Raw genomic sequence first — 56768 nt, forward strand, 5'->3', positions numbered from 1 at the left:
TAGTCCAACGGCTGCTCATACGCCTGAATTGCCCGCTGCAGTCGACTCTCCCGCGCCACCAGCGACACCAGCTCGATCTCCGCACCGGCGAGATCGATAGTGGCGGGGGCGCAGAAGAGACCTTCGACGTCCGGGACGGGCTGAACCACGTCGGAGAGCGGCCTGCTCTCGACCAGGACGTCATAGATCGAGGGAACTTCGGCATGGTGATCAATGCCCAGTGCCGTGGAGGCATTGCCCTGCGGGTCGAGGTCGACCACGAGAACGCGTGCGCCGTGAAGGGCCAGCGAGGCGGCAAGGTTGACCGTCGTAGTGGTCTTGCCCACCCCACCCTTCTGGTTGGCCACCACCATGACGCGCGTCTGGTCAGGGCGGGGCAGCCCCTCGCCGGCACGACCGAGGGCCTCGACGGCCAGCTGGGCCGCACGGCCGATGGGTGTGTCATCCATCGGCGGCGGTGTTTCACGTGAAACACCGTCCCCCGCCGATTCGGTTCGGGGACCGGGGACCGGATCGGTCATCGGTCCCGCGATGTTGGCGTCGGACCGCACGGATTCACTCTCCTCGACTTCAGGCTCGCAATGAGCAGAGCCTGCCATGCTTTCGGGGTCGCGAACCAGCGAGGCCCACTCTTCTGTGGATGAATCCACTTCTGTGGACAACGCCGTAGCCCTGACGGGCTTACGATGCCGCGGCGCGGCAGCCGCGCGACCGCGACTGATGATTCCATGCAGCAGAGAGCGACGTTTCACGTGAAACACGATGCCCCTGCAGCGTAGCTACAGGGGCACGACACTCCGCATGCGGTGCATATGGCCGCTTGCGCGGAGCATCACTGGTAAACGGCGCGAACCGTACGTAACAGGCTATGCCGCAGCGTTACGGCGCGACCTCAGCGACGCCGCCGCGTACGACTGACCCTGGCGGCCTTCGCCCTCTTTGCGGCGAACCTCACACCGCCCGGACTCTCACCGACCACCACTCGCACCACGGTGGACATCGGTTCGACCACACCCTCACCGACGTGCAACACCTCGGTGTCCACCACGCCGAGCTTACTCAAGGCCGCACGCGCGCCGCTGATCTCCTCCTCGGCGGTATCGCCCTTGAGCGCAAGCATCTCTCCGTAGGGGCGTAGCAGCGGCACACCCCAGCCCGCCAGCCGATCGAGCGGCGCCACGGCGCGAGCGGTCACGACATGAACCGGCTGCAGCGTCCCCAGGACCTCCTCGGCACGACCGCGGACGACCGTCACGTGGTCCAGCCCCAGCAGCTCGACAACTTCCTGAAGGAAATTCGTCCGCCGAAGCAGCGGCTCCAACAGGGTGATCTTCAGATCCGGACGCACCAGCGCCAGCGGAATACCCGGGAGACCGGCGCCGGAACCCACATCGCAGACCGTGACACCCTCGGGCACGACCTCGGAGAGCACCGCACAGTTCAGCAGATGCCGCTCCCACAGCCGCGGCACCTCACGAGGACCGATCAGCCCTCGCTTGACCCCGGCATCGGCAAGCAGTTCCGCGTACCGGACAGCCTCCGGGAAGAACTCACCGAAAACCGCTCGCGCCCCTTCGGGCGCCTGGGGAAGTTCTACCTCCGCCGTCACGGGAACCGTCCTTCCGTACCGCATTACCGCACTGTGGGTGGCTGACTATCAGGCTGACAAAGATCGGCCCCGCCTGCGAACAGACGGGGCCGACAGAACAGGGGTCCGGTCAGGCCGGGAGAACGACGACGAAGCGCTGCGGCTCCTCGCCCTCCGACTCACTGCGCAGACCTGCGGCCGCAACCGCATCATGCACAACCTTGCGCTCGAACGGCGTCATCGGGTCCAGCCTGACCGGCTCACCGGTCTTCTTGACCTCGTCCGCGGCCTTGGCACCCAGCTCCGCGAGGACAGCGCGCTTCTTGGCCCGGAAGCCCGCGATGTCCAGCATCAGCCGGCTGCGGTCACCGGTCTCCCGGTGCACGGCCAGTCGCGTCAGCTCCTGGAGCGCCTCCAGCACCTCACCGTCGCGGCCCACGAGCTTCTGCAGTTCACGTGCCGAGTCACTGATGATCGAGACCGCGGCCCGGTCCGCCTCGACATCCATGTCGATGTCACCGTCGAGGTCGGCGATGTCGAGCAGGCCCTCGAGGTAGTCGGCTGCGATCTCCCCTTCCTGCTCGAGGCGGGTCAAGGTGTCGCTGCCCTCAGCGGCCGTGGAGGTGGTGCCTTCCGTCACGGATGGACTCCTTCTTACTTCTTGGACGGGTGCTTGGGCCGCTGCGGACCCTTGCGCTGTCCGGACTTGGCTTGGCGTGAGGAGCCGGACGCGGGCTTGCCCGCCGGCTTGGGCTTGTCGTCCTGCGGTGCGTCCTGCTTCTCCAGCGAGGTCTTGGGCTCCGATTCGGTGGAATCGGCCTCCTTCGCCGCGCCCTGCTGGGCGGCACCGCTCTGACGCTTCGCCTTGGTCTGGCGCTTGGGCTGCTGGCGCTTCTGCGCAGCTCCGCCCTCGGCCTCGGCGAGAGCGGTATCGCCCTTGATCACCGTGCCGTCCTCCTGGGCGGCGAGGCCGAGCTTGGCCAGTCCGGCGATGAACTTCCGCTCGATGTCATTGCGGTCCGAGCCCTTGGACACGATCCGCTTGACGGTGTTGCGCTTGGTCCTGCCGCGCACCTCACCGTGAGCGGTGACGCTCTTCAGCAGACGTCCCAGGTACTGGTCCTGCGCCTTGCTGCCCGGGGTCGGGTTCTGGTTGATCACGTACATCTGCTGACCCATGGTCCAGACGTTGGTGGTCAGCCAGTAGACGAGGACACCGACGGGGAAGTTGATACCCATGACGGCGAAGATCAACGGGAAGACGTACATCAGCATCTTCTGCTGCTGCATGTACGGCGTCTTGACCGTCAGGTCGACGTTCTTCGTCATCAGCTGGCGCTGGGTGAAGAACTGCGACGCCGACATCATCACGATCATGACCGCGGTGACGACACGGACGTCGGCCAGCGAGGCACCGAGAGCGGCGACCTCCGACGCGCTGTCGGTGAACTTCGCAGCCAGCGGAGCGCCGAAGATGTGTGCCTGCCGGGCACTGTCCAGCAGCGGCTGGTTGATGACACCGATCGTCTTGCCCGAGGCGATCGCCGAGAGCACGTGATACAGGGCGAAGAAGAACGGCGACTGCGCCAGGATGGGAAGGCACGAGGAGAGCGGGTTGGTACCCGTCTCCTTGTACAGCTTCATCATCTCTTCGGACTGACGCTGCTTGTCGCTCTTGTAGCGCTCCTGGATCGCCTTCATCTTCGGCTGGAGCACCTGCATGTTCCGGGTCGACTTGATCTGCTTAACGAAAAGCGGGATCAGGCAGATCCGGATCAGCACCACCAGGGACACGATGGACAGGCCCCAGGCCCAACCCGTGTCATCGCCGAAGATCGCTCCGTACAGCTTGTGGAACTGGACGATGACCCACGAAACGGGGTAGGTGATAAAGCTGAACAGACTGGCAATCGTGTCCACTAATCAGGCTCCTTGAGCTTTGGGCGAGGTCTCTGAGGCCGGACTGGAGGGTTCGGAGACCGTCCCCCCAGGAGGCACATCAGCGGCGGAGTCCCCGCCCTTGTTGCCACGTATTGCATTACGCAGCAGTTCGTGCCAACGCGGGCGTTTGCGTGGCGGAACGTGATCCACGCCGCCGGGTGACCACGGATTGCATCGCAGGATGCGCCATGCGGTCAGCGCCGTTCCCTTGATCGCTCCGTGCCGGTCGATCGCCGTATATCCATAGTGGGAACACGACGGGTAGTAACGGCAGACGGGCCCGAGTAGTGGGCTGATCGTCCACTGATACAGCTTGATAAGAGCCAGCAGCGGGTACTTCATCGCACGCCCCCTCCCAGCAGCCGCTGAAGGGCGGCGTCCAGGTCTCGGGCCAGCTGTTCATGGTCGGCGTCGCCCGATCCGGGCAGCGCTCGTACGACAACCAGGCTACCGGGGGGCAGCAGGGCCAGTCGTTCGCGGACCAGATGGCGAAGCCTGCGCTTCACCGCTGTGCGTACGACCGCTCCACCCACGGCTTTGCTGACAACGAAACCCGCACGCGGCGGGGGAGCACTCTCCCCAGTCACGTGCGGGTCCGTTGCACCGCTGCGTAGATGAACGACGAGTAGCGGGCGGCCGGCCCGGCGTCCTCGACGTACTGCGGTCGCGAAGTCCTCGCGCCGCCTCAGCCGATTCTCGGTAGGCAGCACGTCATGACCTGTACGCGATCAGGCGGACAGGTTGGCGCGACCCTTGCCACGGCGGGACGCGAGAATCGCGCGGCCGGCACGGGTGCGCATACGCAGCCGGAAGCCGTGGGTCTTCGCGCGACGACGGTTGTTCGGCTGGAAGGTGCGCTTGCTCACTCGGGGGCTCCAGAAATGATCGTGTGTTGGCGGGACATCGCCTGGCTGTCACCGTGCGCCCACGAGAGACTCGCGTAAACGCCTTAGTGCACCGCTTCACAATCACTGATCGTGATCTTTGCCCATCGGAGGCAGGCGGCAGCAGCCATCGACAACTCGACCTGGTCACGGTACGCGCGGCTACGCCATCCGGTCAAACCGGCTCCGCGGTGGCCTTGCGACAGCCTTACCACAACCCGCGCTGTACACAGCCTGTGGACAACAACTTGAACGACGTGGGTCGGCCTGACTACCGTGGCTGAACTCCGGTTCTTTTTCTTCCCGCCTGCCGGGCCTTACCCATCCCGTCCCGAGAACCACACATTCGTGGGACCAGCGAGAGAGCGTGCCTTGTGGCTGACGTACCTGCCGATCTTGCCGCAGTGTGGCCACGAGTGCTGGAGCAGCTCCTCGGGGAGGGCCAACAGAGCATCGAGCCGAAGGACAAGCAGTGGATCGAGCGCTGCCAGCCGCTCGCACTCGTCGCCGACACTGCACTGCTCGCCGTCCCCAACGAATGGGGCAAGCGTGTCCTGGAGGGCCGGCTCGCGCCGCTCATCAGCGAAACGCTGAGCCGGGAGTGCGGCCGCCCGATCCGGATCGCGATCACCGTCGACGACTCCGCCGGCGAACCGCCGAACTCGCCGGCGCCCCCGATGCACCAGTCCCAGCAGCCGCAGCAGCACCGCTACCAGGGACCGCAGCACGACGAGCGGCAGCAAGACGACGGGTACGAGGGTTACGGCCACCGACCCACGGACGACGGCATGCCGACGGCCCGGCCGGCCTACCCCGACTACCAGCAGCAGCGCCCCGAGCCGGGCGCCTGGCCGCGCACTCCTGAGGATCTTTCCTGGCAGCAGCCCCGGCTCGGCGGTTTCCAGGAGCGCGACACGTCCGCGGAACAATGGCGTGAACAGCAGCACGACTACCGTCCGCAACAGCCGCAGCACGACTACCGGTCGCAGCCACCCGAGCGCCAGGGTTACGAGCAACAGCGCCCCGGGCGCCACGCCCTGCCCGAGCCCCAGCACCGGCAGGGCGGTCCCGGCACCGGACGGCCCGGCGGCGCCACCGGGCCGATGGGCGCACAGCCCTCACCCGCGCCCGGTCCCGGCGAGCCGCACGCCCGGCTGAACCCGAAGTACCTCTTCGACACCTTTGTCATCGGCGCGTCCAACCGGTTCGCGCACGCGGCTGCCGTCGCCGTCGCCGAGGCACCCGCGAAGGCGTACAACCCCCTCTTCATCTATGGGGAGTCGGGGCTCGGCAAGACCCACTTGCTGCATGCCATCGGGCACTACGCGCGCAGCCTTTACCCAGGCACCCGGGTGCGTTACGTGAGCTCCGAGGAGTTCACCAACGAGTTCATCAACTCGATCCGCGACGGCAAGGGCGACACCTTCCGGAAGCGGTACCGCGATGTGGACATCCTGCTGGTCGACGACATCCAGTTCCTGGCGAGCAAGGAGTCGACGCAGGAGGAGTTCTTCCACACCTTCAATACGCTCCACAACGCCAACAAGCAGATCGTGCTGTCCTCGGACCGGCCGCCCAAGCAGCTGGTCACCCTGGAGGACCGGCTGAGGAACCGCTTCGAGTGGGGGCTGACCACCGATGTGCAGCCGCCGGAGCTGGAGACGCGAATCGCGATCCTCCGCAAGAAGGCTGTGCAGGAGCAGCTCAACGCCCCGCCGGAGGTCCTGGAGTTCATCGCGTCCCGTATCTCGCGCAACATCCGCGAGCTGGAGGGCGCGCTGATCCGGGTGACGGCCTTCGCCAGCCTCAACCGTCAGCCGGTGGACCTCGGGCTGACCGAGATCGTGCTCAAGGACCTGATCCCGGGCGGCGAGGACTCGGCCCCGGAAATCACGGCGTCGGCCATCATGGCGGCGACCGCGGACTACTTCGGTCTGACGGTGGAGGATCTCTGCGGATCCTCGCGCAGCCGGGTGCTGGTGACAGCTCGCCAGATCGCGATGTACCTCTGCCGCGAGCTGACGGATCTCTCGCTGCCCAAGATCGGCGCGCAGTTCGGCGGTCGCGACCATACGACCGTGATGCACGCGGACCGCAAGATTCGTGCGCTGATGGCGGAGCGGCGCTCCATCTACAACCAGGTCACCGAACTCACCAACCGCATCAAGAACGGCTGACGGAGCGCCGGTACGGCATCTGCCACGTTCTCTGTACGGCGCCGGACGGGCGCCCCGGACGGACTCTCACCCAGTCCTCGGGGCGCCCTTCGTCGTTTCGGGACGCCCGCGAAGGTCTCCCGAGCTCCTCCGGGGGGCTTCCGAAACGTCTCCACGGACCTCCGCACCGTCCCGACGGGCCTCATGAGCGCTTCCGACGGGCGTCCGGAGCACGTCCGAGACCCCTTCGAACGGCTTCTGTGCGTCTCCGTCGCGACCCCGGTGTTCGAATACATGCCGCCGACCTGGGGTTCTCCACAGATCTGGGGAGAATTCACCCTCCACAGCCTGGGGACCACGAAGTTGTCCATACTGCTTCCACAGGGACGACGGCCGATACTTCATCAGGCCAGGTCAAGAGCCTGGGGATTTGTGGCCAACAGTGATCCACAGCCTGTGGACAGAATATTCGTCCACAAGGCGCATCCGATGTTGTCCACTGGCGGCCCACAGGCAGGGCCATGTTGTCCCCAGCTTCTCCACACCCCTGTCCACTGTTCGGCAACGCGACACCGCCTTTCACTGCGCAGAGTGAAAGGCGTCACACCAAGGAGGCTGGTTGGGCTGTGGGGAACCTGGGTAAAGCTGGGGACAGCCCTGGGGAGAAACACCCCCGCCCTGTGCATCGGGTGTGCAGAACTTTCGTGTGTCCACAGAAACGCCGGGTTGTCCACCGGTGCCACCCACAGGGTCGGTGGACAAAAAATGGGGTCTGACCTGCGGAAACGACGTTATCCACGGTTTCCACAGCCCCTACTACTACTACCACTTAGAGTTAGCTCGGAATCTGCTTCGAAGTGGGGCCTGTGCACAACTCGACGCCGGAGCTCCCCGAACCTCTTGTCGCGACTTGACCCCGAGCAGCACCGAGTGTCGGTGCCGTACGTCAGACTGGTCCCCGGCGTCCTCCTCCTGCCATCGGCGGAGTGACCCCGACCAGACAACGAAGGCCAGCAGAGCGAGCGAGCAACAGCAGGAGGCGGTTCCGGTGAAGATCCGGGTGGAGCGCGATGTACTCGCGGAGGCGGTGGCCTGGGTGGCTCGCAGCCTTCCGGCCCGTCCGCCGGCGCCCGTTCTTGCGGGCCTTCTGCTGAAGGCTGAGGACGGGGCCCTCAGCTTCTCGAGCTTCGACTACGAGGTCTCGGCCCGGGTCTCGGTGGATGCCGAGGTCGAGGAGGACGGCACGGTGCTGGTCTCCGGCCGACTGCTCGCCGACATCTGCCGCGCCCTTCCCAACCGCCCGGTGGAGATTTTCACCGACGGTGTACGCGCCACGGTGGTCTGCGGCTCCTCGCGATTCACACTCCACACCCTTCCTGTGGAGGAGTACCCGGCGCTGCCGCAGATGCCGACCGCGACGGGCACGGTCCCCGGCGAGGTCTTCGCCTCTGCTGCCGCCCAGGTCGCCATCGCGGCGGGCCGCGACGACACACTCCCCGTCCTGACCGGTGTGCGGATCGAGATCCAGGGCGACACGGTCACCCTGGCCTCCACCGACCGCTACCGCTTCGCGGTCCGCGAGTTCCTGTGGAAGCCGGAGAACCCGGACGCCTCGGCCGTCGCCCTGGTGCCCGCCAAGACGCTGCTGGACACCGCCAAGGCGCTGACCAGTGGTGACACGGTGACTCTGGCCCTGTCCGGCTCGGGTGCCGGTGAGGGCCTCATCGGCTTCGAGGGCGCGGGTCGGCGAACCACCACGCGACTGCTCGAAGGCGACCTGCCGAAGTACCGGACGCTGTTCCCCACCGAGTTCAACTCGGTCGCGGTCATCGAGACCGCCCCGTTCGTCGAGGCTGTCAAGCGTGTGGCCCTCGTTGCCGAGCGGAACACCCCGGTGCGGCTCAGCTTCGAGCAGGGTGTGCTGATCCTGGAAGCCGGTTCCAGCGACGATGCACAGGCTGTGGAGCGTGTCGACGCCGTGCTGGACGGCGACGACATCTCGATCGCCTTCAACCCGACGTTCCTGCTCGACGGGCTCAGCGCGATCGACTCCCCGGTCGCCCAGCTCTCCTTCACGACGTCCACGAAGCCTGCGCTGCTCAGCGGCCGGCCCGCGGTGGATGCCGAGGCGGATGACGCGTACAAGTACCTGATCATGCCGGTCCGTCTCTCCGGCTGACCGACCATCGGTCCGTCACGGCAGATCTCGACGGGCATGCTCAGCGCCGAGCATGCCCGTCGGCCTGTCCCCGGCCGGGCGTAGGCTCGGCTTTGGGTACGAATCGGCACAACGCTTAAGGAATCTCTGATGGAGCTCGGTCTCGTCGGCCTCGGCAAAATGGGCGGCAACATGCGCGAGCGCATCCGCCGCGCAGGCCACACCGTCCTCGGTTACGACCGCAATCCGGACGTCTCCGATGTCCACAGTCTCGAAGAGCTTGTGGGCAAGCTGAAGGGCCCGCGAGTCATCTGGGTGATGGTCCCGGCCGGTGCAGCGACACAGTCCACGATCGACGAGCTGGCCGCTCTGCTGTCGCCCGGCGACATCGTCGTGGACGGCGGGAACTCCCGCTGGACGGACGACGAGAAGCACGCGGTCGAGCTGGGCATCAAGGGCATCGGCTTCGTCGACTGCGGTGTCTCCGGTGGTGTCTGGGGCCTGGAGAACGGCTACGCGCTGATGTACGGCGGCGACGCCGACCACGTGGCGAAGGTCCAGCCGGTCTTCGACGCCCTGAAGCCGGAGGGCGACTTCGGTTCCGTCCACGCGGGCAAGGTCGGCGCCGGCCACTTCGCGAAGATGGTCCACAACGGCATCGAGTACGCCATGATGCAGGCCTACGCCGAGGGCTGGGAGCTGCTGGAGAAGGTCGACTCCGTCACCGATGTGCGCGAGGTCTTCCGCTCCTGGCAGGAGGGCACGGTCATCCGTTCCTGGCTGCTCGACCTGGCGGTCAACGCGCTGGACGACGACGAGCACCTCGACAAGCTGCGCGGCTTCGCCGCCGACTCGGGTGAGGGCCGATGGACGGTGGAGGCGGCGATCGACAACGCGGTGCCGCTGCCCGCGATCACCGCGTCGCTCTTCGCGCGTTTCGCCTCGCGTCAGGACGACTCCCCGCAGATGAAGATGATCGCCGCGCTGCGCAACCAGTTCGGCGGCCACGCGGTCGAGAACAAGAAGTAACCGCAACGCAAGGCGGACCGGACCAGCACCACCGGTCCGCGCTACGGAACACGGAGCAGGAAGCCGGGAAGGTCGGCGTACACCCATGCATGTCACGCATCTCTCGCTGGCCGACTTCCGCTCGTACGCCCGGGTCGAGGTACCTCTTGATCCGGGCGTCACCGCGTTCGTGGGTGCCAACGGCCAGGGCAAGACGAATCTCGTCGAGGCCGTCGGCTACCTCGCGACGCTCGGCAGCCACCGCGTCTCCTCCGACGCGCCGCTGGTACGGATGGGCGCGGACCGGGCCGTCATCCGGGCCGCCGTCGCACAGGGCGAGCGCTCCCAGCTGATCGAGCTCGAGCTCAACCCGGGCAAGGCCAATCGCGCCCGGATCAATAGATCGTCGCAGGTCAGGCCGCGTGATGTGCTGGGGATCGTACGGACGGTGCTGTTCGCGCCGGAGGATCTGGCGCTGGTCAAGGGCGATCCTGGGGAGCGTCGGCGCTTCCTCGACGAGCTGATCACGGCGCGTTCGCCGCGGATGGCGGGGGTCCGCTCGGACTACGAGCGGGTGCTGAAGCAGCGGAACACCCTGCTGAAGTCCGCGGCGATGGCGCGCAGGCACGGTGGCCGGTCGATGGATCTGTCCACCCTCGATGTGTGGGACCAGCATCTGGGCCGGGTGGGCGCGGAGTTGCTGGCGCAGCGGCTTGATCTGATCGCGACCTTGCAGCCGCTGGCCGACAAGGCGTATGCGGATGTCGCGCCCGGCGGTGGCCCCGTGACCTTGGAGTACCGCAGTTCGGTCGGCGCGGGCGTGGAGCCGGCCCGTACCCGGGACGAGCTGTACGAGCAGCTGATCGCTTCCCTCGCGGAGGTGCGTAAGCAGGAGATCGAGCGGGGTGTGACGCTGGTCGGCCCGCACCGCGATGATCTGCTGCTGGGGCTGCGCGGCATGCCCGCCAAGGGGTACGCGAGCCATGGCGAGTCCTGGTCGTACGCGTTGGCGCTGCGGTTGGCTTCGTACGATCTGCTGCGCAGCGAGGGCAATGAGCCGGTGCTCGTCCTGGACGATGTCTTCGCCGAGCTGGACGCGCGGCGCAGGGAGCGGTTGGCGGAGCTGGTGGCTCCGGGCGAGCAGGTGCTGGTGACGGCCGCGGTGGACGATGACGTTCCGGGCGTGCTGGCGGGTACGCGGTACACGGTGTCGGCGGGCGAGGTGGAGCGCGTATGAGTGGCTCCGGTGGTGCGGCGAAGGGCTTGGGCGGTGCCGGCGGCTCGGGCCCGCAGGAACCGGCGCGCGAGGCGAAGGAGCCGGAGGCGTCGGGGGTCGATCTGGCTCGGGTGGCGTTGCGTGCCGCGAAGGAGCAGGCCCGGGCGCGGGGCGCTGCGGCCCAGCAGAAGAAGCAGGCCAGACGGGGTGGCGGTCTGCGTTCCGGGGCGCGGGCGGACGGTCGTGATCCGTTGCCGCTGGGCGCTGCGATCAATCGTCTGATCACCGAGCGTGGCTGGGAGACGCCTGCTGCGGTGGGCGGGGTGATGGGCCGCTGGCCGCAGATCGTCGGTGAGGATCTGGCCAATCACTGTGTGCCGCTGCGCTATGACGAGGATCCCGAGGAGCGGGTGCTCACGGTGCAGTGCGACTCGACGGCGTGGGCGACGCAGCTGCGGCTGCTGGCGCCGCAGCTGGTGGCGCGGCTCAACGCGGATCTGGGGCACGGCACAGTGAAGTTGATCAAGGTGCTGGGGCCGGGCGGCCCGCAGCGCAGGTTCGGTCCGCTGCGCGCGCCGGGGAGCGTCGGCCCGGGCGACACGTACGGCTGACCTGCGCTTTCTCTCCATGTTCGGCCCTCTGCCGGGCTCCGGCGGCAAGCGTTCCCGGTTCCGCCGAGGCTCGGCTGTGGCGGTGTGCTGCCCGGCTCGCCGTGCTGCCCGCGGGTTCCGGGATATGTCGTTCTGTGGCGATTGAAACCGTACGGATGGGCTGATGCGTCCCTCACCGTAGCGGGAGGTTGACAGGCCGAAGCGCTCAATGCCCGCGTGAGCCTCTTAGAGCCCCATCCTGAATATGGGGAGTCGTCAGGCGCTCATCCAGGGCGGCACATGCGGACTCAGGTACCGGCAAACCCCCATTCATGTCGGCGCTACCGGTAGACTGGTGGACAATCCCGCATCTTCGCGGGAGTCGTCGATACAAGCCGAACGACGCAGCCGCTCCCGCCTGCCCGGAGAACGGCCTGTGCTGTGCCAGAAAGGGCGCTTCGTGGCCGATTCCGGCAACCCCAACGAGAACATTCCGTCCACACCCGGTGAGAGCGGCGGGGTAACTGCCTCGTACGACGCCAGCGCGATCACCGTCCTCGAGGGCTTGGACGCGGTCCGCAAGCGACCTGGTATGTACATCGGCTCGACCGGTGAGCGTGGCCTGCACCACTTGGTGCAGGAAGTGGTCGACAACTCGGTCGACGAGGCCCTGGCCGGGCACGCGGACACGATCGACGTCACGATCCTCCCCGATGGCGGGGTTCGTGTGATCGACAACGGCCGTGGTATCCCGGTCGACATCGTGCCGTCGGAGAAGAAGCCGGCCGTCGAGGTCGTGCTGACCGTGCTGCACGCCGGCGGTAAGTTCGGCGGCGGCGGTTATGCCGTCTCCGGCGGTCTCCACGGTGTAGGTGTCTCCGTGGTGAACGCGCTGTCGTCGCGCGTCTCCGTCGAGGTCAGGCGGGACGGCTACCGCTGGACCCAGGACTACAAGCTCGGTGTGCCGACGGCGCCGCTGGCCCGTAACGAGGCCACCGAGGAGTCGGGGACGACGGTCACCTTCTGGGCCGACGGGGACATCTTCGAGACCACCGAGTACTCCTTCGAGACTCTGGCACGCCGCTTCCAGGAGATGGCGTTCCTCAACAAGGGTCTGACGATCAATCTCACCGACGAGCGTGAGTCGGCGAAGGCGACGGCGGGTGCGGATGTCGCGGAGGCGGTCGAGATCGCCGAGGAGGAAGCGGCCCGCACGGTCACGTACCACTACGAGGGCGGCATCGTCGACTTCGTGAAGTACCTCAACTCCCGCAAGGGCGACGTCATTCACCAGTCGGTGATCGACATCGAGGCCGAGGACAAGGAGCGACTCCTCTCGGCCGAGATCGCGATGCAGTGGAACACGCAGTACAGCGAGGGTGTGTACTCCTTCGCGAACACGATCCACACGCATGAGGGCGGCACCCACGAGGAAGGCTTCCGTGCGGCGCTGACCACGCTGGTCAACAAGTACGCGCGGGACAAGAAGCTGCTGCGTGAGAAGGACGACAACCTCACCGGTGACGACATCCGTGAGGGTCTGACGGCGATCATCTCGGTGAAGCTGGGCGAGCCGCAGTTCGAGGGCCAGACGAAGACCAAACTGGGCAACACGGAGGCGAAGACCTTCGTCCAGAAGGTCGTCCACGAGCACCTCACGGACTGGTTCGACCGGAACCCGAACGAGGCTGCGGACATCGTCCGCAAGGGCATCGCGGCGGCCACGGCCCGCGTCGCGGCCCGCAAGGCGCGCGATCTGACGCGTCGCAAGGGTCTCCTGGAGAGCGCCTCGCTGCCGGGCAAGCTGAGCGACTGCCAGTCCAACGACCCGACGAAGTGCGAGATCTTCATCGTCGAGGGTGACTCCGCCGGTGGTTCGGCGAAGTCCGGCCGTAACCCGATGTACCAGGCCATCCTGCCGATCCGAGGCAAGATCCTGAACGTCGAGAAGGCCCGGGTCGACAAGATCCTGCAGAACACCGAGGTCCAGGCGCTGATCTCGGCCTTCGGTACCGGAGTCCACGAGGACTTCGACATCGAGAAGCTCCGCTATCACAAGATCATTCTGATGGCGGACGCCGACGTCGACGGTCAGCACATCAACACCCTGCTGCTGACGTTCCTCTTCCGCTTCCTGCGTCCGCTGGTCGAGGCCGGGCACGTCTACCTTTCCCGCCCGCCGCTCTACAAGATCAAGTGGGGTCGGGACGACTTCGAGTACGCGTACTCGGACCGTGAGCGCGACGCCCTTGTCGAGCTCGGCAAGCAGAACGGCAAGCGGATCAGGGAAGACTCGATCCAGCGCTTCAAGGGTCTCGGCGAGATGAACGCCGAGGAGCTGCGCATCACCACGATGGACGTCGACCACCGGGTGCTCGGCCAGGTCACGCTGGACGACGCGGCGCAGGCCGACGACCTCTTCTCGGTGCTGATGGGTGAGGACGTCGAGGCACGGCGCTCGTTCATCCAGCGCAACGCCAAGGACGTCCGCTTCCTCGACATCTGAGTCGGCCGTACCAGCAAGCCGCCGCTCGAAAGGACTTTGACCAGCAATGGCCGACGAGAACACCCCTGTGACGCCCGAAGAGGAACCCGCAACCGCGGGTGTGGGCATGCGTGTCGAGCCCGTCGGGCTCGAGACGGAGATGCAGCGCTCCTACCTCGACTACGCGATGTCCGTCATCGTGTCGCGTGCGCTGCCCGACGTACGGGACGGCCTCAAGCCCGTCCACCGACGTGTGCTGTACGCGATGTACGACGGCGGCTACCGGCCCGAGAAGGGCTTCTACAAGTGCGCCCGTGTCGTCGGTGACGTCATGGGTACGTACCACCCGCACGGTGACTCGTCGATCTACGACGCACTGGTGCGACTGGCGCAGCCGTGGTCGATGCGGATGCCGCTGGTGGACTCCAACGGCAACTTCGGTTCTCCGGGCAACGACCCGGCTGCCGCCATGCGGTACACCGAGTGCAAGATGATGCCGCAGTCCATGGAGATGGTCCGGGACATCGACGAGGAGACCGTCGACTTCCAGGACAACTACGACGGCCGTAATCAGGAGCCGACGGTCCTGCCGGCGCGCTTCCCGAACCTGCTGGTCAACGGTTCCGCGGGCATCGCGGTCGGCATGGCGACCAACATCCCGCCGCACAACCTGCGCGAGGTCGCGTCCGGTGCCCAGTGGTACCTGGAGCACCCGGAGGCCTCGCACGAGGAGCTGCTGGACGCCCTGATCGAGCGGATCAAGGGCCCGGACTTCCCGACCGGTGCGCTCGTCGTGGGCCGCAAGGGCATCGAGGAGGCGTACCGCACGGGCCGTGGGTCGATCACGATGCGCGCGGTCGTCGCGGTCGAGGAGATCCAGAACCGGCAGTGCCTGGTCGTCACGGAGCTTCCGTACCAGACCAACCCCGACAACCTCGCGCAGAAGATCGCCGACCTGGTCAAGGACGGCAAGGTCGGCGGGATCGCGGACGTCCGTGACGAGACGTCCTCGCGCACCGGCCAGCGCCTCGTGGTCGTGCTGAAGAGGGACGCGGTCGCCAAGGTCGTACTGAACAACCTGTACAAGCACACCGACCTGCAGACGAACTTCGGCGCGAACATGCTGGCCCTGGTCGACGGGGTGCCGCGCACGCTGTCGATCGACGCGTTCATCCGCCACTGGGTGACGCACCAGATCGAGGTCATCGTCCGACGTACGAGGTTCCGCCTGCGCAAGGCGGAGGAGCGCGCGCACATCCTGCGCGGTCTGCTCAAGGCGCTCGACGCGATCGACGAGGTCATTGCCCTCATCCGGCGCAGCCAGACGGTCGAGATCGCCCGTGAGGGCCTGATGGGCCTCCTGGAGATCGACGAGATCCAGGCGAACGCGATCCTGGAGATGCAGCTGCGCCGACTGGCCGCGCTGGAGCACCAGAAGATCACGGCCGAGCACGACGAGCTCCAGGCGAAGATCAACGAGTACAACCAGATCCTGGCGTCGCCCGAGCGGCAGCGGCAGATCGTCAGCGAAGAGCTGGGGGCGATCGTCGACAAGTTCGGCGACGACCGACGCTCCAAGCTGGTGCCCTTCGACGGTGACATGTCCATCGAGGACCTGATCGCCGAGGAGGACATCGTCGTCACGATCTCGCGCGGCGGCTATGTGAAGCGTACGAAGACGGACGATTACCGCTCGCAGAAGCGTGGCGGCAAGGGCGTACGCGGCACGAAGCTCAAGGAAGACGACATCGTCGACCACTTCTTCGTGTCGACGACCCACCATTGGCTGCTGTTCTTCACCAACAAGGGCCGGGTCTACCGGGCCAAGGCGTACGAGCTTCCGGACGCCGGCCGTGATGCGCGCGGGCAGCATGTCGCCAACCTGCTGGCCTTCCAGCCGGACGAGCAGATCGCCGAGATCCTGGCGATCCGCGACTACGAGGCCGCGCCGTATCTGATCCTGGCCACCAAGGGCGGTCTGGTGAAGAAGACCGCGCTGAAGGACTACGACTCGCCGCGCTCGGGCGGTGTCATCGCGATCAACCTCCGTGAGACGGAGGACGGCAGCGACGACGAGCTGATCGGTGCGGAGCTGGTTTCGGCCGAGGACGATCTGCTGCTCATCAGCAAGAAGGCCCAGTCGATCAGGTTCACTGCGACGGACGAAGCGCTGCGCCCGATGGGCCGTGCCACCTCGGGTGTCAAGGGGATGAGTTTCCGCGAGGGCGACGAACTGCTCTCGATGAATGTCGTCCGGCCAGGTACGTTCGTCTTCACTGCCACCGATGGTGGGTACGCGAAGCGGACCGCCGTCGACGAGTACCGCGTTCAGGGTCGCGGCGGCCTCGGTATCAAGGCCGCCAAGATCGTGGAGGACAGGGGCTCGCTGGTCGGCGCGCTGGTGGTCGAGGAGACGGATGAGATCCTTGCCATCACGCTCGGCGGTGGTGTGATTCGTACGCGAGTCAATGAAGTCAGGGAGACGGGCCGTGACACCATGGGCGTCCAACTGATCAATCTGGGCAAGCGCGATGCCGTCGTCGGTATCGCTCGTAACGCCGAGGCCGGCCGCGAGGCCGAAGAGGTCGACGGGGCCGATGACGCCGAGGGCGAGACGGCTGAGACGACTGCCGAGGTGACGACAGCCGAGTCGACTGTCGAGGGCACTGTCGAAGGCATGTCGCCTTCGGCCGGGGAGCACGAGGAGTAGAGCGTGAGTGGAGCCACGGGCGCCGGTTCGGCCGCTTCCGGAGCTGGAGCGAACGGTGCCCGTGGCCCTGCCACGGACTCCCAAGGGGGCACTGTGACAGACACCCGGGGGCCTCAGCCCCAGTACGAGGGATACGCGACCGGGCCGCTGCCCGGTGAGCGCGAGCCCGCACCGGGGCAGGCAGGCGGGCCTTACCACCCGCCACAGGCGTACCCCTCGCCCGCGGGCGGGACGCAGGGCGGCCGGCCCCAAGGAGCGCAGCAGCACGGCACACAGGGCGGTACACAGGGCGTCGGTGGTACGCAGGCGACCCGTCTGCCCCGCACGGGGGCGCGGACAACTCCGCGTATCCGTAAGGCGCGACTGCGGGTGGCGAAGGCCGACCCGTGGTCGGTGATGAAGGTCAGCTTCCTGCTCTCCATCGCGCTCGGCATCTGCACGGTCGTGGCGGCCGCGGTCCTGTGGATGGTGATGGACGCCATGGGCGTCTTCTCCACCGTGGGCGGCACGATCAGCGAGGCGACCGGTTCCAACGAGAGCAACGGCTTCGATCTGCAGTCGTTCCTGTCGCTTCCGCGCGTTCTCATCTTCACGTCGGTCATCGCGGTGATCGACGTGGTGCTGGCCACCGCGCTGGCGACGCTGGGCGCCTTCATCTACAACTTGTCGGCGGGCTTCGTGGGCGGCGTGGAGCTCACGCTGGCCGAGGACGAGTAGGGCTTCGGGTATCGATTTTGGGACTGGCCCCGACGTGCGCTAATCTTCAGAAGTCAGCGCGCAGCGCGGCGGGGCTATAGCTCAGTTGGTTAGAGCGCATCCCTGATAAGGATGAGGCCACAGGTTCAAATCCTGTTAGCCCCACCAGTACAAAGACCCCCAACCGATCATGGTTGGGGGTCTTTGACATCTCCGGCGGACATCAGCCCATGAGTAGATCTGCCAGCAGCCCCGAGTGCAGTGGCTTCGACCGCTGTGCCGAGGCTCACACCATAGGGCCAGCGGGGGCGCCATGACTGATCACGGTTGGTCCGACAGCAGCGATGACGAAGACCCCTTCGAACGCGGGAAGCTGGATTGGGCCTTTGTGCGGTGGATCCTTCTCGCGGGGTTCGTGATCTGCGTGATCGGCGTGGCGTGGTTCAGCTGGGCCTTCGCTCAGCGGAACCCCTAGCCCTCTCGCCGATCATGGTTGGGCGCTTGTGATTGTCGGCGGACATCAGCCGATGAGCGGATCTTCCAGAAGGTCGGCGAGCATGGCCGCTGCTTCCCGCCGGTCGTTATCCACAACGTGTGTGTAGACGTCCATGGTCATGCTGATCTGGCTGTGCCGCAGGATCGCCCGAGCCACCTTGGGGTGCACCTTCAGGAAGGCGAGCAGCGTCCCGCAGGTGTGCCGGGCAAGCCGGACCGTGATCCGACGAAGACCGGCACGCTTGATCAGCGCGTCGAAGGTACGGGAGAAGCCGCGCGGCTCGATCATCCCGCCGTGGCGCTCCGAGAAGATCAGATCCTCACCAGGAGCTTGCTGCCAGGCATCCTGGGCGATCCACCGTTCCAGGACTTGCAGGTGCCTCCGTTCCTCCAGCGCGTCGGCACAGAACTTCGGCAACGGCAGCACGGCCTGCGACGACTCGGTCTTGAGGTCTTTGAGCCCTCGGGACTGGGCAGGCGTCGCCGAGTTGATCGCGGAAGATGTCGTAGTCGAGTGGCCGATCAGCCTCGAACGCATCATCGGCCGGGCAAACTTCGTCGCGGTGAACCGTGAATATTCGGAGGGCTGGTCGATTCGGGTGCTCAAAGTGGTGGCCGAGGGCGACGAAGCCGTCTCCGAGGTCGAAGTGCCACACGACAGTCTTGGCGTCTTCCGCGCAGCATCGTTCTGGACCGTCCGTGACGGGCAGATCGTCCGTGGGACGGAGTACTGGACGAGCCTGGGAGCGGACCCGCAGCCTGAATGGCGGGCCGCCCTCGTCGAACCGATGTAGTGCGGCGGGCCCCTGTGAGCCCCGGTTTCTATTGCTCCCAGGGTCGTAGTGCCTAGCCGCTGGGGCGGCTGAGTGAGGAGTCCTCGCCGGAAGTGGGGTTCGTTGATGCAGCGGGCGGCTCTATCAAGAGGGCATCCAGCGCCTGACACCAACGGCTGGGCGTACGGGCGGCTGGGTGCGGTGGTCGTGCGTGGGGCGGTGCAATGCCGCGAGGGTGCGCACGGCGTTCTGGGTGGCGCTGTGCGCGCGGGTGTGCGCGCGGCGGTTGTACGTGGCGATGTGCGCGCGGGGTGGCTCGTGCGTACGGGCCCAGGGTGCGCAGGAGTGTGTGCCTCGCCCTTCCCGGCAGGGCGCGGGCGCACGAGAAGGCCCCGTCCGGTGTGAACCGGACCAGGGGCCCTGTGCGTCGGGTGCGCCGCTCTCACGGTGGAAGGAGTGATGCCTTCCCCGCCGGGGCGCCGTGAGCGATGCGGGCGGCACCTGTGGTGCCTGTGGCGCCCAGGGTGTTCCTTGTGTCCACGGTCAGGTTCCTGGTGGCCGGTGACGAGCCGTGCGCCTCGGCGCGGATGCGCTGGTTCATCGTGGGTGGCAGCGCCCTGTCACGCGGAAGGGTCCATCGCACCGACGGGGTGGTCGCGGTTGCGGTGGCAGCACCCGTGTGCTCCTGGTTCGTGGCCGTCGGCTGCTGCGCGGTCGCGGCGGGGGCGCTGATGAGCCCCATCGACGCGAGAAGCGCGAAGAAGGCGGTGATGAAGGCGGTCCAGATGCTCTTGACCTTGAAGGCGCTCACGGCCCCTCGCTTTCGGGTGGTCCGGTTTGCTTACCTTTCTGATGATGTGGATGTGGCTCGCGATTTCAGGGACCGACGCCGTGGATGCGCCGATCTTCAGATGAACACCACTCGTATGGTTCAACCGGGCTGGACGAGTCGGCGCGGGCTGGTCGGGATGGTCGGGTTTGCCCGGGCGCCGGCTGGGTCGCGGGGAGGTAACCGATCGATATCGGCCGGTGTGTATAGTCGGGCGGCAGAAGTCTCCTACGTCAAGGAAAGACGAGGTCGCGCGGTGAAGAAGCTTCTCCTGGTCGCACTGGCCGCCATCGGCGGGCTCCTCGTGTACCGCCAGATCCAGGCGGATCGCGCCGAGCAGGATCTGTGGACGGAGGCGACTGACTCCGTGCCCGCAGGTTCGGGTGTGTGAGACAGAACAGCCTTTTGCGGGCCCCGGTCGCTGAGCGGCCGGGGCTTCGTGCTGTTGCGGGACCGTGACACCTGTGCTCTTGAGTTCACCTACGCAAATCAATAAGTTGCGTGAGCAAAGAAGCTGGTATTCCGGTCGAGGGGGCACGGGTGAGGGGACTCAATCACCGCTGGACTGCAACAGCAGTGGGGGCATGGGCCGGCGGGGCGCTGCTCGCCCTGATGGCAGGAGCGCTGCCGGCCGCGGCGGCAGGATCCGGAGCCAACGGCGCCCATGGGGCAGCTGCCGCGCCGGGCACGGCCGCCCCGGACAACAGCAGCCTTGTCATGGTGCTCGACTCCTCCGGATCCATGGCGAACGACGACGGCACCGGCCGGACCCGGATGGAGACCGCACGTAATGCCGTGGGCACGGTCGTGGACGGTCTTCCCGACCGCCATCCGACCGGGCTGCGGGTGTACGGCGCCGATCGCCCCCAGGGATGCACGGACACCCGGCTCTTACGGCCGGTGCAACCGCTCGACCGCATCGCAGTGAAGCAGGCCGTGGCGGGCGTGCGGCCCAAGGGCGACACGCCCATCGGTCTGTCCCTGCAGAAGGCCGCGGAGGATCTTCCCGGGCCCGTCGACGGCGCCATGGGGACGCGCACGATCCTGCTGATCTCCGACGGTGAGGACAACTGCGGCACGCCGCAGCCCTGCGAGGTGGCCGAGCAGCTCGGCAAAGGCGGCGCCGGGCTGCGGATCGACACCGTCGGCTTCCAGGTGAAGGGCAAGGCTCGCGAGCAGCTCGAATGCATCGCGGAGGCGGGCAACGGCCGCTACTACGACGCGCCGGACGCCAAGTCGCTGGCCAGGCAGTTGCAGCGGGCATCGCAACTCTCCGCGGACGGCTACCGGTTCCGCGGCAAGCGGGTCGAGGGTGCCGCGACCGGCGACCGGGCACCTTTGCTCGTACCCGGGCAGTATCTGGACGCCATCGGCCCGGGCGAGAAGCGGTACTACGCGGTCGATCTGGACGCGGTGTCCACGGCGGACTTCTCGGCGACGGCTGTGCCGCAGCCCGGGGCGGCTGTCGACACCTTCGACGCACTGCGCACCAGCATTGCGTCCGGCACCGACAGTTCCTGTGTGACGAACACCGAGCGCTTCCATCAGAAGGAGGGTGCGGCCCCGCTGACCTCGGCGGTAGCCCGCATCCCCGCCCCGGAGGGAAGCCGCGTCTGCGACAGGGCGGGCCGCTACTGGCTGGTGGTGGAGCGGGAGAGCAAGAAGGGCTCCGATGCCGCGCGTTGGCCGCTGGAGCTCGTCCACGGGGCGGAGGCGCCGCTGAAGAAGGGGGTCGTGCCCGCCGCCTCGGAGCCGGAGTACGGCGTGGGCGGCAAGAGCGCCGCGCTGCCTTCCGGCGACCCCCGTGATGTGCGGGGAGGCACCGGATTCAACGATGCCAAGGAGCTCGGCCGGGGCGTGTGGCGCGACCGGATCCTGCCGTCGCAGACGCTCTGGTACAAGGTGCCGGCCGGCTGGGGCCAGCAGGTGCACTACGACGTCGAGTTCGCCAACGAGCCGACCGTGGAGCAGGCCCCCTCGTACTCGTACGGGGCGACGCAGCTGTTCACACCAGCCCGCTTCCCGGTCGGCGGTGGCGGCGAGTTCACCTCGACGACCATGTACAACGGCCGTCCGGCCGCAATCAGGATGGGGTCGGTTCCGGTCGCCTGGACCAACCGTTACGAGTACCGCTCCACGGTCCAGCCGGTGCACACCAGGGGCGAGTTCTACATTTCCGTGACGCTGGGTGCGCGGGCCGCTGAGATCGCCGAGAACCCGCAGATCGGCGTGGTGCTTCGGGTATCGGTGCTCGGCGACGAGCGGGCCGGACCGGAGCACGGTGCGGCCGTCCTCGGGAAGAAGACGGACAACGGGGCGGACAAGAGGGGCAATTCGACTGCGACCGCAGACAGCGATGGTACGGGCGGGGCAGGATGGACCGGCATCGCGGCCGCTGCCGGGGCGGGCGCCGTGGTGGTTGTGATCGCGGGGCTCGTGTTCGTGCGCAGCCGCCGCAGGGTGGCTACCCAGACGACGAGGGGAAGCGCGTGATGAGGCAGCGCAACAGGGGCCGGGCGACGCTGGCCGCGGTCGCGGCGATGTGCGCGGTGGCGGCGCTGCCGGGGCAGGCGTACGCGGCCGGGGAGCCTGCTCCGTACACCTTCGACCCCGAGGCCAGGACGGTCCGGGGCGCGGAGGTCAGCACCGACGCGTCGGCACTGACCCCCGGATCCGTGTACAAGAGTTCGATCAAGCCGGGCGAGAAGCTCTACTACCGCCTTGACCTCGATGCCGACACCAATGCGTATGTCTCGGCGGTGGCGGTGCCCAAGCTCGGCGGCCAGGTCGCGTACGGGGACGGCATCACGGTCAGCATCAGGGACAGCACGGACCTGCAGTGCAGCTCGGAGGATGCCAGGTTCGAGTCGGCGGAGTTCCCCCGCCCGATCGCCGCGTACGCCTACCGGGTCCCGGAGAAGGACCACACCACCTGCAATGAGGCCGGTACGTACAACGTGCTGGTCGAGCGGAAGGACAAGGAGACCTCGACTCCGGAGGAGTGGGACCTGGAGCTCCGCTACGAGTCGGAGCCGAAGCTGAAGAAGAGCGGGTCGGTACCCACCGAGGCGCCGGCGAACTGGCCGTCGGCGTCGCCGTCACCGCCCACCCAGGCCGCGCAGGAGCGGCCGGGCGGCACCAGTTATTACGACGCCACCAGCCTGGAGACCGGCGAGTGGGACGACAGCATCGAGCCGGGGCAGACCCGCTTCTACCAGGTGCCGGTGGACTGGGGACAGCAGATCTTCGCCACCGTCGATCTCGGCAACAGCGTCGACGGCTCGGACGAATACGTCGGCAGCGCGCTCGCGCTGTCGCTGGACAATCCGGCGCACGGCCATGTCGACGAGGCCTCGCCGCTGTCGTACTCCGGCAGGCCGGCCTCCGTGTCACTGGCTCCGCTGCCCCCGGTGGCGTACGAGAACCGGTTCGCCTCCAGCGCCGATGCCAGCGCCATGCGGTTCGCGGGCTGGTACTACCTTTCGGTGACGCTGAGCCCGGAGGTCGAGAAGGCTTACGGCAAGAAGGCGATCCCGATGACCCTCAAGGTGAAGGTCGAGAACTCCGCGGGTCCGTCGCCGTACGAGGGTTCCGCCGGGGTCTTCGGTGTCACACAGGACGACAAGGACATGGCCAGGAGCGGGCAGAGCGCCCCGGAGGCCGCCAAGAGCGACACGATGAAGGTGGTTGCCGGCGCCGGGATCGGCGCGGGCGCCGTGCTCGTGCTCGTGCTCGGGGCGTGGACGCTGCTCGCGCGGCGACGCGCGGCGACCGTCACGGGCGGGCCGGCGGCCGTGGGGACGGCCGAGCAGCCGCCGTACGGAGGACCGCCGCAGGCCTGGTGATTCCGGGCGCGGGCCCGGCAGTCCGGAGCCGTCAGCGGCTGAGGCCGGCGAACTCAGGTCTGAGTCAGCGCCCAGATGCCCACGGCGAAACAGATCAGCGCCACCAGCAGGACCGGGACTGCCACCTTCGGGGGCGGCCCCGGACGCTTCTGAGGAACATGCGCGGGAACTCCCACTGTGGGATGGGGAACCTGCGGCTGCTGAGCGGTGTAAGCACGAGTGAGCGCTTGTTCGTGCTGCACCGCGGCTGTCGGGGCCTGGGAGGGATCCGGTGCGGCGGCAGGGAAGGGGGAACCTGCATGTGCCGGGAGCGGATGGGGGAAAGGGGCCGGCTGCACCGGCTGGGCCTGTGGCTGGGGGGTGGGTGGCTGCTGCGGAGGCGGGGCGAGGTGGAAGCTGCCCGTCTCCGACATCGGGGAGGGCGACGGGGTGTGCGGCTGCTGCACGGACGGCTGTCCGGGCTGCTGTCCGGACAGGTGGGCGTCCTGCTGGAGTTCCTGGTCCGTGGGTGTGATCTGCGCGGCATGCGCGGGTTGGGCGGGAGTCCGGGGGGCCGCGAGGGGGCCTGCGGGACCGAATCCGGCGGGCAGCGGGCCGATCTGGTCGAAGACCTCCACCGGTTCGTCGTCGACGCCGGGCTCCGGCAGCATCTCGACGGCGGCGGTCAGGGCCTTCCGCGCGCCCGTGGCTGTCCGGAACCGGGCCTGGGGATCCGGCTGGAGCAGGCCTGCGAGGACCTGCCACAGCGGTTCCGGGATGCCTTGCGGGGCGCTGGGCGTGCCGTGCGACGCGAAATGCTCGACGAGAGCCCTGGAGTCGGGCTTCTGACCCTGCAACAGATACAGCGCGACGAGGCCGACGGCGAAGAGGTCCGCGGGGAAGTCGGGCTCCGCACCCATCATCTGCTCGGGCGCGAAGTAACCCGGGGTTCCCACCACATAGTTGGTCTCGGTGAGGCGCGGCTCGCCCTTGCGCATGGAGATACCGAAGTCGGAGAGCCGCAGATGCGGCCGGCCGGTGCCGGTAGCCTCCATCAGGATGTTGGCGGGCTTGATGTCGCGGTGCACGACCCCCTCCGCGTGCACCGTCGACAGCCCGGACAACAGCTGGTCCAGCAGCGTGCAGACGAAGCGCGGGGGCAGTGGGCCGTAGTCGCCGATGACATGTGCCAGCGAGCCGCCGCTGACCAGATCCATGGTGAACAGGACCTTGTCGTCGTCCGCGGCCCAACTGGCCGGGGCGAGTACATGCGGATGCTCGATCCGCAGTGCCTGCTCGCGGACGAAGCGCAGCAGCGTGTGCGCGTCGCTCTGCTGGAGCACCTTGGCCGCCACGTACCGGCGGCGCCGGTGGTCCCAGGCACGCCAGACGGCGCCGACGCCACCACGTCCGATCGGATCGATCAGCTCGTACCGACCCGCGAAGACCTCACCCATTGCGCTGCGCCCGCTCCCAGTTCCTGTTTCGGCTCGTGCCCGGCTCTCGGGGGTAGTGCCCTAGGACTTGTCGGACAGGCCCTAGCCCTGGTGTCCCTCGTAGTGCGCGACAGCGTCCGCGGTGCGCCCGGCCCCGTACACCTTGAGGAACTCTGCCAGCTCCGGGTGGGTCGGGGCGAGGGAGTCGGCGGCATCGATGATGTCCCCGGCGGCCGCGACCGACCGCAGCAGCGACTGGATCTCGCGGACCACGCGCCGGACGGTGGGCGCCCCGCCGGTGGTCGAGGTCTGACCGGTGCCGGTGAGGACGGAGCCGCCCTGGGACTTCTTGATCTCTTCCATGCGGTCGGTGGCCTCCCCAGCGCTGACGCTGCCGTCGGCGACATGGCCGGCCAGTTCCTGCAGGGCCTGGACACGCTGGACGACCGCCGGGTTGCCGATCTTCGCCCGCTGGCCGCTCATCAGCTGGGAGAGCATGGGGGCGGACAGCCCGAGTACGGCGGCGAGCCGGGCCTGATTCAGGCCGAGATCATCGATCAGCCGACGGAAGAGCGCCCCCAGTGGCTCTCCGTACCAACTGCGCTGAAGCTCCCTGGCTCTTGCCGTTGCCTCTTGCTGAGCTGCGTCCATTGCGTCTCCCCTTCGCTGCGGCTTCGCTGCTGCGAACCTCGACGAGCATCTTACGGAGAGGGGTTGCCGACCGGGAGCCCCAATCTTTTTGGAAGATTCAGGGGGTCACCCGGTACTCTGGTCTGCGGCGGTGACCGAGACGCTGATGCGTCCGGTGCTGTCCACTTTTCGGGGCCTTAGCTCAGTTGGTAGAGCGCTGCCTTTGCAAGGCAGATGTCAGGAGTTCGAATCTCCTAGGCTCCACATCTGTAGAGACCCCCCTGGCCTGTGGAAACGCAGGTCAGGGGAGTCTCTGTGTTTATGGCGTCAGCACCGTGTCAGTGTGCGGGTCCGCTGTACCGCCGCCGTTTGGCATCCATCGGGAAGCCGGATGAAAGTGAGTCCGCGGCAGCGGCTGACGAGGACCGCACGAGGCCGGCTACGGGAGTCCGGCGTCGGCCTCCACATCGCTCCTTCCGGCGCTCGCCTGCAGCCAGACCGCGGCGAGATGGCCGCCGGTGGCGTACGGCGTGTGGACGCGGGCTTCGAGGGTGCCATGGGTGTAGTCGAATTTGCCCTGGCTGTCGACACGGCCGCCCGCGTACTGCTTGTCCGCGAGCTTGGTGAGGTCGATCGCCAGGTTTCCGCCGTTGTCGGTGATGACGCGGACACTGCCGGGTTTGTACCACCAGCGGTTCCCGTCGGTACGGGACGACTCGGTGCGCTCCTGGTCCCGGGCGGTCCACTTCGAGGTGTCCAGGGCGGTTCCGGTGAATTCGTCGCTGAACACCAGGGCCTGGGCCGCCCGGGGCCCGACGCCGAGCGGCTGGACTCCGGCGGGGGTGGCGGGGTCGACGAGGGGTGGTGATTCCTCGGCACCGGCCGGGGCGGTGGCGAGGACCGCGCACGCAGCCGGTGCCGCGCACGTTACGGCGAGGCGGCGGAGTGCGGTGCGCGGCTGGACCACGGGCTTCTCCTGACACAGACGCCATGCATGGATTGCGATGCACGCGACAAGATCTGCCAGGACGCGCCGGTCCGGAAGGCATGCAGGCGGAACTCGGCACAGAAGTCCAACAGCGGAAGCGGAAAGTCCACTCTTCTCTTCTGTCGGTGGCTCTCCATGGAAAACGCAACGGACGCCGGGAAAACCTCAGGGTTTTCCCGGCGCCCGTTCTGTTGGGCCGGTTGGCTCAGCGGCCGTCGTCGAGGTCGGTTCCGTCCACCTCGTCCGTCCCGTCGGGGCCGGTGTCGTCCTGCTTGGCACGGACCTCGGGGTCGAGGACCGTCGGGCCGCTGCCGTCGACCGAGGTCAGCGGCGCGCGGTCGGAGACCTCCGTGGGGGCGGGGGGTTCGACCAGCCAGTCCGGGTTGGCCTGCTTGTCCCACCACCGCCATGCGGCATAGGCGCCTGCCGCCACCAGGGAGACCACGGCGAAGCCCTTCAGCGCGCGGCCCGCCTTGGCCCGCCTTCTGTTCCTTCTGGCCAGTTGCTGGATCTCCTTCGGAGTGACCTGCCCGCGCAGGGCGGCCAGGGCCGCGATGCTGCGGGACGTGGCCTCCTCGGCGACGGGCTGGGCGGCGGCCACCGCGGACCCGACGCGGGGCACGGTGTACTCCGCGGCGTACCTGGTGGCCTGGCGGGTGCGGAGCGCGGCGCGCTGCGCGGCCTCGTCGACCTTGGGCGGCACATGAGAGCGGGCCAGTTCGATATGTGGTGCGAGATATGCGTCGTACTGGACGCGGGCCTGTTGGGCTGCTTTCGACGCCTTCGGCGCGAGCCGCGTACGGGCCTCGTGCGCATAGCGTGCGGCCTGGTCCTTGGCCGTTTCGGCGTAGGGCGCCACCACTTCCGCGGCGTGCTGCACGCTCTCCTTCGCCGAGTCGGTTGCGGCGCGCACGCTGTCGATGCGGGTCACGGGATCCTCCTCCTTGGTGGCGGGTAGGTACTCCGCCTTTCCACCCATTTCGAGATCATGCCTGCCGGTGGCCCAAGTGGCATGTGGGGCGGGCATCCGGGTCATGAGTGACGGTTGTGAGGGACGGTCGTGAGAGACGTCCTCGGACAATGCGGTGCAAGGGGAGCTTGCCGACGACAATGCCACGGTTCAGCTCAGTACGCGCCGGTTCGTCACGCGCTTGGCCTCATTTGTTCCTGCGGGAAGCGGCAGGCGAGCGGCGTGAAATCAGGCAAGAAGGTGAGGGATGTCCGTTCGCGGGTGGCGGTCGGGCGCCGTGAGGGATGGTCCGTGCGAGGATCGGTGGACGTCAGCGAAGACTTACGGAAGGCAGATCGTGGCCGAGCAGCTTTACGCCACCTTGAAGACCAACCAAGGCGACATCGAGATCCGGCTTCTGCCGAACCACGCGCCCAAGACGGTCAAGAACTTCGTCGAGCTCGCCACGGGCGAGCGCGAGTGGACCCACCCCGCGACCGGCAAGAAGTCCAAGGACCGGCTGTACGACGGCACCGTCTTCCACCGTGTCATCAGCGGCTTCATGATCCAGGGCGGCGACCCGCTGGGCAACGGCACCGGTGGCCCGGGGTACGAGTTCGGTGACGAGTTCCACCCGGACCTCAGCTTCAACAAGCCGTACCTGCTGGCCATGGCCAACGCCGGCCCGGGCACCAACGGCTCGCAGTTCTTCGTCACCGTCTCGCCCACCGCGTGGCTGACCGGCAAGCACACCATCTTCGGTGAGGTGACGGACGAGGCCAGCAAGAAGGTCGTGGACGCCATCGCCGGCACCCAGACCAACGCCCGCACCGACCGTCCGGTGCAGGACGTGGTGATCGAGTCGGTCGTCGTCGAGACCCGATGATCTCCGGTGGTCACCGGATGATCACTCTCTGATTCCTCTGACGGGAACCAACCGCCCTGCTTGTCCGTACTGCTTACATAGCGGATGAGCAGGGCGGCTTTGTGCGCGCTGCCGCTCACGAGATACCGAGGGGACCAGGAAGTGATGGGACCGATGGACGAGCAGCCGCCCGGGACCCGGGACCAGTCCGCCGCCGACGGCCCGCTCGGCTGCTACCGCCATCCGGGCCGTGAGACAGGGATCCGCTGCACCCGCTGCGACCGCCCGATCTGCACCGAGTGCATGGTCAGCGCCTCGGTCGGCTTCCAGTGTCCCGACTGCGTCCGCCAGGGATCCGGCACAGGGCACGGACCGGCGGCCAATCAGCCGCGCACCCTCGCCGGCGGCACTGTCGCGGCCGACCCCCGGCTGGTCACCAAGATCCTGCTCGCTCTCAATGTCGCCCTGTTCATCGTGGTGCACGTGAAGGGGTCGCTGCTCCAGGACCTGACGCTCTTCGGCCGGGCCAACCTCTACTACGGCGGCCCGCCGGAGGGTGTTGCGGAGGGCCAGTGGTACCGGCTGGTGACGTCGATGTTCCTGCACCAGGAGGTGTGGCACATCGCGTTCAACATGCTGGGACTGTGGTGGCTCGGCGGCCCCCTGGAGGCAGCGCTCGGGCGCGCCCGCTACCTCGCGCTCTATCTGCTCTCCGGCCTGGCGGGCAGCGCCCTCACCTACTGGCTCGCCGCACCGAATCAGCCCTCGCTCGGTGCCTCCGGCGCCATCTTCGGTCTGCTGGGCGCCACCGCCGTGCTCATGCGCCGCCTGAACTACGACATGCGGCCGGTCCTCGTGCTCCTCGCGCTGAACCTGCTCTTCACCTTCACCTGGGGTGGGATCGCCTGGCAGGCGCATGTCGGCGGTCTGGTCGCGGGCACGGTGATCGCCATCGCCATGGTGCATGCACCGCGCGGGCGGCGTGCGCTGGTGCAGTACGGCACCTGTGCGCTGGTCCTGGCGGCGGTGATCCTCATCGTGGTCGCCAGAACGGCCGCACTGACCTGATCACAGGGGTGATCGCAGACCGGCCGAGGTCGCCCTTCGTGCAGTTGTCCACAGGTGGTGGGCGATCTTGTGCATTCTGTGGGTACAACTGTGCCCCTTGTCCCTGAGCTGGACTTTTCCAGCCCGGACAAGGGGCGTGCCACCCCTCGATGAGGGAGGCGGCAGTCACACCGGCGTCAACATCCAAGGAGTTATCCACAGATCGTCCGACCTTTTCCCCCACCTGTGGATAACGCTGTGGGTAACTCAGGGCAAGGGTTGCAATACCGGGGTCAGCTGTGGTTCCAGGTACGAGGTGGAGCTACTTCCACTGTGTGGAGACGCCGAAGCCGCCGGCGATGAAGCCGAAGCCGACGACGATGTTCCAGTTCCCGAGCGCATTGATCGGCAGATCGCCGTCGGTCACATAGAAAACGACGATCCAGGCCAGACCGATCAGGAAGAACGCCAGCATCACCGGCGCCACCCAACTGCGGTTGGTCAGCTTTATGTTGGTTGCCTGCTTCGCCGGAGGCGGCGTGAAGTCGGCCTTCTTGCGGATACGTGACTTCGGCACGAGGAACTCTCCTGTCGATGCGCTGCGTGACCGCGCAGGGAACTATGGCTGGCGCCGGGGCGCGAGGGGGAATGCTGCCTCCCCCGGGCGTCCGTTAGCGTAGTGCTTCCGTGGCGCCGAAGGAGATAAGGGTACGTTGAGTAATTCTGCCGACTCTCCCCAAGGGCCGGTCCGGCGCCCCTTCAGGCACCCGGTCCGGGTGCTCACCGCTGCCGTCTTCGCCCTCGCCGGACTGATCTTCGTCACCAGCGCCAACACGGCCAAGGGCACCAACATCCGCACCGACTCCTCGCTGCTGAAGCTCTCCGACCTGATCCAGCAGCGCAACGGGAAGAACGCGGCGCTCAACGACTCCAACGCATCCCTGCGCGACGACATCGACTCCCTCGCGCAGCGCGACGACGGCCGCACGAAGGCGGAAGACGCCAGACTCAAGGCGCTGGAGCGGGAGGCAGGCACCACGAAGCTCTCCGGCCGAGCCGTCGCCGTCACCCTCGACGACGCCCCGCCGGACGCCACCGCGAAGCCCGGCTACCCCGATCCACAACCCAATGACCTGGTCATTCACCAGCAGGATCTGCAGGCGGTCGTCAATGCTCTCTGGCAGGGCGGCGCCCGCGGTATCCGGGTCATGGACCAGCGACTGATCTCCACCAGTGCCGTGCGCTGCGTCGGCAACACCCTGATCCTGCAGGGCCGGGTCTACTCACCCCCGTACAAGATCACCGCAGTCGGCAACCCGGACAGCCTCAAGAAGGCCCTCGACAACTCCCCGGCGATCCAGAACTACCTGCTGTACGTGAAGGCGTACGGGCTGGGCTGGAAAGTCGACGAGCGTGAGGCGGTGACTCTTCCCGGCTACTCGGGCACAGTGGATCTCCACTATGCGAAGCCGGTGAAGTAGCGAGCGGTTCCGGGGGAGGCCGACCGGTGTCGGTGCGACTGATCGTCAGGACGTTCAGCGAACTGTGCATCACCGTTGGCGCCCTGATCATCCTCTTTGTGGTGTACGTGCTGTTCTGGACCGGAGTGAAGGCCGCCGGCGCGACCGAGGGGCAGATCGACGGCCTTCAGGACCGGTGGGCTCGCGGGGCCGTGTCCGCGCCCGCGCCGACCGTGCCGCCCTCGTCCTCGCCCACCGCCAATGCGCCCACTTCCACCGCGCCCGCGCCGCCCGCACCCGCCGCATACCCGGACGGGAGGGCGTTCGCGATGCTGTACATCCCCCGCCTCGGCAAGGGCTGGGAGTGGCCCATCCTGGAGAACACCAAGGTCAGAACGTTGCAGAAGGGCCTCGGTCACTACCGGGGAACCGCCTCCCTCGGCGCGACAGGCAACTTTGCCGTGGCCGGACACCGACGCACGTACGGGGATCCCTTCAAAGATTTCCCGAAACTGCGCCCCGGCGACGCGGTGATCGTGACGGACGGCACCACATGGTTCACGTACCGGATCGACAAGGAGCCCTACCGGACCGTGCCGAGCGACACCGGTGTGATCGACCCCGTCCCCCACAAGTCCGGCTTCGACGGCCCCGGACGCTATCTGACGCTGACCACCTGCGATCCCGAATGGGGCAGCAGCCACCGGCTGATCGCCTGGGCGCATCTCGACGCGACCCAGCCTGTGACCGACGGCAGACCCGCAGCTTTCCACAGCTGACCCGCGCCCAAGCCCCGGCCCTTTAGTCTGGTCCCGTACCGAATGGAGGGGACAGCATGTACGGCTGGATCTGGAAGCATCTGCCGGGCAATGTGTGGGTGCGTGGGCTCATCTCGCTCGTCCTGGCGCTCGCCGTCGTCTATGTGCTTTTCCAGTACGTCTTCCCGTGGGCCGAGCCGCTGCTCCCGTTCGGCGACGTGACGGTCGACGGCACGAGCGGAACGGGGGCCGGCCAGTGAGCGCCCGCATCCTTGTCGTCGACAACTACGACAGTTTTGTCTTCAACCTCGTTCAGTACCTCTACCAACTCGGCGCCCAGTGCGAAGTGCTGCGCAACGACGAGGTGACCACGGCCCATGCCCAGGACGGCTTCGACGGCGTCCTGCTCTCGCCCGGCCCCGGCACCCCCGAGCACGCCGGCGTCTGTGTCGACATGGTGCGCCACTGTGCTGCGACCGGCGTTCCGGTCTTCGGTGTCTGCCTCGGCATGCAGTCGATGGCCGTGGCGTACGGCGGTGTGGTGGACCGCGCCCCGGAGCTGCTGCACGGCAAGACGTCGCCGGTGACCCACGAGGGCAAGGGAGTCTTCGCCGGACTGCCGTCCCCGTTCACCGCGACCCGCTACCACTCGCTCGCCGCCGAACCGGACACGATCCCGCAGGAGCTGGAGGTCACTGCGCGCACGGCCGACGGCATCATCATGGGCCTGCGCCACCGGGACCTGGCGGTGGAGGGCGTGCAGTTCCATCCGGAGTCGGTGCTGACGGAGTACGGCCATCTGATGCTGGCCAACTGGCTGACGCAGTGCGGTGATGCGGGCGCTGTCGCGAGGTCGGTGGGGCTCGCGCCGGTGGTGGGCAAGGCCGTCGCGTGACCGCACTCCGTCCCGAACACGACCCCGGACAGGACGGTCCGTACGAGCAACATGCGTACGAGGCCACGGGCGCGTTCGAGGCGGCAGTCGACCAGTTGGCGGATCCCCTGAACGATCCGCTGCCGGGGCAGCACGCCTCACCGTGGCTCCAGGCGGAGAACCCTCCGGCGAAGAGGGCCGACACCGGGGCGGCGCACGGCGGACAGCCACAGGCGTCACAAGGGGCTCAAGAGCCCCAGGGGCCGCCGCGCGAGTGGTACGACCCCGAGGGCTACGAACGGGACTGGTACGGGCAGCAGGAGCCCGTCACGGCGTCTTTGCCTCAGCCGCTCCCCCTCAACGACGAGACGGTCGGTCTGCGGACGGCCGACCCCCGGCGCACGGCCGATCGTGCGATGACTCCACCCACACCTCCACCGCGACCGGAGGCGGAGCCGCAATACGTGTCCGAGTACGCACCCGAGCCCGACGCGGACAGCACGGCGGCTGCCGACCCCCGCCCGGAGCCGGCCGAACCCGGACCGCGGACGGACCCACCCGCCGGCGGCCGCGCCGAGCGCCGGCGCGCCGTCAAGGGGCGCGGCCGTCGACGCGCCGACCCGCGGCCGGGAGCCCGGTCGGAAACGGTGCCGGACGGGAGACCGCTGACGCGCGTCGAGGCGAGGCGCGCCGCCCGCGCAGCCAAGGACAGCCCCGCCATTGTCGCCAGCCGGGTCGTCGGCGAGCTGTTCATCTCGCTCGGTGTGCTGATGCTGCTGTTCGTCACGTACCAGCTGTGGTGGACGAATGTGCGCGCGGACCAGATCGCCGGCAACGAGACGCACAAGATCCAGGACGACTGGGCGAAGGGCGACCGCAAGCCCGGAGCGTTCGAGCCGGGGCAGGGCTTCGCCATCATCCACATCCCGAAACTCGATGTGGTCGCGCCGATCGCCGAGGGCACCAGCAAGGAGAAGGTCCTCGACCGCGGCATGGTCGGTCACTACGGCGACGGCGCGCTCCGTACGGCGATGCCGTCGGCCGCGAAGGGCAACTTCGCGCTGGCCGGTCACCGCAACACGCACGGCGAACCGTTCCGCTACATCAACAAGCTGCACAAGGGTGACCCGATCGTGGTCGAGACGCAGGACGCGTACTACACGTACGTGATGACCAGCGTCCTTCCGCAGACGTCGCCGTCCAACGTCTCGGTGATCGGACCGGTGCCACCCGGATCGGGTTTCACAAAGCCCGGCCGCTACATCACTCTGACGACCTGTACGCCCGAATTCACAAGTACATACCGGTTGATCGTCTGGGGCAAGATGGTCGACGAACGGCCGCGCAGCAAGGGGAAGCCCGACGCGCTCGTCGGCTGAACATCATCACAACAGGGACGGGTGCGGTGGCAGCGAGGACCCAGCAGCAGGAAGAACAGACCGACGAGTCCGCGCCCCCGGTGCGGAGCAGGGACCGTCACGCCGTGGCGACCGCGGTCAGTCTCTTCGGTGAGCTGCTGATCACTGCGGGCCTGGTACTGGGCCTGTTCGTCGTCTACTCCCTGTGGTGGACCAATGTGCTCGCCGACCGCGAGGCCGAGAAGCAGGGCCACACCGTCCGCGACCGCTGGGCCGACGGACCCGGCGCCCTCGACACCAAGGACGGCATCGGCTTCCTGCACGTACCCGCGATGAAGAACGGCGAGGTGCTGGTCAAGAAGGGCACCAACACCAAGAACCTCAACGACGGCATCGCCGGCTATTACACGGACCCGGTGAAGTCGGCTCTCCCCTGGGACAAGCAGGGCAACTTCACAGTGGCGGCGCACCGCGACGGGCACGGGGCGAAGTTCCACAACATCGACAAGGTGAAGACGGGCGACGCGGTCGTCTTCGAGACCAAGGACACCTGGTACGTCTACAAGGTCTTCAAGGAGCTTCCCCAGACCTCGAAGTACAACGTCAAGGTGCTCCAGCCGGTCCCGAAGGAAGCGGGCGTGAAGAAGCCCGGCCGCTACATCACGCTGACGACGTGCACGCCGGTCTACACGTCGAGGTACCGGTACATCGTGTGGGGCGAGCTGGTGCGTACGGAGAAGGTCGACAAGGACCGTACGAAACCGGTGGAGCTGCGTTAGCCGTTACGATGAGGCAGGCCCGAAGTCGCAACTATCCTTTGCGACTTCGGGCCTTCTGCGGTGTGGCTACTACATGAGCACCTGAAGTTTCGCGCCCGCGCTCCAGGCCTCCAGCAGGCCGCGGTGCACGGCGGTGACGCCGACCTGTAGCGCGATGTCGAGCGCCTCGCGAGAGAACGGGCAGGTCGCCACGTACACGGCCACGTCTGCCTGGTGCAGCGTCTTGGTACCGACGAACTTCTGCATCTCGCCGCTCCACACCGAGCGGTACGGAGCGAAGTTCTTGCACTGGACGACGAGACGGCGCCCGTCGAGGGTGTACGCCGTGATGTCGGCCCCGCGGTCGCCGCTGCCACCGTGGATCTCGACGCCGGTGCAGCCGTCCCGACGCAGCAGGCTCGCGATGTGCTGCTCGAACTCCCGCCAGTTCATGGCGTCGATGGAGGCCATGACTCCGGCGAGAGGGCGCTGCTCCCGGGTGCGCTCCAGTCGGTGCAGCCGCTGCTCGTGCTGGGCCAGCTTGCGCTGTACGCGGTGGATGTCCGCGCGCGCCGAGATGAGATCCCGGCGCTGCTCGCCGGACGTCTCGATGAGGGCGTTGAGCATGGGGACGACGGTTTTGCCGAGGATGTGGGTGATACGGCCGTCGATGCGGTCGTCGAGGTCCGCGGAGGGACTGTGGACAAAGTTATCCATAGGTTGAGTCCGTGCGGCGTACTCCGTGTCGAGGAGGTACGTACGCACCTGACGTGCGACTTCGCTGTCGCGGAGCAGCATGGCTACGTTGAGGATTGAGCGCCGACTGAAGATGGCGAGGGTGGGCGTGCGTGACTTGATCCCACTGAGTTCCTTGAAGGAGCTCAGTTCTGTACCTGTCAAAACGCGATAGCCGTTGGCTGTCAGCTCCTCTCGGTGATCGAAGATCAGGGACCGGATGGCCTTGATCCCCACCCCGAAATACGTGGCGACCATTGCGGTTGTCACATGCATGCCGTCGGGCAGCAGCGACAGAGTTTTGACTCGGTCGAGTACCTCTGTGCGTTCGGCCAGGCCTTGCCGAAGCGCCTGTGATTCCAGAAGCGCAGCCTCATTGATCACGTTCATGTCCTTTCGCGAATTCCGCGGTGGGTGGAACTCGATGTCCCGCCCCAACGGATCAACGAATCAGCACATATGAAGACACGATCGGTTTACGGCTGTATGTGCGGCATGCCGGGCAGGAGGCATCGCGGCGGGCACAGCAAAGGGCCCCGGTCACCGTTGAGGTGCCGGGGCCCGATGAGTGATGCGGTTCGGGGTCAGTCCTGTGAGCCGGACGGGCCGCCGAAGATATTGCCGTCCCCGCCGCCTCCGACGGTAATGAGGGTGACCGTGCTGCCCTTGGCCGCCGTGCTGGTGGGGGGCGGGTTGCTGTTCACCACTGTGGCGCCCGGCTTGTCGACCGAGTTGGGGGCGAGCGCGACCACCAGACCCATGCCTTCGAGCTGGGCCTTCACATCTTGGTACCGCTTGCCGTAGATGTCGCCGGGGATCGTGACCTGCTCCGGCTGCGCCGGTCCCTTGGAGACCGTCAGGACGATCTGGGTGTTCAGCGGCTTCTTGCCGTCCGTCGGCGACGGGGTCTGTTCGATGACCTCACCGGCCGGCTTTTCCGAGTCCGTGGGGGTTTGCGAGACGTTCTGGAAGCCGACTTGGTTGAGCTGGGCCACCGCGACGTCGTACTGCTTGGTCCTGACATCGGGGACGTACTGGGTCTTCTCCCTGGCAACCGTGATCTCGACCTCGGACTCCGGCTTGGCCTTCGCGCCGCCCTTGGGGTTCTGGTCGACCACGGTGTCGGGGTCCGCGTCGGCGGACTCGGACGCGACGACCGTCACTTTGAAGCCCTTCTCCTCCAGTGTCTTGCGGGCGTCGCTCTCGGACTGCTTTGTGACGTCCGGGACCTCGACCTTCGGCGCACCGGTGGAGACGACGACCGTGACGGTCTCGTTCTCCTGCATCTGGCCGTCCTTGGGGGTCTGGCTGCAGATCTTCCCCTTGGGCTGGTCCTCGCAGGGTTCCTTCGAGCCGACCTTGAGAAGGACGCCGGCGTTCTTCGCGAGGTCCTGCGCCTCGGCCACGTTCGACCCGATCATGTTCGGCACATCGACCTTGCCGTTGTTGCTGTTGTCGCCACCGAAGACGGATCTGCCGATCAGGATCGCGCCGATCAGCACCAGAATGCCCGCGGCGATCAGCAGGATCGTCGAGGTGTTGCTCTTCTTCTGGCGTCGGCGGTCCGGGCGGTCGTCGTATCCGTAGCCTCCGTCGTCCGGGTTGACCGGGGGCAGCATGGAGGTCTGGGCGCCGTGTTGGTCGGCAGCGCGCAGTGCCGTGGTCGGCTGGTCCTGCCCGTACCCGTCGTACCCGCCATAGCCGGCCGCGCCCATCGCCGCAGTGGCGGCAACCGGCCGACCGTCGAGGCAGGCCTCGATGTCGGCGCGCATCTCATCGGCCGACTGATAGCGGTAGTCCGGGTCCTTGACCAGGGCCTTCAACACGATCGCGTCCATTTCGGGCGTGATCTCGGGGTCGAAGTTGCTGGGGGCCTGCGGCTCTTCCCGTACGTGCTGGTAGGCGACCGCGACGGGAGAGTCACCGATGAACGGCGGCCGGACCGTCAGCAGCTCGTAGAGCAGGCAGCCGGTCGAGTACAGGTCGGAACGCGCGTCGACCTGCTCGCCCTTGGCCTGCTCCGGGGAGAGGTACTGGGCGGTGCCGATGACGGCCGACGTCTGGGTCATCGTCATGCCGGAGTCACCCATGGCGCGGGCGATGCCGAAGTCCATGACCTTGACCTGGCCGGTGCGCGTCAGCATGACGTTCGCCGGTTTGATGTCGCGGTGGACGATGCCTGCCCGGTGCGAGTACTCCAGTGCCTGGAGGATCCCGACCGTCATTTCGAGGGTGCGCTCGGGCAGCAGTTTGCGGCCGGAGTGCAGAAGTTCTCTGAGCGTCGACCCGTCGACGTACTCCATCACGATGTACGGGATGGAGACCCCGTCGACGTAGTCCTCGCCGGTGTCGTAGACGGCAACGATCGCCGGGTGGTTGAGCGAGGCGGCGGACTGGGCCTCACGGCGGAACCGGGCCTGGAAGGACGGGTCGCGGGCGAGATCGGTCCGCAGCGTCTTCACAGCGACGGTGCGGCCGAGCCGGGTGTCGTGAGCGAGGTAGACCTCGGCCATGCCACCACGGCCGAGCACCGAGCCCAGCTCGTACCGGCCGCCGAGGCGACGCGGCTCTTCCATAACTGTTCCAGCCCTCTCCGTCAGTCCCGACCACACCGGTGTGTGGTCCGGCGGTGTGCTGCTCGCGCATACGCTACCGGCCACGCACTACCTGATCGGCCCAGAGCCGTCACCTGATATCTGACCGGTATCCCAATGTGCAGATATGGCGCCCCATGTGATGGGCATCACTACCTGTTGTCGATGACCGCCTTCATCACATCCCGGGCGATGGGAGCGGCGAGGCCGCCACCGGAGACGTCGTCCCTGTTGGCCTGGCTGTCCTCGACCACTACGGCCACTGCGACCGGGGAGCCACTGTCGGTCTTCGCGTACGAGATGAACCAGGCGTACGGCTTCTCGCTGTTGTTCAGACCGTGCTGGGCGGTACCGGTCTTGCCACCGACAGTGACGCCGTCGATGAGGGCGTTGGTTCCCGTGCCGCTCTTGACGACGGTCTCCATCATCTGCTGGAGCTTCTGTGCGTTCTCACCCGAGAGGGGCTGGCTGAGCTGCTCCTTCTCGTGGGTGTAGATGACGTCGAGGTTGGGAGCCTGGCGCTCGGCGACCATGTACGGCTGCATGAGCTTGCCGTCGTTGGCGACCGCGGCAGCGACCATGGCCATCTGCAGCGGAGTGGCGCGGTTGGACGCCTGGCCGATACCCGCCATGGCGTTCTGCGGCCGGTTGTCCTTCGGGTAGATGCTCGCGTCGGCGCGGACCGGGGTGAAGATTTCCTTGTTGAAGCCGAACTTGTTGGCTTCGTCGATCATCTTCTGGTTGCCGAGGTCGTCGCTGATCTTGCCGAAGACAGTGTTGCAGGACATCCGCAGCGCTTCCTTGAGCGAGGCATTCTCGCACGGGATGTTGCCCTCGTTTGCGAGGTTGTCGCTGGATTGCGGCAGTTGCCAGGGCAACGGGGAGTGCGTCTTGCCGTCGATGTCGGTGTAGAGGCCGTTTTCCAGGGCCGCGGCGGCGGTGACGACCTTGAAGGTCGAGCCGGGCGGGTAGGTCTCGCGCAATGCCCGGTTGAGCATCGGCTTGTCCTTGTCCTTCAGGAGCTTCTGCCAGGCCTTCGTGTCCGAGTTGGAGTTGCCCGCGAAAGTCGAGGGGTCGTACGAGGGGGTGCTGGCGAGGGCCAGGATGGCGCCGGTCTGCGGGTCGAGCGCGGCGACGGCACCCTTCTTGTCGCCCAGCCCCTGGAAGGCGGCCTTCTGGGCGGCTGCGTTGAGGGTGGTGACGACGTTGCCGCCCTGCTTCTTCTCGCCCGTGAACATCGACAGGGTGCGGTCGAAGAAGAGCTGGTCGTCGTTGCCGGTGAGGATGCCGTCCTCAAGGCTTTCGAGCTGCGAGGCGTCGAAGGCCTGCGAGGAGTACCCCGTCACGGGCGCCCACATGGGGCCGTTCTTCCAGGCCCGCTTGTACTTGAAGTCGCTGCCCTTGGTCTCGACCGAGCTGGTCACAGGGTTGCCGTCGACGATGATGTTGCCGCGCTCATGGGCGTACCGCTCGATGCGGACGCGGCGGTTCTCGTCGCGGGTGTTCAGCTCGTCGGCGCGGACGTACTGGAGGTAGTTGGTCCGTACGAGCAGGGCGAGGATGAGGACGCCGCAGAAGATCGCGATCCGGCGCAGGGGCTTGTTCACGGTCGGACCACCTGGGTCATCTCGGCGTCGGAGGAAGGAGCGGGGGCCGGTGCGGGGCGGCGTGCGGTGTCGCTGATCCGGATCAGGATGCCGATCAGAGCCCAGTTGGCGATCACGGACGAACCACCGGCGGCGAGGAACGGCATCGTCATACCGGTCAGCGGGATGAGTCCCATGACACCGCCGGCGACGACGAAGACCTGGATCGCGAAGGCGCCGGAGAGGCCGATCGCGAGGAGCTTGCCGAACGGGTCGCGGGCGGCGAGAGCGGTGCGCACACCGCGCTCGACGATCAGACCGTAGATCAGCAGGACAGCCATCATTCCGGCGAGACCGAGCTCTTCGCCGACGGTGGAGAGGATGAAGTCGGCGTTGGCGGCGAAACCGATCAGGTCGGAGTTTCCCTGACCCCAGCCGGTGCCGAGCGTGCCGCCCGACCCGAAGGACATGATGGCGTCACCGATCTGCTGGCAGGCGCCGTCGGTCGTGTAGCAGGCGAACGGGTCCATCCAGGCGTCGACGCGCTGCTGGACGTGCGGCTCGAACGTGGCCACACCGACCGCCCCCGCCGCGGACATCAGGAGACCGAAGACGATCCAGCTGGTCCGTTCCGTGGCGACGTACAGCATGATCACGAACAGGCCGAAGAAAAGCAGAGACGTACCGAGGTCCGTCTCGAAGACCAGGATCAGAATCGACAGGCCCCAGATCACGAGGATCGGTCCGAGGTCGCGGCCGCGGGGCAGGTACATGCCCATGAAGCGGCGGCTGGCCAGGGCCAGCGCATCTCGTTTCACCATGAGATAGCCGGAGAAAAAGACCGCGATGATGATCTTCGCGAATTCGCCGGGCTGGATGGAGAACGGGCCGAGGCTGATCCAGATCTTGGCGCCGTTCACCGCAGGGAAGAACATCGGAAGTATCAGCAGGACCAGCGCCACCGCCATGGAGATGTACGTGTAGCGCTGCAGGATCCGGTGGTCCTTGAGCGCCAGCAGGACGGCGACGAACAGGGCGACGCCGATCGCGGAGTACATCAGCTGCTTGGGCGCGTCGGGGCTGAAGGCGCCGAATTGTGACTCGGCCCGCTGGATCAGCCGGGGCGACTGGTCCAGTCGCCAGATCAGCACCAGCCCCAGCCCGTTGAGCAGGGTCGCCAGTGGCAGCAGCAGCGGATCCGCGTACGGAGCGAACTTGCGCACTACGAGGTGGGCGACGCCGCCGAGCAGGATCAGGCCGAGCCCGTATCCGAGCATGCCCGAGGGCAGCTCGCCGTCGATGGCAAGGCCCACATTGGCGTACGCGAACACCGAGATGCCGATGGCGAAAGCCATCAGGCCCAGCTCGGTGTTGCGACGGCTCGGCGCGTCGATCGCGCCGATCGTGGTCGTATTGGTGACAACGCTCATGGTGCTGAAGGCTCCCCTACGGCTTACTGCTTACCGCACTGCGGGACCAGCTTCTGCTCTTCCTCCGAGAGGCTGGGGCCGGGAGTGGGAGTCGCTGTGGTCGGCTTGGTCTTGGTGGCGTCGGACCGGGCGGACGTCTTGGTGACCTCCGAGCCCGTGCCGCCGGCTTCGCCCTCGCCGGTGCGGGCGTTGCTCTCCGCCTCGGCCGCGCGGCGCTGCGCGTTCTTCTTGCAGGCGGATGCCTGCGTCGAGAGCTCGCTGATCTTCTCGCGGGCGTCCGCCAGGTTGCCCTCGGCGATGGTCGCCTCGACCTGCTTGCGCTGGTAGGGCGGGAGGTACTTGAGTTCGATCTCGGGGTGGTCCTTCTCGACCTTCGAGAGCGAGACCCACGCGAGGTCCTGGCTGATGCCGCGGAACAGCGCGACGTGTTCGTTCTTGGCGCCCACGTAGAACTGGTTCTGGGTCCAGCGGTATCCGCCGTACACACCGCCGCCGATGACGGCCAGTGCGAGCACGATGTACAGGGACCTCTTCAGCCACCTGCGGCCGCCGCCGGGCTTGATGTAGTCGTCGTCGGTGTACGCGTCGAAGGAGCCGTTCGGCATTTCGCCGTAGCCGAGACCGTCACCGCTTCCGGGTGGGCCGAAGCCGCCCGCGGGCGGTGGGACGGGACGGCCGAGGCCGGCCGCGCGTCCGGCGGGGGTCTCCATCGCGCCGCCGTCGTTGAGCTGGGCGGCCTGGTTCTCGGCGACCGCGCCGACGATGACCGGGGTGTCGTTGAGCTGCCCGGCCAGGGTGTCGTTGCTGTCGACGTCGAGGACGTCGGCGACGATGCAGGTGATGTTGTCCGGGCCACCGCCGCGCAGGGCGAGCTGGATGAGCTCCTGGATCGTCTCCTGCGGGCCCTGGTAGCTGGCGAGGGTCTCTTCCATCGTCTGGTGCGAGACGACGCCGGAGAGTCCGTCGGAGCAGATCAAATAGCGGTCGCCGGCACGGACTTCACGGATGGAGAGGTCGGGTTCGACGTGGTCGCCGCTGCCCAGCGCGCGCATCAGCAGGGAGCGCTGCGGGTGGGTGGTGGCCTCTTCCTCGGTGATCCGGCCCTCGTCGACCAGCCGCTGCACCCAGGTGTGGTCCTGGGTGATCTGGGTGAGTACGCCGTCGCGCAGCAGGTACGCGCGGGAGTCGCCGACGTGGACGAGGCCCAGGCGCTGACCGGTCCAGAGCAGGGCGGTGAGCGTGGTGCCCATGCCCTCCAGCTGGGGGTCCTCCTCGACCATCATGCGCAGTTGGTCGTTGGCCCGCTGGACCGCCGTGCCGAGCGAGGTGAGGATGTCCGACCCAGGCACGTCGTCGTCGAGCTGGACGAGCGTGGAGATCACCTCGGAGCTGGCGACCTCACCGGCCGCCTGACCGCCCATGCCGTCGGCGATGGCGAGAAGGCGCGGACCGGCATAGCCGGAGTCCTCGTTGCCCTCCCGGATCATGCCCTTGTGCGATCCGGCGGCGAAGCGCAGGGACAGACTCATGCGCACCTCGCCCGTCGGCTCGGGGTACAGCCGGTCTCGAGCCACACTGCCCACCCTCCGGTCGGGAGCCGGGCCGGGTCCGTTGCCCGGACGGCCGCGGCTCGCTCGCTCCGCTCGCTCATTGTCGTACTACTTCCGCAGCTCGATGACGGTCTTGCCGATCCGGATCGGCGCGCCCAGCGGAACAGGCGTCGGGGTGGTGAGACGGGTCCGGTCGAGATACGTGCCGTTGGTGGACCCGAGATCCTCGACGATCCACTGGCCGTCACGGTCGGGGTAGATCCTGGCATGCCTGCTGGACGCGTAGTCGTCGTCCAGCACGATCGTTGAATCGTGGGCCCGTCCCAGGGTGATGGTCTGCCCCTGGAGCGCCACCGTGGTGCCGGTGAGGGTGCCCTCGGAGACGACCAGCTTTGTCGGTGCCCCCCGGCGCTGACGGCCGGGCTGCTGGCGTTGCTGCGGCGGTGCCGCGGCAGATTGACGTGCCTGTTGCGGACGTGCGTCGCTCGCACCGCGGCGTGAGCCGCGTTGCGTGACGCGCGTTCCGAACAGGTCGCTGCGGATGACCTGGACGGCCACGATCACGAACAGCCACAGAACAGCCAGGAAACCTAGCCGCATGACCGTCAGGGTCAGCTCTGACATTGCCCCCGCTTCACCCTTCGGCTTGCCGGTAAACGATTGTGGTGCTGCCCACGACGATCCGCGAGCCGTCGCGGAGCGTAGCGCGGGTTGTGTGCTGCCCGTCTACCACGATGCCGTTGGTAGACCCGAGATCCTGGATCGTCGAGGGCGTTCCGGTCCGGATCTCACAGTGCCGGCGGGATACGCCGGGGTCGTCGATCCGCACGTCGGCTTCGGTGCTGCGTCCCAGCACCAGCGTCGGGCGGGAGATCTGATGGCGGGTGCCGTTGATCTCGATCCAGCGTCGCACCTGCGCGCTCGGCATGGGGCCGGGCGCGGCCGGCGGGCGCCGGTCGGCGGTGGGTGCTCCGTGACGGCCGCCGCCCGGCGGCGGGGCCGCGGGCATGGGCGGGACGGAGCTGGGCGGGTAGCCGTAGCCGCCGGTGGGCTGGGGGGCGGCGGGCCGCCCCTGGCCCGGGTGGCCGGACTGACCCAGGTGGCCTTGAGGGGCCTGCTGGCCCTGCTGTGACGAACTCGACGCGAGAGTGCGGCTCCGTACGCGGTAGAGCCCGGTGTCGAGGTCGTCGGCCTTCTCCAGGTGGACCTTGATGGATCCCATGAAGGTGTAGCGCTGCTGCTTGGCGTAGTCCCGGACCAGACCGGAGAGCTCGTCGCCGAGTTGGCCGGAGTACGGGCTGAGGCGCTCGTAGTCCGGGGCGCTGAGCTCGACGATGAAGTCATTGGGGACGACGGTTCGCTCGCGGTTCCAGATTGTTGCGTTGTTGTCGCACTCGCGCTGGAGGGCACCCGCGATCTCGACCGGCTGGACCTCGGACTTGAACACCTTGGCGAAGGTGCCGTTGACCAGACCCTCGAGACGCTGCTCGAAACGCTTCATGACTCCCATGGGGCACCTCCTCCGGTGTTCTCGTCCCTGTACTGCTCACTGATCGTATCCACGCGTCGGGAAATCGGCTGGTTCCCCTTGTCTGCCCTGTGGATGAGTGTCACCTCTCACACGGATCGTAGAGGTGGTGTCCTGACAGTGTCCCGCACCTGGGGTGCACTGAGGAGGAGTGGGGGGCGGTCGTCGCGCGTTCCCGCTGTCCATCATTCGTTCTGTATCCGTCTGCGAAACAACGGATGTGAATCCACCCTTTCCAGCGTGCTAATCTTCCGGATGTCGCCAGGCGCTCGCACCAACAGGTGAGAGAGTCTGAAAACACCACTCATGCGCGAGTGGCGGAACGGCAGACGCGCTGGCTTCAGGTGCCAGTGTCCTTAGGGACGTGGGGGTTCAAATCCCCCCTCGCGCACAAGAGAGAAGCCCCACAGGCCAACGGCCTGTGGGGCTTCTTCGTTCCCTGGCGGATTTGGCGCGTTGTTTCACGTGAAACGCCCGATTCGGGGTGGTCCGGGTAGGTGTTCCGGTGTGTATGAGCGTGACGAAGGGCCGGGGCCCGCGGAGGTCGACGACTCCGCGTGCCCCGGCCCTTCATTGCATGGCTCAGGCCGCGAGGCGGGCGGCGAGGGCCTTGGCCTTCTCCGCGGCATCGGTGAACGCCTTGGCGCGGGAGGCCTCGGCGAGGGGGATGAGCTCGGCCATTGCCGGCTGGGAGTGGGCCAGCGTCAGCTCCGGAACGATGAAGTCGACCTCGGCGCCGAACATGCTCGTCAGCAGCTTCTCCAGGTAGTTCTGGACGAACTCGGAGTCTGCGCGCGGCGTGCCGGGGGCGTACGAACCGCCTCGGCTGGCGACGACGGTGACCGGGGTGCCGGCCACGGGGCTGTCGGGGCCCGCGTTGTGGCCGACGATGATCACCTGGTCGAGCCAGGCCTTCAGGGTGGACGGAATGCTGAAGTTGTACATCGGCGCGCCGATCAGGACGGCGTCCGCCGCTGCAAGTTCGGCGGCGAGCTCGCTGCGCAGCGGGTCCTCGGCACCGGCGGCGGCCGCGGCGGCGTCCAGGTGGGGCAGCGGGTTCGCGGCGAGGTCGCGGTAGACGACCTGGCCGTCAGGGTGCTGCTCGAGCCACGTCTGGACGAACGTGGCGGTGACCTCGCGCGACGCGGAGCCCTGGGGGAAGACGGCGGAGTCGAGGTGCAGGAGCGTGGCCATGGGGGTCTCCACGGATATCTAGGGATGGTGCCCGGCTGGATGGGAGGGCGTCTTTTTCGTGCGTACCTAGTAATAGCATAGGTCCTTACTATTCGTAAGTCCCGCACGGCGACGCAGTACCCTGGGTGTATGGCGGAGCACAGCGAACAGGCGTGTCGGCGGGTCGACGTGGGCATCACGCGCGTTTTCGAGCTGTTCGGGAAGCGCTGGACAGGCCCGATCGTCTCCGTACTCATGCAGCATCCGGTGCACTTCGCCGATCTGCGGCGGGCGATTCCGGGCATCAGCGAGCGCATGCTCTCGGACCGGCTGTCCGAGCTCGGTGCTGCCGGACTGGTGGTCCGCGAGGTCGACGAGGGGCCGCCGCTGCGGGTCTCGTACCGCTTGACGCAGGCGGGCGCCGCGATGGAGCCCGCGCTCAAGGAGCTGGCGCTCTGGTCGAAGACGTACCTCGCGGACGACGGCGGCGGCTGCTAGCGGCTCAAGCTCCGGCTGCAGCTTCTGCGACCAGGGCTGTGGCTATGGCTGCTGGGGTGCGTCCTGGGCGGTCGTTCCGCCCGACGAGTTGTAACGCAACAGATACTCCGCGAACCGGGCCAGATCGTCCGCCGTCCACTCCGCGAGGCGCTCCTGATAGGCCGCGCGACGGCTGGCCTGTGTCGAGGCGAGGGCCCGGGTTCCGGCCTCGGTGGGATGCAACACCTGGATGCGGTGGTCCGCGGGGTCCGGGTGGCGCTCGACCAGGCCGAGCTTCTCCAGGGCGCCGATCTGTCGGCTGACCGTCGACTTGTCCAGCATGTAGTGCGCCGCCAGGTCTGTTGCGCGGCAGCCGTGCCGGTCGTCGATGTGTGCCAGCAGCGTGTACGAGACCAGGGGCAGCTCAGGATGGAGACGGGCTGCGGCGGCGCGCGCTCGGCGCGCGAACGCGGTCAATTCCCGCTGAATGACATCCAGTGACTCTTCGCGTTCCCGGGGGGTGCCTGTCACGGAGCTCACCTTCCTAAAATTTCAGTTGTATAGTACAACAGATAGAGGAGTTGTAAAAGCCAACCATTGGAGTTCCGATGTCCACAGGCCAGAGTGCCGCCGCCGGCTCCACCGCAGGCGCCCTGCGTCACGTGCTGAGCCATCTCGTCACTCCACTGCTGATGTGCATCGGTATGGGGCTCGCCTACCTGGGGGCGTTCCACGCTCCGGAACCGCACGACCTGCGGGTGGACGTGGTGGGGGCGGGGCCGAGGGCCCAGGTGCTCGCGCAGACGCTGCAGGACAAGGGCGACGGAGCGCTGAGCGTGCATACCGTCGCCGATCGGACCACTGCGGTGAACCACCTGAAGACACAGGAGAGTTACGGGGCCTACCTGCCGGGGAAGCACCCCGAGCTGCTGGTGGCCACCGCCTCCTCGGACACCAGCGCCACGGTGGTCGAGAAGGTCTTCACGAAGGTGGCGGCCGCGCAGGGCGACCCGCTGAAGGTGACGGACACGGCGCCGACCGCGGACGGCGATCCGACCGGCCAGGGAATCTTCTTCCTGCTCGTCGCGGTGAGCATCGGGTCGTACGCATCCGTCGCGGTGATCGGTGGCGCGGGCGCGGCGCTGGCGCTGCGGATCAGGGCGGCGCTGGTCGTCGGCGCGTCGCTGGCGGTGAGCGCCATCGGTGCGGCGTTCGCGGGGCCGCTGTTCGGACTGGTGGATCACGGGCTCGGCGGCGTCTGGGCGATGGCGTGGCTCTACTCGGCGGGCATCCTGCTGGTCGGGGTCGGGCTGCACACGTTCCTGAAGCGGTGGACGACGCTCGGCGTGATGGTGCTGTTCGTGATGCTCAACTTCACCAGCTCCGGCGGCATCTTCCGGCCCGAACTGCAGCCCGGCTTCTTCGGTTCGCTGCACGCCTTCTGGAACGGTGCGGGCTTTGTCGAGGGTGTGCGCAGCCATGTGTACTTCGGCGGGTACGCGCTCGGCGGACATGTGCTGATGCTCACGCTGTGGTTCGTGGTGGGGCTGGCCGTGATGGGCGTGGCCGGGCTGGCCGAAGCGAAGCGGCGGGGCGTCGCCGCGCATGCCCAGGGCGCGGTCGGGTCCCGGCACCGGGCCGGGGCGGAGAGCCGGTCAGCGAGCCGTCCCGGGGCGGAGAGCCTGTCCGAGGCCGAGCGTCGGTCCGAGGCCGAGGCGGGCGAGGAGCTGGAGGAAGAACTCGAGGAGACCGTCGGCGTCTGACCAGTCCAGGGCGTTGCCCACAGGCGTCTGCCCCGGTTTTCCACAGGGGCAGACGCCTGTTGGCGGACGGCGGTACCGTCGTCGCCAGTTGATGTTGGACAAGGACGCCGGTCGAGGGCGGGGGAGGCTGCGTGCCATGGATCAGTTCGAGGCGACGGTGCCGGTGCAGCGGGCTGTGACGGATGCCCCGCGCATTCCGGTCGTGCCCGGGTTTGCACGGCGCCTGGCCGTGGCGGAGCAGAGCGCGCCGCGGTCGCCCCGAGAGGCCGGCAAGGCGTTGCGTGACCGGATACCCAGGGCCTCGCACGACTCCCTTGTCCTTCCGGTCGGCCGGCCCGACGCGATGCAGGCGGTCGAGGAGTCGAACCGGGGCCGCGTCCCCGGCCTCGCGCCGATCCGGGTGGGGCGGATGGCTGCCACGCCGTTCGCGTTCTTGCGAGGTTCGGCCGGGTTGATGGCCCATGACCTGATGGGCACACCCGTGACGGGGGTGGGCGCTCAGCTCTGCGGCGATGCGCATGCGGCCAACTTCGGGCTGTACGGCGATGCGCGGGGCAGCCTGGTCATCGATCTGAACGACTTCGACGAGACCGTGTTCGGCCCGTGGGAATGGGATCTGAAGCGGCTCGCCACGTCGCTGGTGCTCGCGGGGCGCGAGGCCGGGGCGGACGAGGACACCTGCCGCCAGGGCGCGTACGACACGGTGGGCGCGTACCGGCGGACGATGCGACTGCTGGCCAGACTTCCCGCTCTCGATGCCTGGAATGCCATCGCCGATGAGGAGCTCGTCTCACACACGGACGCGCGGGATCTTCTCGGCACACTGGAGCGGGTCTCGCAGAAAGCCCGTAACAACACCAGCGCCCGCTTCGCGGCCAAGTCCACGGAGGAGTCCGAGGACGGCGGACGCCGCTTCGTCGACGCACCGCCGGTGCTGCGGCGGGTGCCGGATGCGGAGGCCGCCGCGGTGGCGGCGGGGCTCGGCGACTACGTGGGCACGATCTCGGAGGACCGGGTGCCGCTGCTCGCCCGGTACGCGATCCACGACGTGGCGTTCCGGGTGGTCGGCACGGGGAGCGTCGGCACCCGGTCGTACGTGGTGCTGCTGCTCGATCACCGGGGCGAGCCGCTGGTGCTGCAGGTGAAGGAAGCGCGGCCGTCCGCGCTGGCGCCGTATCTGCCGGCCGTCGGGTTCGATGTGCCGGAGGTGGCGCACGAGGGACGTCGGGTGGTCCTCGGGCAGAAGCGGATGCAGGTCGTCAGCGACATTCTGCTGGGGTGGGCGACCGTCGAGGGTCGGCAGTTCCAGGTGCGGCAGTTCCGCAACCGTAAGGGCAGTGTGGACCCGGTGGCCCTGACGGCCGACCAGGTCGACGACTACGGGCGGATGACGGGTGCGCTGCTGGCGCGGGCCCATGCGCACAGCGCCGACCCGCGGCTGATCGCGGGGTACTGCGGGAAGAACGACGAGCTGGACGAGGCGATGGCGGACTTCGCGGTGACGTACGCGGACCGTACGGAGGCGGATCATGCGGAGTTGGTGCGGGCCGTCGATTCCGGGCGAATAGCGGCCGAGCTCGGGGTGTGAGGGGCGGTTCCGCCGACCGCGCGTCTTCGGGGCGCGGGGCGGGGCCATACGCTGGACGGGTGACCCACGAAGCCGCCGGGGTGCCGACCACCCGGAACGACGATGACCGGCAGGACAACGACCGGCAGCACGAGCAGCATGTGCAGGACGAGCAGCATGCGGCGGACGCGCAGCCTGGCCGCAGGGCCGACGAGGGTGCGGGCGCCGGCCCGGATGCCGATGCGGGCAGTGCTGCCGATGGGGCGCGTCCCGAGGCACGGCTGGCGAAAGCTGTGCGGGTGGCGGAGCAGGCTCTGATCGAGTTCGAGATCGCGGTGGAGACCTTCCGGGTCGAGGTCGAGAACTTCTCCCGGCTGCATCACCAGAAGCTCGGCCCGATGTACGCCCGCCTCGACGAGCTCGATGCGCAGATCGCGGAGGCCCGGGCTGCCAGGACCGGTGACCCCGAGGACCTGCGCAAGGCGCAGGAGGCGCGGGCGCTCGTGATGCCGATGCCGGGTGTCGAGGAGCTCTTCCACGACTGGATCGACTCCGATGGGCTGTCCCCCGAGGCGGCGGCCATGCTGACCGAGCAGCCGGTCCGGCCGCCCAAGCGGGTCCGGCCGACCGAGGAGGCGCGCAAGCTCTACCGCGAGCTGGCGCGCAAGGCCCACCCGGATCTGGCTCAGGACGAGACGGAGCGGGCGCGCCGGGACGAGTTCATCACGCGCGTCAACGCCGCTTACGGGCGTGGGGACGAAGCGCTGCTGAAGGAGCTGGCGCAGGAGTGGGCTGCCGGACCGGCCACGCAGCGGTCGGAGCTCAGCGAGAGCGAGGAGCTCTACGCCCGGCTGAACTGGCTGACCCAGCGCAAGGAGCTGCTGACGGTCCTTGCCCAGGAGCTGGAGGAGAGCGCGATCGGGGCCATGCTCCGGATGGCACCCGACGATCCGGACCGGCTGCTCGACGAGATCGCCGAGCAGCTGCTGGGCGAGGTCTCGCAGCGCGAGGCGGAGCTTGCGGGGCTGGTGCAGTAGCGTTTCTGGTGACTCTGGAGCGTGACTCCGGAGCGTACGCACGAGAGAAGGCATGACCCATGAATTTCGCTCCGCTGCCCTCGGTGGATGTCGCGGCGGTGCCGTCGGACGGCCTGGTGCTGGACGTCCGGGAGAACGACGAATGGGCCGCCGGGCATGTCGAAGGTGCCCTGCACATTCCGATGAGTGATTTCGTCGGCCGCTTCGGTGAGCTGACCGAGGCGGCCGAGGACGGTCGGCGCGTGCATGTGATGTGCCGGGTCGGTGGCCGATCCGCCCAGGTCACCCAGTACCTGGTGCAGCAGGGCATCGACGCCGTGAACATCGACGGCGGGATGCTCGCCTGGGACGGTGCCGGACGTCCGATGGTCACCGACAACGGCACCCCGGCCTTCGTCCTCTGACCCGCCCCGGGTCCGTCGGGTCCGCCCCGGGTGGTCCGGGGCCGGGCCCGCGGTTCTCAGCCGAGCGGATGAGCGGCCAGCAGGTCGCCCAGCGCTTCCTCATGCGCCGCCGCCGGGCCGAGCGAGAGCTCGATCTGCTTCGCCCAGGCGTGGAAGCGGTGCAGCGGGTAGTCGGTGTCAGCGCCGAAACCGCCATGCAGATGCTGCGCGGTCTGCACGATCCGGCGGACGCCGTCCGAGGCCCAGATCTTCGCCACGGCGATATCGCCCGCGACGGGCAGCGCGCCGGCTGTACCCGTGGAGATCCGCCAGGCCGCCTGCCAGAGTGTCACCTCCATGGCCCGCAGATCGATGTACCGGTCGGCGGCCTGGACGGCGACGGACTGGAACGTCGCGACGGGGAACCCGAACTGCTCGCGCTTTCCCGTGTATTCGCTCGTCATGGACAGCACCGTCTCGCCAAGTCCCAGTGCGAGCGCGCAGGTTCCGGTGGTGAGCAGGGCGCGGAGCCACTCCCAGGCTCCCGGGGTACCGATCAGTGCGCGGTCCTCGATCCGTACCCCGTCGAGCCGGACCTCGGCGAGCAACTCGCCGCTGGTGGAGACCTGTTCGGCCAGCGTGACGCCCTCGGCGGTACGGCGTACCAGGGCCAGGACGGCGCGGTCGTCGGCTGTGTGGGCGGGCACGGCGATCCAGTCCGCGGAGCTCGCCCACGGCACGCCTGACTGCACCCCGTCGAGTACCCAGACCGGACTGTCGCTACTGCTGGACCGGTCGTTCTTCCCGTTGCTGTCCCGGAGGGCGGTGACGGCGAGTTCGGCCGGGTCGTGGCCGGTGCGGCCGTTGGCCCCGACGGTGAGGACCAGCTCGCCCCGGCCGACGCGGGGCAGCAGTTCGGCGGCCAGACCGGGATCGCTGTCGCGCTGGATCGACATCGCGACCGCGCAGGTCTCCAGCAGCGGCACCCGGGCGAGCACCTTGGCCGACTCCCGCAGGACCAGGCAGAGCGCGACCGGATCGAGCCCGGCCCCGCCGTGTTCCGGCGCCACGGTCAGGCCCAGCAGGTCGCCCGCGGCCAGCTGGGCCCAGAGGGGACGGTCGATGTCCTCGGCCACCGCGCCCGGGGTGAGAGCGGGGCTCGGCACTTCGTCGGGCTCGACGCCCGAGAAGACCGCCCTCGCTGCCTCGACGGCTGCCTGCTGCTCCTCGGTGAAGGTGAAGTCCACTGCCCTGGCCTCCTGCGAACCGCTGCGCCCGTAGTCGGACCTGACGGGTCGTCAAGATAGAACAGGTTCTACAAGAAGGGAACAGCGGAGAGGCGGGGGCAGAAGGAGAGGGCAGCGGGCCGGGGATCCGCTGGTGTCAGCGGTCGAAGTCGAGCTCCACCTCCGGTGTGACCGGATGCGACTGGCAGGCCAGCACATAACCCGCCCCTGTCTCTTCCGGTTCCAGCGCGAAGTTGCGGTCCATCCGGACCTCGCCGGAGACCAGGAAGGCTCTGCACGTCCCGCACACCCCGCCCTTGCAGGCGTACGGCGCGTCGGCACGGCTGCGCAACACCGTCTCCAGCAGTGATTCGCCGTCCTGGACCGGCCAGCTGCCCGAGCGGCCGTCCAGCCTCGCGGTCAGTGTGCTGTGTGCGGGCGCCTCGACGCGGGTGCGGGCGGTCGCGGCCGGTCCGTCGTCGACGTGGAAGATCTCCTGGTGGATACGGGCCCGGTCGACACCGAGGCCGTGCAGCGCGCTTTCCGCTGCCAGGACCAGACCGAACGGCCCGCACAGGTACCAGCCGTCCACCTCTCCCACCGAGAGCAGCGCGGGCAGCAGCCCGGTCAGTCGCTCCCGATCGAGCCGGCCGGACGGCAGACCGGCCTGCTGCTCCTCGCGGGAGAGCACCGTCACCAGCTGGAAGCGGTCCGGGTAGCGGTCCTTGAGGTCGGCGACCTCGTCCAGGAACATCGTCGAGGCCGCTGTCCGGTCGCTCCGGATCAGACAGAACCGGGCCGCCGGCTCCCGCGCCAGCAGTGTCGACGCGATCGACAGCACCGGGGTGATGCCGCTGCCACCGACGATCGCCGCGTAATGCCCGGCGCGCGGCGTGAGCACGAAGCGTCCCATCGGAGGCATCGCTTCGACCTGGTCGCCGACGGCGAGCTCCTTGAGGGCGTACGTGGAGAACGCGCCGCCGTCGACCAGCCGGATGCCCACCCGCAGAGCCGGATCGGCCGGCGCCTCGGTGGCCGGGGCACAGATCGAGTACGAACGCCGGATCTCCTCGCCGTCGACCGTGTAACGCACGTTGAGATGCTGGCCGGGCTTGTGGCGGAAGGTCTCGCGCAACTCGGCCGGCACCGTGAAGGTGACGGCCACCGAGTCGTCGGTCAGCCGCTCGATCGCGCGGACCCGGAGCGGATGGAACATCTACAACTCCTTGAAGTGGTCGAACGGTTCGCGGCAGCTCACGCAGCGGCGCAGCGCCTTGCAGGCGGTGGAGGAGAACCGGCTCAGCAGCTCCGTGTCCGTGGAGCCGCAGTGCGGGCAGCGCACGGACAGGGATAGCGGCACCGGACCGCCGGACGGGACGGCCGCATCATGCGGGCGCGGCGGCGCTATGCCGAACTCGGCGAGCTTGCGCCGCCCTTCCGCGCTGATGTCGTCCGTCGACCAGGCCGGTGCGAGGACGGTGACCACGGAGACCTCCGGTATCCCGTGGTCGTGCAGCACCTGCTCGATATCGGCGGACATGGCCTCGATCGCCGGGCAGCCGGTGTACGTCGGGGTGAGGCGGACCGTGACCTTGCCGGGGGCGAGTACCTCCACCCCGCGGAGCACGCCCAGCTCCTCCAGGGTCAGGACGGGCAGCTCGGGGTCGGGCACGGACCCGGCGAGCCTGCGCACCTCCTCCTCCAGCAGCGTTCCGGTCACCATGACGCTCCCGGGTGGCTGCGGTGCAGATGCTGCATCTCGGCGAGCATTCGGCCGAAGGGTTCCGTGTGGATGCCCTGCCGTCCCGCCCCGGCTGTCCAGGCCCCGGACTGCGGTCCTGCCGGTACGGTCAGCGTTGCCTGCTCCAGCACGCCGGTGACCGTCGCCAGCCAGCTGTTCTGCAGCGACTGCCAGTCGATCTCCACGCCCTCGACCGGCTGGAACAGCTCACCGGTGAACCGCCACAGGGCGTCCACCCCGCGCTGCATCCGCTGGTGACTCTCCGCCGTACCGTCGCCGAGCCGCAGCGTCCAGTGCTCGGCGTGGTCCTGGTGGTAGGCGACCTCCTTGACGGCCTTCGCCGCCAGCCCGGCGAACTCTCCCTCACCGGCTGCCAACTGCTCGTACAGCCCCCGCTGGTAGACGGAGAAGTAGAGCTGACGGGCGATGGTGTGGGCGAAGTCGCCGTTGGGCTGCTCGACCAGCTGGACGTTGCGGAACGCCCGCTCCTCGCGCAGAAACGCCAGCTCGTCCTCGTCCCCGGCGAGCGAGAGCAGCACCCGGGCCTGCCCCAGCAGATCCAGGGCGATGTTGGCGAGGGCCACCTCCTCCTCCAGCACGGGCGCATGGCCCGCCCACTCCCCCAGCCGGTGCGACAGCACCAGCGCGTCGTCGCCGAGGGCGAGGGCCGCGGTCACAGGTGCTTCACCCCTTCCGGGATCTCGTAGAACGTCGGGTGCCGGTAGGGCTTGTCGCCGGCCGGTTCGAAGAACGAGTCCTTCTCGTCCGGCGAGGAGGCCGTGATCTCCGTGGACGGCACCACCCAGATGGAGACACCCTCGGAACGGCGCGTGTACAGATCGCGGGCGTTACGCAGGGCCATCTCGGCGTCCGGGGCGTGCAGGCTGCCCGCGTGGGTGTGGGAGAGGCCGCGCCGCGACCGCACGAACACCTCCCACAGCGGCCAGTCCGTCGAGCTGCTCATGCTGTCGCCTCCGCGATCGGTGTCGGTGTGGTGTGCTTCTCTGCGTGGTGCTTCACGGCGTACGCAGCCGCCGCATCCCGTGCCCAGGCGCCCTCTTCGTGTGCCCGGCGTCGCTGGGTGAGGCGCTGTTCGTTGCACGGGCCGTTGCCCGTCAGGACCTCCTGGAACTCCGTCCAGTCGATCGACCCGAAGTCGTGGTGTCCACGCTCCTCGTTCCACCGGAGGTCCGGGTCCGGGAGGGTGAGTCCCAGCGCCTCGGCCTGCGGGACGCAGATGTCGACGAACCGCTGCCGCAGCTCGTCGTTCGAGTGGCGCTTGATCTTCCAGGTCATCGACTGCGCCGAGTGCGCCGACGCGTCGTCCGGCGGGCCGAACATCATCAGGGACGGCCACCACCAGCGGTTCACCGCGTCCTGGGCCATCTCACGCTGCGCCGGGGTGCCGCGGCCGAGGGCGAGCAGCAGCTCGTACCCCTGGCGCTGGTGGAAGGATTCTTCCTTGCAGATGCGGACCATGGCCCGGGCGTACGGACCGTACGAGCAGCGGCACAGCGGCACCTGGTTGGTGATTGCGGCGCCGTCCACCAGCCAGCCGATCGCGCCGACATCCGCCCAGGTCAGCGTGGGGTAATTGAAGATCGACGAATACCTCTGGCGACCCGCGTGGAGCTTGTCGAGCAGTTCTTCGCGGCTCGTCCCGAGGGTCTCCGCCGCGCTGTAGAGATACAGCCCGTGTCCTGCCTCGTCCTGCACCTTGGCCATCAGGATCGCCTTGCGGCGCAGCGAGGGGGCGCGGCTGATCCAGTTTGCCTCGGGCTGCATGCCGATGATTTCGGAGTGGGCATGCTGGGCCATTTGCCTGACCAGCGAGGCCCGGTAGGCGTCCGGCATCCAGTCACGCGGCTCGATGCGCTCGTCGGCTGCCACCGCGGCGTCGAACGCGGCCAGCTGGGCATCATCAGCCCCGTCGGGGCCGCTTGCTGTCGCCTGCACCGTCCCTTGCGCCTTCGCCTGCGTCGTCTGGTCCGCAGTCACTGCCGCCATCCCGGGCTCCCTACCGACCGATCGTTCGGTTCATTGACTTCAATGGTGAGTCGGCGGCCCGTAGGGTGTCAACCCTGTGGATAACTGACCGGGGATCGACGGGGATCGGGGCGGGATGGATTCGTACGACGACAGGGGTGTCGGAGGCGGGATCGGAAGCGTCGGGTCAGAGGCGGAGCAGCGCGACGACGCACCGTTCGACACCGGCCAGGACACCGATACCGCCGCAGCGCCCGCGCCGCTCCGTGCCGGTATTTCCGGCCTGTCTCTTCCGTACCAGATCGGTGCCGCAGTCGCGCTGTCGATCATCGGGCTGATTGCCTGCACTCACCTGGCCATGGTGTTTCTGCACGTCGCCCCCTCCAACACTCTGACCAAGCAGCACGGCAAAGTGGTCGACGACTGGGTCTATCCCGAGTTCGAACAGAACTGGAAGCTCTTCGCGCCCAATCCGCTTCAGCAGAACGTCGGCGTGCACGTCCGGGCCGAGATAGCCGGCGCCGACGGACGCCGTACGACTCCCTGGATGAGCCTCTCCGGCGAGGACGGCAAGGCGATACGCGGCAATCTCCTCCCCAGCCACGTCCATCAGAACGAGCTCCGCCGTGGCTGGGACTTCTACCTCAACTCCCACGACACCGAGAACCGTCCGAACGGCCTGCGCGGCGAACTCGCCGAGCGCTACATCCGCCGCATCGTGATGCTCCGCCTGAGTGAGCACGACTACGGCGGCACCGTCGAGCGCATTCAGGTCCGCTCCGAAGTGCGCTCCGTCGCGGCGCCGCCGTGGAGTACGGAGAAGATCAGTACCAGGCCGAACTATCGGGTGCTGCCGTGGTGGACCGTCACCCCCGCCGACCTTCCCGAGAGCGCCAAGGAGGCGGACAAGTGAGCACGCCTTCCCCCGACCGCAGGCTGGCACTCGGTGTCCAGCGCATCACGTCCTCGGCCCTCGGGCCGTACCAGAGCGCTGTCATCCGGATCGGTTTCTCCGTCACCTATCTGCTGTTCCTGCTGCGCGAGCTGCCGCACCGCCACGAGATGTACGGCCCCGACTCCCCGTGGAGCTGGGGCATGGGGAAGCAGCTCATATCGGGCAACGAAGCCTTCTCCGCGCTCCTGTGGTCGGACAGCACGGTCTGGTTCGAGATCGTCTACGCGGTCGCCCTGCTGTCAGCCGCGCTGCTGATGCTCGGCTGGCACACCCGCGCGATGTCCGTCCTCTTCATGGTCGGTGTGCTCTCGCTGCAGAACCGCAGCATTTTCTTGGGTGACGGTGGCGACAACGTCATCCATCTGATGGCGATCTATCTGGTGCTGACGCGTTGCGGGCAGGTCTGGTCGCTGGACGCGCGGCGAGCGGCGCGGGTGGCGCGGGGAACGCCCCCGGAAGGGACGGGCGCCGGTCGGCCGGTGCGGAATGTGGCCGGGGCCATCCTCTGGATGGTCCTCGGCCTGGTTCTCGTGGCGGGCTCGGTGGCCGACGGTTTCGGCG

56 protein-coding genes and 3 tRNA genes (2 of these 59 cut by a window edge) are annotated in these 56768 nt (G+C 67.9%); 30 read left to right on the plus strand and 29 right to left on the minus strand.

Going from position 1 to position 56768, the window contains the following annotated elements; translation table 11 throughout:
• The 7 genes from ACWCP8_RS13345 to rpmH all read right to left on the minus strand — a co-directional run.
• On the minus strand, positions 1-599 hold the 5' portion of the coding sequence (locus ACWCP8_RS13345; RefSeq protein ID WP_313941610.1) for a ParA family protein. 478 nt of this gene lie to the left of the window's left edge; only the first 599 of its 1077 coding nucleotides appear in the window; the start codon lies at positions 597-599; its stop codon lies beyond the left edge, outside the window.
• Between the two features lie 293 nt (positions 600-892).
• Positions 893-1609 (minus strand): 16S rRNA (guanine(527)-N(7))-methyltransferase RsmG, encoded by a 717-nt coding sequence (rsmG, locus tag ACWCP8_RS13350; RefSeq protein ID WP_030973746.1) that lies wholly within the window; start codon positions 1607-1609, stop codon positions 893-895.
• A 109-nt stretch (positions 1610-1718) separates the two neighbouring features.
• Positions 1719-2228 (minus strand): Jag family protein, encoded by a 510-nt coding sequence (locus ACWCP8_RS13355; protein WP_267004094.1) that lies wholly within the window; start codon positions 2226-2228, stop codon positions 1719-1721.
• Between the two features lie 14 nt (positions 2229-2242).
• Positions 2243-3508: a membrane protein insertase YidC gene (yidC, locus tag ACWCP8_RS13360; RefSeq protein ID WP_352263967.1), complete on the minus strand. Its 1266-nt coding sequence runs from the start codon at positions 3506-3508 to the stop codon at positions 2243-2245.
• Between the two features lie 3 nt (positions 3509-3511).
• Complete coding sequence (yidD, locus tag ACWCP8_RS13365; protein ID WP_352263965.1) at positions 3512-3871, minus strand: membrane protein insertion efficiency factor YidD; 360 nt, start codon at positions 3869-3871, stop codon at positions 3512-3514.
• Entirely contained in the window at positions 3868-4239 is a 372-nt protein-coding gene (rnpA, locus tag ACWCP8_RS13370; protein WP_326604772.1) for a ribonuclease P protein component, read from the minus strand. Before rnpA ends, yidD begins: the two co-directional genes overlap by 4 nt.
• Before the next feature lie 18 nt (positions 4240-4257).
• Positions 4258-4395 (minus strand): 50S ribosomal protein L34, encoded by a 138-nt coding sequence (gene rpmH / locus ACWCP8_RS13375; protein ID WP_030930485.1) that lies wholly within the window; start codon positions 4393-4395, stop codon positions 4258-4260.
• A gap of 392 nt (positions 4396-4787) precedes the next feature.
• Between rpmH and dnaA the strand changes: the two genes are divergently transcribed.
• The 9 genes from dnaA to ACWCP8_RS13420 all read left to right on the plus strand — a co-directional run bounded on the left by dnaA (position 4788) and on the right by ACWCP8_RS13420 (position 17600).
• Positions 4788-6590, plus strand: a complete 1803-nt coding sequence (dnaA, locus tag ACWCP8_RS13380) for a chromosomal replication initiator protein DnaA (protein ID WP_451115973.1) — start codon at positions 4788-4790, stop codon at positions 6588-6590.
• A gap of 1027 nt (positions 6591-7617) precedes the next feature.
• Positions 7618-8748 (plus strand): DNA polymerase III subunit beta, encoded by a 1131-nt coding sequence (gene dnaN, locus ACWCP8_RS13385; protein WP_451115975.1) that lies wholly within the window; start codon positions 7618-7620, stop codon positions 8746-8748.
• 129 nt (positions 8749-8877) lie between these two features.
• Positions 8878-9756: a phosphogluconate dehydrogenase (NAD(+)-dependent, decarboxylating) gene (gene gnd, locus ACWCP8_RS13390; RefSeq protein WP_352263958.1), complete on the plus strand. Its 879-nt coding sequence runs from the start codon at positions 8878-8880 to the stop codon at positions 9754-9756.
• An 85-nt stretch (positions 9757-9841) separates the two neighbouring features.
• Complete coding sequence (gene recF / locus ACWCP8_RS13395; RefSeq protein WP_352263956.1) at positions 9842-10972, plus strand: DNA replication/repair protein RecF; 1131 nt, start codon at positions 9842-9844, stop codon at positions 10970-10972.
• Complete coding sequence (locus ACWCP8_RS13400; RefSeq protein WP_451115978.1) at positions 10969-11562, plus strand: DUF721 domain-containing protein; 594 nt, start codon at positions 10969-10971, stop codon at positions 11560-11562. Before recF ends, ACWCP8_RS13400 begins: the two co-directional genes overlap by 4 nt.
• 415 nt (positions 11563-11977) lie before the next feature.
• On the plus strand, positions 11978-14047 hold the full coding sequence (gene gyrB / locus ACWCP8_RS13405) for a DNA topoisomerase (ATP-hydrolyzing) subunit B (RefSeq protein WP_352263952.1): 2070 nt from the start codon (positions 11978-11980) through the stop codon (positions 14045-14047).
• A gap of 46 nt (positions 14048-14093) precedes the next feature.
• Entirely contained in the window at positions 14094-16736 is a 2643-nt protein-coding gene (gene gyrA / locus ACWCP8_RS13410) for a DNA gyrase subunit A (protein WP_451115980.1), read from the plus strand.
• 93 nt (positions 16737-16829) lie between these two features.
• The gene (locus tag ACWCP8_RS13415) at positions 16830-17453 is read left to right on the plus strand and encodes a DUF3566 domain-containing protein (protein WP_352263948.1); all 624 of its coding nucleotides are present in this window, start codon (positions 16830-16832) and stop codon (positions 17451-17453) included.
• A gap of 70 nt (positions 17454-17523) precedes the next feature.
• Positions 17524-17600, plus strand: a tRNA-Ile gene (locus ACWCP8_RS13420).
• Positions 17601-17952: 352 nt separating this feature from the next.
• Here ACWCP8_RS13420 and ACWCP8_RS13425 read toward each other — a convergent pair.
• Complete coding sequence (locus ACWCP8_RS13425; RefSeq protein ID WP_451115982.1) at positions 17953-18345, minus strand: tyrosine-type recombinase/integrase; 393 nt, start codon at positions 18343-18345, stop codon at positions 17953-17955.
• 70 nt (positions 18346-18415) lie between these two features.
• Between ACWCP8_RS13425 and ACWCP8_RS13430 the strand changes: the two genes are divergently transcribed.
• Positions 18416-18721: a nuclear transport factor 2 family protein gene (locus ACWCP8_RS13430; RefSeq protein ID WP_451115984.1), complete on the plus strand. Its 306-nt coding sequence runs from the start codon at positions 18416-18418 to the stop codon at positions 18719-18721.
• 421 nt (positions 18722-19142) lie between these two features.
• Here the strand turns inward: ACWCP8_RS13430 and ACWCP8_RS13435 are convergent, their stop codons facing one another.
• The gene (locus ACWCP8_RS13435; protein WP_352263942.1) at positions 19143-19511 is read right to left on the minus strand and encodes a DUF6344 domain-containing protein; all 369 of its coding nucleotides are present in this window, start codon (positions 19509-19511) and stop codon (positions 19143-19145) included.
• A 274-nt stretch (positions 19512-19785) separates the two neighbouring features.
• Here ACWCP8_RS13435 and ACWCP8_RS13440 point away from each other — a divergent pair, with 274 nt between their 5' ends.
• The 3 genes from ACWCP8_RS13440 to ACWCP8_RS13450 all read left to right on the plus strand — a co-directional run bounded on the left by ACWCP8_RS13440 (position 19786) and on the right by ACWCP8_RS13450 (position 23374).
• Entirely contained in the window at positions 19786-19920 is a 135-nt protein-coding gene (locus tag ACWCP8_RS13440) for a DLW-39 family protein (protein WP_003958712.1), read from the plus strand.
• Positions 19921-20141: 221 nt separating this feature from the next.
• Positions 20142-22022: a vWA domain-containing protein gene (locus ACWCP8_RS13445; protein ID WP_451116077.1), complete on the plus strand. Its 1881-nt coding sequence runs from the start codon at positions 20142-20144 to the stop codon at positions 22020-22022.
• Positions 22022-23374 carry a hypothetical protein gene (locus ACWCP8_RS13450; RefSeq protein WP_451115987.1) on the plus strand — a complete coding sequence of 451 codons (1353 nt, stop codon included), beginning with the start codon at positions 22022-22024 and terminating at the stop codon, positions 23372-23374. The genes ACWCP8_RS13445 and ACWCP8_RS13450 overlap by 1 nt, the downstream gene beginning before the upstream one ends.
• Positions 23375-23427: 53 nt before the next feature.
• Here the strand turns inward: ACWCP8_RS13450 and ACWCP8_RS13455 are convergent, their stop codons facing one another.
• Positions 23428-24810, minus strand: coding sequence for a serine/threonine protein kinase (locus tag ACWCP8_RS13455; RefSeq protein ID WP_352263938.1), 1383 nt, complete (start codon positions 24808-24810; stop codon positions 23428-23430).
• An 81-nt stretch (positions 24811-24891) separates the two neighbouring features.
• Positions 24892-25440 (minus strand): helix-turn-helix domain-containing protein, encoded by a 549-nt coding sequence (locus tag ACWCP8_RS13460; protein WP_030930454.1) that lies wholly within the window; start codon positions 25438-25440, stop codon positions 24892-24894.
• Positions 25441-25610: 170 nt separating this feature from the next.
• On the opposite strand from ACWCP8_RS13460, the gene ACWCP8_RS13465 reads away from it, so the two are divergent.
• Positions 25611-25683: transfer RNA gene (locus ACWCP8_RS13465), tRNA-Ala, on the plus strand.
• A gap of 175 nt (positions 25684-25858) precedes the next feature.
• Here the strand turns inward: ACWCP8_RS13465 and ACWCP8_RS13470 are convergent.
• Together ACWCP8_RS13470 and ACWCP8_RS13475 are read right to left on the minus strand one after the other, a co-directional pair.
• The gene (locus ACWCP8_RS13470) at positions 25859-26386 is read right to left on the minus strand and encodes a glycoside hydrolase family 16 protein (protein WP_451115989.1); all 528 of its coding nucleotides are present in this window, start codon (positions 26384-26386) and stop codon (positions 25859-25861) included.
• 226 nt (positions 26387-26612) lie between these two features.
• The gene (locus ACWCP8_RS13475; RefSeq protein WP_352264257.1) at positions 26613-27338 is read right to left on the minus strand and encodes a DUF5324 family protein; all 726 of its coding nucleotides are present in this window, start codon (positions 27336-27338) and stop codon (positions 26613-26615) included.
• A gap of 376 nt (positions 27339-27714) precedes the next feature.
• Here ACWCP8_RS13475 and ACWCP8_RS13480 point away from each other — a divergent pair, with 376 nt between their 5' ends.
• The gene (locus ACWCP8_RS13480; RefSeq protein ID WP_030972436.1) at positions 27715-28242 is read left to right on the plus strand and encodes a peptidylprolyl isomerase; all 528 of its coding nucleotides are present in this window, start codon (positions 27715-27717) and stop codon (positions 28240-28242) included.
• Positions 28243-28395: 153 nt separating this feature from the next.
• Positions 28396-29289, plus strand: a complete 894-nt coding sequence (locus tag ACWCP8_RS13485; protein WP_352263934.1) for a rhomboid family intramembrane serine protease — start codon at positions 28396-28398, stop codon at positions 29287-29289.
• 301 nt (positions 29290-29590) lie between these two features.
• On the opposite strand, the gene crgA is transcribed toward ACWCP8_RS13485, so the two are convergent.
• Complete coding sequence (gene crgA, locus ACWCP8_RS13490; RefSeq protein ID WP_267004060.1) at positions 29591-29845, minus strand: cell division protein CrgA; 255 nt, start codon at positions 29843-29845, stop codon at positions 29591-29593.
• A gap of 136 nt (positions 29846-29981) precedes the next feature.
• Here crgA and ACWCP8_RS13495 point away from each other — a divergent pair, with 136 nt between their 5' ends.
• The 6 genes from ACWCP8_RS13495 to ACWCP8_RS13520 are packed head-to-tail and all read left to right on the plus strand — an operon-like array spanning position 29982 to position 34497.
• Positions 29982-30749 (plus strand): DUF881 domain-containing protein, encoded by a 768-nt coding sequence (locus ACWCP8_RS13495; protein ID WP_451115992.1) that lies wholly within the window; start codon positions 29982-29984, stop codon positions 30747-30749.
• A 26-nt stretch (positions 30750-30775) separates the two neighbouring features.
• On the plus strand, positions 30776-31507 hold the full coding sequence (locus ACWCP8_RS13500) for a class E sortase (protein WP_352263929.1): 732 nt from the start codon (positions 30776-30778) through the stop codon (positions 31505-31507).
• A gap of 56 nt (positions 31508-31563) precedes the next feature.
• Entirely contained in the window at positions 31564-31746 is a 183-nt protein-coding gene (locus tag ACWCP8_RS13505) for a hypothetical protein (RefSeq protein WP_030930420.1), read from the plus strand.
• On the plus strand, positions 31743-32381 hold the full coding sequence (locus tag ACWCP8_RS13510) for an aminodeoxychorismate/anthranilate synthase component II (RefSeq protein ID WP_352263927.1): 639 nt from the start codon (positions 31743-31745) through the stop codon (positions 32379-32381). Before ACWCP8_RS13505 ends, ACWCP8_RS13510 begins: the two co-directional genes overlap by 4 nt.
• Positions 32378-33739 (plus strand): class E sortase, encoded by a 1362-nt coding sequence (locus ACWCP8_RS13515; protein ID WP_451115994.1) that lies wholly within the window; start codon positions 32378-32380, stop codon positions 33737-33739. The genes ACWCP8_RS13510 and ACWCP8_RS13515 overlap by 4 nt, the downstream gene beginning before the upstream one ends.
• A gap of 26 nt (positions 33740-33765) precedes the next feature.
• On the plus strand, positions 33766-34497 hold the full coding sequence (locus tag ACWCP8_RS13520) for a class E sortase (RefSeq protein WP_451115996.1): 732 nt from the start codon (positions 33766-33768) through the stop codon (positions 34495-34497).
• 69 nt (positions 34498-34566) lie between these two features.
• On the opposite strand, the gene ACWCP8_RS13525 is transcribed toward ACWCP8_RS13520, so the two are convergent.
• The 7 genes from ACWCP8_RS13525 to ACWCP8_RS13555 form a co-directional block, all read right to left on the minus strand.
• A complete protein-coding gene (locus tag ACWCP8_RS13525; RefSeq protein ID WP_451115998.1) occupies positions 34567-35601 on the minus strand; it encodes a restriction endonuclease in 1035 nt (344 codons plus the stop codon).
• A 194-nt stretch (positions 35602-35795) separates the two neighbouring features.
• Complete coding sequence (gene pknB, locus ACWCP8_RS13530; protein WP_451116000.1) at positions 35796-37787, minus strand: Stk1 family PASTA domain-containing Ser/Thr kinase; 1992 nt, start codon at positions 37785-37787, stop codon at positions 35796-35798.
• A gap of 170 nt (positions 37788-37957) precedes the next feature.
• A complete protein-coding gene (locus tag ACWCP8_RS13535) occupies positions 37958-39412 on the minus strand; it encodes a peptidoglycan D,D-transpeptidase FtsI family protein (protein ID WP_355997062.1) in 1455 nt (484 codons plus the stop codon).
• Positions 39409-40821 (minus strand): FtsW/RodA/SpoVE family cell cycle protein, encoded by a 1413-nt coding sequence (locus tag ACWCP8_RS13540; RefSeq protein ID WP_355997064.1) that lies wholly within the window; start codon positions 40819-40821, stop codon positions 39409-39411. The genes ACWCP8_RS13535 and ACWCP8_RS13540 overlap by 4 nt, the downstream gene beginning before the upstream one ends.
• Before the next feature lie 23 nt (positions 40822-40844).
• Positions 40845-42350: a Stp1/IreP family PP2C-type Ser/Thr phosphatase gene (locus ACWCP8_RS13545; RefSeq protein WP_451116003.1), complete on the minus strand. Its 1506-nt coding sequence runs from the start codon at positions 42348-42350 to the stop codon at positions 40845-40847.
• Between the two features lie 129 nt (positions 42351-42479).
• A complete protein-coding gene (locus ACWCP8_RS13550; protein WP_382829216.1) occupies positions 42480-42995 on the minus strand; it encodes an FHA domain-containing protein FhaB/FipA in 516 nt (171 codons plus the stop codon).
• Positions 42996-43005: 10 nt separating this feature from the next.
• Complete coding sequence (locus ACWCP8_RS13555) at positions 43006-43881, minus strand: DUF3662 and FHA domain-containing protein (protein WP_352263909.1); 876 nt, start codon at positions 43879-43881, stop codon at positions 43006-43008.
• 326 nt (positions 43882-44207) lie between these two features.
• Here ACWCP8_RS13555 and ACWCP8_RS13560 point away from each other — a divergent pair.
• Positions 44208-44290: transfer RNA gene (locus ACWCP8_RS13560), tRNA-Leu, on the plus strand.
• Positions 44291-44481: 191 nt separating this feature from the next.
• On the opposite strand, the gene ACWCP8_RS13565 is transcribed toward ACWCP8_RS13560, so the two are convergent.
• The gene (locus ACWCP8_RS13565) at positions 44482-45093 is read right to left on the minus strand and encodes an FMN-dependent NADH-azoreductase (protein ID WP_355761463.1); all 612 of its coding nucleotides are present in this window, start codon (positions 45091-45093) and stop codon (positions 44482-44484) included.
• 129 nt (positions 45094-45222) lie between these two features.
• On the opposite strand from ACWCP8_RS13565, the gene ACWCP8_RS13570 reads away from it, so the two are divergent.
• Entirely contained in the window at positions 45223-45570 is a 348-nt protein-coding gene (locus ACWCP8_RS13570; protein WP_352263905.1) for a winged helix-turn-helix transcriptional regulator, read from the plus strand.
• 42 nt (positions 45571-45612) lie between these two features.
• Here the strand turns inward: ACWCP8_RS13570 and ACWCP8_RS13575 are convergent, their stop codons facing one another.
• Complete coding sequence (locus ACWCP8_RS13575) at positions 45613-46080, minus strand: MarR family winged helix-turn-helix transcriptional regulator (RefSeq protein ID WP_352263903.1); 468 nt, start codon at positions 46078-46080, stop codon at positions 45613-45615.
• A gap of 77 nt (positions 46081-46157) precedes the next feature.
• Between ACWCP8_RS13575 and ACWCP8_RS13580 the strand changes: the two genes are divergently transcribed.
• The 4 genes from ACWCP8_RS13580 to ACWCP8_RS13595 all read left to right on the plus strand — a co-directional run bounded on the left by ACWCP8_RS13580 (position 46158) and on the right by ACWCP8_RS13595 (position 50320).
• The gene (locus ACWCP8_RS13580; RefSeq protein ID WP_451116006.1) at positions 46158-47312 is read left to right on the plus strand and encodes a hypothetical protein; all 1155 of its coding nucleotides are present in this window, start codon (positions 46158-46160) and stop codon (positions 47310-47312) included.
• A gap of 136 nt (positions 47313-47448) precedes the next feature.
• Positions 47449-48900 carry a DUF2252 domain-containing protein gene (locus tag ACWCP8_RS13585; RefSeq protein ID WP_451116008.1) on the plus strand — a complete coding sequence of 484 codons (1452 nt, stop codon included), beginning with the start codon at positions 47449-47451 and terminating at the stop codon, positions 48898-48900.
• Between the two features lie 59 nt (positions 48901-48959).
• Positions 48960-49916 carry a J domain-containing protein gene (locus ACWCP8_RS13590; protein WP_352263897.1) on the plus strand — a complete coding sequence of 319 codons (957 nt, stop codon included), beginning with the start codon at positions 48960-48962 and terminating at the stop codon, positions 49914-49916.
• 59 nt (positions 49917-49975) lie between these two features.
• The gene (locus ACWCP8_RS13595) at positions 49976-50320 is read left to right on the plus strand and encodes a rhodanese-like domain-containing protein (protein ID WP_030930368.1); all 345 of its coding nucleotides are present in this window, start codon (positions 49976-49978) and stop codon (positions 50318-50320) included.
• Positions 50321-50376: 56 nt separating this feature from the next.
• On the opposite strand, the gene ACWCP8_RS13600 is transcribed toward ACWCP8_RS13595, so the two are convergent.
• The 6 genes from ACWCP8_RS13600 to paaA all read right to left on the minus strand — a co-directional run bounded on the left by ACWCP8_RS13600 (position 50377) and on the right by paaA (position 55273).
• Complete coding sequence (locus ACWCP8_RS13600) at positions 50377-51546, minus strand: acyl-CoA dehydrogenase family protein (protein ID WP_352263895.1); 1170 nt, start codon at positions 51544-51546, stop codon at positions 50377-50379.
• A gap of 136 nt (positions 51547-51682) precedes the next feature.
• Positions 51683-52741, minus strand: coding sequence for a 2Fe-2S iron-sulfur cluster-binding protein (locus ACWCP8_RS13605; protein WP_352263893.1), 1059 nt, complete (start codon positions 52739-52741; stop codon positions 51683-51685).
• Positions 52742-53248: a 1,2-phenylacetyl-CoA epoxidase subunit PaaD gene (gene paaD / locus ACWCP8_RS13610; RefSeq protein ID WP_352263891.1), complete on the minus strand. Its 507-nt coding sequence runs from the start codon at positions 53246-53248 to the stop codon at positions 52742-52744.
• Positions 53242-53943, minus strand: a complete 702-nt coding sequence (paaC, locus tag ACWCP8_RS13615) for a 1,2-phenylacetyl-CoA epoxidase subunit PaaC (RefSeq protein ID WP_352263889.1) — start codon at positions 53941-53943, stop codon at positions 53242-53244. Before paaC ends, paaD begins: the two co-directional genes overlap by 7 nt.
• On the minus strand, positions 53940-54230 hold the full coding sequence (paaB, locus tag ACWCP8_RS13620; protein WP_030972485.1) for a 1,2-phenylacetyl-CoA epoxidase subunit PaaB: 291 nt from the start codon (positions 54228-54230) through the stop codon (positions 53940-53942). The genes paaC and paaB overlap by 4 nt, the downstream gene beginning before the upstream one ends.
• On the minus strand, positions 54227-55273 hold the full coding sequence (gene paaA / locus ACWCP8_RS13625) for a 1,2-phenylacetyl-CoA epoxidase subunit PaaA (protein WP_451116012.1): 1047 nt from the start codon (positions 55271-55273) through the stop codon (positions 54227-54229). The genes paaB and paaA overlap by 4 nt, the downstream gene beginning before the upstream one ends.
• A 115-nt stretch (positions 55274-55388) precedes the next feature.
• Between paaA and ACWCP8_RS13630 the strand changes: the two genes are divergently transcribed.
• Together ACWCP8_RS13630 and ACWCP8_RS13635 are read left to right on the plus strand one after the other, a co-directional pair.
• The gene (locus tag ACWCP8_RS13630; protein ID WP_352263885.1) at positions 55389-56165 is read left to right on the plus strand and encodes a DUF5819 family protein; all 777 of its coding nucleotides are present in this window, start codon (positions 55389-55391) and stop codon (positions 56163-56165) included.
• Positions 56162-56768, plus strand: partial view of an HTTM domain-containing protein gene (locus tag ACWCP8_RS13635; protein WP_451116014.1) — the 5' end (the start) only. It continues 641 nt past the right edge of the window; the window shows 607 of its 1248 coding nt (coding positions 1-607); its start codon is at positions 56162-56164; its stop codon lies beyond the right edge, outside the window. The genes ACWCP8_RS13630 and ACWCP8_RS13635 overlap by 4 nt, the downstream gene beginning before the upstream one ends.

Source organism: Streptomyces sp. NPDC002206 (genome assembly GCF_053593595.1).

Coding starts and splice junctions, on each gene's coding strand:
- ACWCP8_RS13400 (WP_451115978.1), top strand. CDS start 10,969: ATGAGTGGCTCCGGTGGTGCGGCGAAGGGCTTGGGCGGTGCCGGCGGC.
- ACWCP8_RS13570 (WP_352263905.1), top strand. CDS start 45,223: ATGGCGGAGCACAGCGAACAGGCGTGTCGGCGGGTCGACGTGGGCATC.
- ACWCP8_RS13540 (WP_355997064.1), bottom strand. CDS start 40,821: ATGAGCGTTGTCACCAATACGACCACGATCGGCGCGATCGACGCGCCG.
- ACWCP8_RS13545 (WP_451116003.1), bottom strand. CDS start 42,350: ATGAGTCTGTCCCTGCGCTTCGCCGCCGGATCGCACAAGGGCATGATC.
- ACWCP8_RS13555 (WP_352263909.1), bottom strand. CDS start 43,881: ATGGGAGTCATGAAGCGTTTCGAGCAGCGTCTCGAGGGTCTGGTCAAC.
- ACWCP8_RS13565 (WP_355761463.1), bottom strand. CDS start 45,093: ATGGCCACGCTCCTGCACCTCGACTCCGCCGTCTTCCCCCAGGGCTCC.
- ACWCP8_RS13525 (WP_451115998.1), bottom strand. CDS start 35,601: ATGAACGTGATCAATGAGGCTGCGCTTCTGGAATCACAGGCGCTTCGG.
- ACWCP8_RS13445 (WP_451116077.1), top strand. CDS start 20,142: ATGGCAGGAGCGCTGCCGGCCGCGGCGGCAGGATCCGGAGCCAACGGC.
- paaB (WP_030972485.1), bottom strand. CDS start 54,230: ATGAGCAGCTCGACGGACTGGCCGCTGTGGGAGGTGTTCGTGCGGTCG.
- ACWCP8_RS13550 (WP_382829216.1), bottom strand. CDS start 42,995: ATGTCAGAGCTGACCCTGACGGTCATGCGGCTAGGTTTCCTGGCTGTT.
- recF (WP_352263956.1), top strand. CDS start 9,842: ATGCATGTCACGCATCTCTCGCTGGCCGACTTCCGCTCGTACGCCCGG.
- paaA (WP_451116012.1), bottom strand. CDS start 55,273: ATGGCGGCAGTGACTGCGGACCAGACGACGCAGGCGAAGGCGCAAGGG.
- pknB (WP_451116000.1), bottom strand. CDS start 37,787: ATGGAAGAGCCGCGTCGCCTCGGCGGCCGGTACGAGCTGGGCTCGGTG.
- ACWCP8_RS13580 (WP_451116006.1), top strand. CDS start 46,158: ATGTCCACAGGCCAGAGTGCCGCCGCCGGCTCCACCGCAGGCGCCCTG.
- ACWCP8_RS13630 (WP_352263885.1), top strand. CDS start 55,389: ATGGATTCGTACGACGACAGGGGTGTCGGAGGCGGGATCGGAAGCGTC.
- paaD (WP_352263891.1), bottom strand. CDS start 53,248: ATGGTGACCGGAACGCTGCTGGAGGAGGAGGTGCGCAGGCTCGCCGGG.
- ACWCP8_RS13585 (WP_451116008.1), top strand. CDS start 47,449: ATGGATCAGTTCGAGGCGACGGTGCCGGTGCAGCGGGCTGTGACGGAT.
- ACWCP8_RS13485 (WP_352263934.1), top strand. CDS start 28,396: ATGGACGAGCAGCCGCCCGGGACCCGGGACCAGTCCGCCGCCGACGGC.
- ACWCP8_RS13595 (WP_030930368.1), top strand. CDS start 49,976: ATGAATTTCGCTCCGCTGCCCTCGGTGGATGTCGCGGCGGTGCCGTCG.
- ACWCP8_RS13460 (WP_030930454.1), bottom strand. CDS start 25,440: ATGGACGCAGCTCAGCAAGAGGCAACGGCAAGAGCCAGGGAGCTTCAG.
- gnd (WP_352263958.1), top strand. CDS start 8,878: ATGGAGCTCGGTCTCGTCGGCCTCGGCAAAATGGGCGGCAACATGCGC.
- gyrA (WP_451115980.1), top strand. CDS start 14,094: ATGGCCGACGAGAACACCCCTGTGACGCCCGAAGAGGAACCCGCAACC.
- yidD (WP_352263965.1), bottom strand. CDS start 3,871: ATGAAGTACCCGCTGCTGGCTCTTATCAAGCTGTATCAGTGGACGATC.
- ACWCP8_RS13455 (WP_352263938.1), bottom strand. CDS start 24,810: ATGGGTGAGGTCTTCGCGGGTCGGTACGAGCTGATCGATCCGATCGGA.
- ACWCP8_RS13450 (WP_451115987.1), top strand. CDS start 22,022: ATGAGGCAGCGCAACAGGGGCCGGGCGACGCTGGCCGCGGTCGCGGCG.
- ACWCP8_RS13505 (WP_030930420.1), top strand. CDS start 31,564: ATGTACGGCTGGATCTGGAAGCATCTGCCGGGCAATGTGTGGGTGCGT.
- ACWCP8_RS13605 (WP_352263893.1), bottom strand. CDS start 52,741: ATGTTCCATCCGCTCCGGGTCCGCGCGATCGAGCGGCTGACCGACGAC.